Source organism: Paenibacillus suaedae (assembly GCF_032337355.1).
GTDB classification, from domain to species: domain Bacteria; phylum Bacillota; class Bacilli; order Paenibacillales; family Paenibacillaceae; genus Paenibacillus_B; species Paenibacillus_B suaedae.
Genome location: NZ_JAVYAA010000005.1, coordinates 346,028 through 403,698, shown reverse-complemented (window position 1 = coordinate 403,698; position 57,671 = coordinate 346,028). Strand labels below are relative to the sequence as shown.

Below are 57,671 nucleotides of genomic sequence, written 5' to 3'. Positions count from 1 at the left end.
CTTGGCCAATCTCCATATCCAGAAATCTCCGGCGAATGCCTGGCGATCCCTTTACGATCTCCAAATCCTCTGGGGCGAACATGACAACATTAAGCGCACCAATGAAGCCGCTCAGCTTACGCTGCTCTAAACCATTCAGCTTTGCCTTTTTCCCCTGCCGAGAAATGTTTAGCTCCAGCTGAACTGTTCCATACTTCCGTTCTACAGATGCTCGAAGCTGTGCATGCTCTGCTTCCCATCCGATGAGTTCTTTATCTCGTGGTGTCCGATGTGATTTCGTCAGGGCAAGCACAAATATGGATTCGAGCAAATTGGTCTTCCCCTGCGCATTATTGCCGACAAAAATATTAACTCGATTGTCTGTATTCAATTCGAGCGCGCCATAATTGCGATAATTTTGCAGAGCGATCGATTTGACGAACACTCGATTAAGCCTCCTGAGATGAAACGATGAGGAACTCACCACATCCATCTACTGAGACAACGTTGCCCGGATACAGCTTCCGGCCGCGCCGTGCTTCATCTTCACCGTTTACTTTCACCATGTTCTCTGCCAGCATAATTTTGGCGTGGCCGCCTGTTGAAGCGCAATTAGCCAACTTCAGAAACTGCCCTAGCGTAATGAATTCCGTTCGAATTTGGATGTCATTCATGTCGTATCCTCCTTGTGATGCAGATGCACCAACCCTATCTTAATTTGTGGTGCGGTATGGCAAGATGAGATGCAAGCTGCTGACGTGTTCAGTCGGCTTAATGATGATTGGGCTCATTGCCCCTGTAAATCCAATAAAGATGTTTTCACATTCGACAACCTTCAACACATCCAGCATATATTTCGAGTTGAAAGCAATCCGAAGCGGATCCCCTTTGAATTCCTTCACATCCAATTGCTCTGTAACACGGCCTAGCTCAGATGAGCTGGATGAAATTTCAATCGAACCATCTTCCTTCGTCTGCAGACGGACAATGTTCGTTTTATCTTCACGGGACAGCAAATAAGCACGGTCAATTGCATCGATGAGCTTTTTTGTGTCCAAAATAAGTTCTGTTTTGTAGTTTTGCGGAATAATTTTAGAAGTATCTGGATACGTCCCATCCAAAATACGCGAATAGAATAGAACTCGATCGATTTTAAACAACACTTGGTTGTCGGCGACGACAATATCCACCATTGTGTTCTGATCAGGGATGATTTTGCTCAATTCATTCAGCGTCTTACCGGAAATGACAACATTCGTAAAACGAACCGCTGGGTCTGCTTGGATATCAGCCGTACGGCTTGCCAAGCGGTGGCGGTCTGTGGATACGAATTTCAAATTACCTTCGCTCAGATTCCACAATACACCCGTCAAAATTGGCGTCGTTTCGTTGGAAGAAATAGCGAATGCGGTTTGCTTAATCATAGTTCTCAGCAAATCGCCATTGACTGTAATCACTTGGTTTTCTTCGATGCTAGGCAGAACAGGGAATTCTTCTGGATCAAGTCCGACCATTTGGATATCTGTTGTACCGGAACGGAGGAAAGTTTGAAAATGATCCTTCACTTCGATCTCAATATCTTGCGATGGTAGCTTTTTAATAATCTCGACAAAAAACTTAGCCGGCAAAACAACACTGCCCGGACGTTCTACTTGAACAATCGTCTGGCGATCATCCTCAACTGGAATAAAGGTTTGAATAGAAATATCCGTGTCACTAGCAGTAAGGGTAACCCCTTGGAACGTAACGTCAACCTTAATCCCGCTTAAAATAGGAATCGTCGTTCTGCTGGAAATCGCCTTAGATACATTTTGTATCGCTTCGTTTAGTTCATTTTTCAATATCGAAAGTTTCATACGTTCACTCCCTAACGCCAATTTGCGCTCATTCTACTGTTGCTATCTGTTACGAATCTTGTTATATCCGGTTGCTCTGAGTCGAGATATGCCGAATATGTGCTCTTCTTATGATGATCTATATAATCTTTTTTAATAATAGTAGTAATAGTAGGGGCACTGAATATGTGGATAACCCTCTTGAACAGGCATAAAGTAAAGCCTATCCACATGTGTATAGATTGTGTATAGGCTTGTTATGTTGTTCACAGCGTTGGATTTTTAATTTTGTCGATCAGGTTCTGTACAACCTTATAAAGTTCCTGATCTTGCTGCAGATTTTGGGTGATTTTCTCGTGGGCATGGATGACGGTTGTATGATCTCGTCCGCCAAAGGCTTCACCAATTTTCGGCAAGGAATAATCAGTGAGCTCCCGCGATAAATACATGGCAATTTGACGGGGAAAAGCGACGGCTTTCGTTCTCTTGCGTGCCTTGAAATCCTCCATCTTAAGTCCATAGAACTCCCCGACCTTATGCTGAATGTCCTGGATCGTAATCATCTTCGGACGGCTGGACGGGATGAGATCCTTGAGTGCCTCTGCAGCCAAGTGAGTCGTGATATCCTGATTGGTCATCGTGGAAAATGCGACAACGCGCGTAAGCGCACCTTCCAACTCACGAATGTTCGTATTGATTTGGTTGGCGATGTACACCATGGCTTCATTCGGTATATCCAAGTTCTCGGCCTTAGCCTTCTTGCGCAGAATCGCAATTCGCGTCTCGAGATCCGGCGGCTGAATATCCGTAATAAGACCCCATTCGAAGCGAGAACGCAGCCGTTCCTCTAATGTTTCGATCTCCTTAGGAGGGCGATCGCTGGAGAGGACGATGTGCTTGTTCTCGTTATGCAGTGCATTAAATGTATGGAAGAACTCCTCCTGGGTTTGTTCCTTCCCTGCCAAGAACTGAATGTCGTCAATAAGCAAAATGTCAATATTGCGGTATTTGTTGCGGAAGCTTTCTCCGCGGTTATCCCGAATGGCATTAATGAATTCATTCATAAATTTCTCCGACGTCGTATAGACGACGCGGCTTGCGGGATTATGCTCCAAAATATAATGACCGATCGCATGCATGAGATGCGTTTTGCCGAGACCTACTCCCCCGTATAAAAAGAGCGGGTTATAAGCTTTGGCCGGCGCTTCAGCGACGGCGAGCGATGCAGCATGCGCGAAGCGATTGTTCGAGCCAATGACGAATGTATCGAACGTGTATTTTGGGTTAAGCATATTGGAAGCCGGTTCATCATAGACAGCGACTCGAGCCGGTGAAGCCTGTGGCTGCACGACTTCTGCTTCCGCTTGAGCTGCTTCCTCAATAATGAACTTGACGTCCACTTGCTTGCCCGTTTCTTCCATCACTGTTGAGCTGACAAGCTTCGTATACCGGCTCTCAAGCCATTCCACCGAAAATGTATTCGGCGCAGTAATGAGCAGCTGTGAGTCTGTAAACTTTACAGCCTTCGTGGCCTTGAACCAGGTATCAAAGCTAGGTTTGCTTAGCTTCGTCTGGATGACGGACAATATTTCCTGCCAATGTTCATTTGCTTGGCGCTCCACAGATTGTTTCACTCCTTCAAGCCTGCTGCGTCTTCATATGACGCGCTTACCGGCAATTACGCCTGAAAAAAGGACAATTGCCCCGACAAGACGCAAAAAGGCTCCGCAAGGCGCAGAAAGCCCTCTTTATGAGGAAGAAGGTTCACATAGACGAAAAATCAGCTTGAACTAACCTGTCCTCGATAAGAGCGTATTGTCGGGGTCTATGCTTACATGTCGATATGCTTGTGCTCCAGTCGAGAAAATTTCTCGCGTTTTCCACGAAACATCAGACATGTTGCTGTCGAAGTATACCGTTTCTTACAACTATTTATCCACAATATGCAGATCATGTCGAACAAGTTCTAAACAAGTGAGTATAAATTGTTCACAACCTTATCCACAGACTGTTGATAAGTAAATATCCACAATCGCTATTCACAACCGAAAAGCAATATAATCATAGCAGATGAGGCCTTATATTTCAATGATCGGGCTTATTTTATCCACAAATTCAATAACTTGTGCATAAATGTTATCTACACCACTAGATATTGTTCATAACTTGTTTCTTTTCGACATGTCTAGACAAAGGTCCGCTATTTTTTGTACACAGGCAAGGTGGCGGAATTGTCGATATTTTTTAGTTTTGCACATGTGTATAACAAAATGTGTCGAGCATGATCGAAGTTCGAAGTGTGGATAATCATTTCTATACATAATAAGAATGTATTTTTCATTATGATGTGAATTCTGAATCGAAAAGAGATGATAGGAGAAACGGTGAGGATTGACTTTTCCCGCGTATTCTGGTTAAATGTAAAAAGGAATTTTGCGCAGACAGATAAACGTAGCAATGAATGGTTCATCATGACATATCTCGTTCGAGGAGGTGCAATACGTTGAAACCGACATTTAAACCTAACGTGAGCAAACGTAAGAAAGTTCACGGTTTCCGTAAAAGAATGAGCACGAAAAACGGCCGTAAGGTGTTGGCTGCTCGTCGCCTAAAAGGCAGAAAAGTATTGAGCGCATAAGATCGCGTGAATACAAGACCACCTCGGTGGTCTTTTTTTCTTTTTACGCGAAAATCATACGTTTTTCGTCATAAAGGCGTCACATAAAATATAGTAGAAGAAATGTTTATTCCGTTACGCAGGTGCCCATACTTTGATCATACCAATCAAGCATTTTAGAGTAGGGACGAGCGGAGTTCATCCGGAGAGATAGGAGAAAGATCCGATGCAAAAAGAGTATCGGCTGCAGGATCGCGCAGATTTTACCCGTGTTTATCGCAATGGTCGTTCCTTTGCCAATCATCAGCTTGTACTGTATGTTTATGCCCAGCCGAAGGTTGAACGGTTCCGCGTTGGGATATCGGCGAGCAAAAAGATTGGCAATGCGGTTGTGCGCAATCGAATGCGCCGCATGATCAAGGAAATTGTCAGACTTCAGGCAGATCGCATTATGGATCATGTCGATTTGGTGTTCATTGTGCGTAAAGGCGCGACGGAAATGGACTATGACAAGCTTGCCAAGAGCGTCCATCATGTCATGCGAAAAGCTTCTATATATAAATGAATGTAATTTGTCAGCAAGATCGCACGATACACCTGTTGAATCGTTTCCTTTAACAGGGGAAATGTGATATATTTACTGTTGGAATCGGAAGGTTAAGAGAGGGGTTATGCTATTGTCGCTGAACAAGTTGTTCTCGAACCGCAAATGGCTCTTGGTAGCGGTTTCTGTGCTGTTGATCGTTGTATTGTCGGGATGTACGTCCACGACCACTACGCTGAAGACGGAGGATTTGCTGCAGGGTAACTTCTGGGAGCGTAACGTGGTCTATTATTTTTCACTAGCACTTGATACATTCGCAGGCTGGTTCAGCGGGGAGTATGGATTCGCCATCTTGCTGCTAACCGTTATTGTTCGTCTGTGTATCTTGCCGCTTACAGTTAAGCAAATGCGCAGCTCGAAGGAAATGCAGAAGCTGCAACCTCAGCTCGCTGAAATAAAGAAGAAACATAAGGATAATCCGCAAAAGCAGCAGGAAGAAACGATGAAGCTGTTCCAACAGCACAACGTGAATCCGTTGGCGGGATGCTTGCCAATCTTCATTCAAATGCCAGTTTTTATTGCTTTGTATAATTCGATCTACATGAACTCTGCCATTCGTGAGCATACATTCTTGTGGCTCAAACTGGGTGAGGCGGATCCGTTTTATGTATTGCCGGTCGTTGCTGCATTGACGACATTCGTGCAGTCGAAGATGATGGCAAGTCAAAACCCAATGCAAGGCCCTATGCAATTCATGATGCTAATCTTCCCAGTGTTGATCTTCGTCATGTCGATCAACTTCCCAGCGGCACTTCCGTTGTACTGGGTATACAGCAACGTCTTTACTATTGTTCAGAACTATTTCCTTTATCGCGATAAGGATAAGGAGGTTCGTCCGGCGAAATGAATACGCTCGTTGTATCGGGAAAGACGATCGAAGATGCAATAAAGAACGGTTTGGAACGAATGAACGTAACCGAGGATCGCGTATCTGTTCGCGTGCTGGAAAAGCCATCACGCGGGCTGTTTGGACTTATCGGCGTTCGTCCAGCGAAGGTCGAGATGACTCTTCTGCCGGACAAGGATGTCCCGCTCTCTGAACCTACAACACAATCATCGTCATCGAAGCCAGTTCAGACAGCATCTGCTGTGGCCGGCATGCAGGCAGCAGCAGTATCGAAGGATAGAGATCAGGAGATGGATGCTGACTCTACAGACGATATTGATCCGATTGAAGAAGCGAAGCAATTCATTATGGATGTTGCCCGCTCGATGGGGCTTGATGTGGAAATTGGAGTACATAAGAGGAAGGACACGGTAACGCTTGATATTAGCGGCTCGGACTTGGGTCTTATTATTGGGCGCCGCGGTCAAACGCTTGATTCGCTTCAATACTTGGCGAACCTGGTAGCCAATCGTTATTCCAAGCATCATCTCCGTATTATTCTTGATGCAGAGCAGTTCCGCGAACGGCGTAAGAAAACGCTCGAATCGTTGTCTGAGCGGCTCGCGAACAAAGTGATTCGTTCCCGGCAAGAGGTTGTACTGGAGCCGATGACGGCGCAGGATCGCAAGATTATTCATGCGAAGCTGCAGGATCATCCGAAGGTGAAAACTTGCAGTAAAGGCGAGGAGCCTAACCGACGCGTAGTCATTATGATTAAATAGGCATGGCTGCACTTATGAATAACCTCTATTCAGAACGCATAGACAGATAGAAAATGCAATGATTGCGCCTGGTTCAGGGTGCTCTCATTGCATTTTTTCGTTATTTGACTCATTGAACGGGATTTCATGATTAGGCGTTTGACGTAAAATGAGATAATATAAATGTACCCTATATGTGCGGAGGTCATTATTAGGATGAATTACGAACCAATCGCAGCGGTATCTACACCGCTTGGCGAAGGCGGTATAGCGATTATCCGAGTAAGCGGAGAAGGATCTTTCGCTGAAGTGGATCGCATATTCCGTTCAAAAACGAAGCTAACAGAGGCGGACAGCCATACGATACATTATGGACATATTGTTGATCCACAGTCAGGGGAGCGAGTAGAAGAGGTGCTCGTAAGCGTGATGCGAGGCCCTCGTTCATTCACAACGGAGGATGTTGTCGAAATCAATACGCATGGCGGAATTATTTCGGTGCGGAAGGTGATGGATATTCTGCTTCAGCAGGGAATTCGTCTGGCGGAGCCGGGAGAGTTCACAAAGCGTGCATTCCTCAATGGCAGAATTGATTTGTCACAAGCGGAGGCAGTTATTGATCTCATTCGCTCGAAGTCGGATCGCGCCTTCAGCATCGCTATGAAGCAGGCACAAGGTCAACTGTCTACCCGAATTAAGTCGCTCCGTCATACACTCATTGAGACACTTGCTCATATCGAAGTGAATATCGACTATCCAGAGCATGATGTTGAAGAGCTGACGAGCAACTTTATTCAAGATAAATGCGGGCAAGTCATGGAAGAAGTGATGCGGCTATTGAAGACCGCATCTGAGGGGAAAATATTGAGGGAGGGTATTGTCACTGCGATTATTGGGCGACCAAATGTCGGCAAATCATCGCTGCTCAATACGCTTGCCCAAGATAATAAAGCGATTGTCACCGATATTCCGGGAACAACTCGCGATGTGGTCGAGCAATTCGTAACCATTAACGGGATTCCGCTGCGTCTCTTGGATACGGCTGGCATTCGGGAGACGACAGATGTGGTGGAGCGAATTGGGGTAGAGCGTTCACGCAGTGCACTCCAAGAAGCAGACCTCATTCTTTTCGTCGTGAACAACAATGATGAGCTTCATCCAGATGAACGAGAATGGATGGAGCAAATTACGGGTAGACAAGTGATTGTCATTGTGAATAAAATGGATCTGCCTACGGTGTTGGATGATACTCCGTTGAAGGAAGCATTTGGCGAGAACCAAATCGTGCGTATGTCCGCGAAAGAGCAGGAAGGCGTGGACGCGCTGGAGAAGGTGATCTCCGAGTTGTTCTTCAGCGGTGGAATTGAAGCGGGGGATATGACGTATGTCAGCAACGTACGGCATATTGCGCTGCTCAAGAAGACGCTGCGGGCACTAGAAGACGCTGTGGAGGCATCACAGCAGGGAATACCAATTGATATGATTCAAATCGACGTGCGCACCGCTTGGGAGCTGCTCGGCGAAATCATTGGAGACTCTGTAGGCGATTCGCTGATTGACCAGATCTTCTCCCAGTTCTGTCTTGGAAAATAGAGAGTTGTGATTACGGTGAAAGGTCTTGCTGCCGTGAGTGCTGTTTATTTATAGAGAAAGTTGTTAAAGGAGGGAGCCCCATGCCATTTGAGGCGGGACAATATGATGTAATAGTTATCGGAGCGGGCCATGCGGGCTGTGAAGCGGCACTTGCTTCTGCACGGATGGGCTGCAATACGTTGCTGTTGACGATTAACTTAGATATGGTTGCTTTCATGCCGTGCAACCCTTCGATTGGCGGTCCAGCTAAGGGCCATGTTGTACGCGAAATCGATGCATTAGGCGGAGAAATGGGCCGCAATATCGATAAAACCTTCATCCAAATGCGGATGCTCAATACCGGGAAAGGGCCAGCTGTCCACGCGCTGCGTGCTCAGGCCGACAAGGTATTGTATCAGGCAAAAATGAAGGAAACAGTAGAAACAACGCCGAACTTGACGCTGCGTCAAGGCATGGTCGAGGAATTGATCGTGGAAGACGGTAAATGTGTAGGTGCCATCACTAAATCAGGTGCTATTTTCCGCTCGAAAACGGTTGTCTTAACGACAGGTACGTACTTGCGGGGCAAAATCATTATCGGTGAGTTGATGTATGAGAGCGGCCCGAACAACCAACAACCGTCTTTGAAGCTGTCCGAATGCTTGCGCAATCTCGGATTTGATCTCGTTCGCTTCAAGACAGGTACTCCTCCGCGGGTGAATGGAGGGACAATCGACTTTTCCAAAACAGAAATCCAACCTGGAGACGATCATCCGAAGTTCTTCTCTTATGAAACGAAGTCTTCCGATAATGAGCAGCTTCCTTGCTGGCTAACGTATACGTCGGAGAATACGCATCGCATTATCAATGATAACTTGCATCGTGCACCGATGTTCTCTGGTGTCATTGAAGGTACAGGTCCTCGTTATTGCCCGTCCATTGAAGATAAGATCGTTCGCTTTGCGGATAAACCGAAGCATCAAATCTTCCTGGAGCCGGAAGGCAAGGATACAGCTGAGTATTATGTACAAGGACTGTCCACGAGTATGCCTGAAGATGTTCAGTTGCAAATCCTGCGCTCTGTCCCGGGACTCGAGAACGCGGAAATGATGCGAACTGGATATGCGATTGAGTATGATGCAGTCGTGCCGACACAGCTGTGGCCAACGCTGGAGACAAAACAGGTAGATGGCTTATTCACAGCTGGACAAATTAACGGAACATCGGGTTATGAAGAAGCTGCTGCGCAGGGGGTTATGGCCGGCATCAATGCTGCACGAAAGGTGCAGGGCAAGCCTGCTGTCATCCTGAATCGCTCGCAAGCTTACATTGGCGTGTTGATCGATGATCTCGTAACGAAGGGGACGAATGAGCCGTATCGTCTGCTTACGTCCCGCGCGGAATATAGACTGCTGCTTCGCCATGACAATGCGGATATGCGCTTGACGGATATCGGGCATGAGATTGGTCTTATTACCGATGAGCGGTACGCTTCATTCCAGCACAAACTTGACTTGGTCGGTCAAGAGCTGGAGCGCTTGAAGGCAACAAAGGTGAAACCGGATGAAGCCGTGCAGGCAATGCTTGCAGAAGCGGGTTCTGCTCCACTGACGAACGGTTGTGACGCCGTTACCTTGCTGCGACGTCCAGAAATATCTTATGCACATGTGGATAAGTTATTCCCGTCGCCGCTTGAGTTGGATGAAGAAATGAAGGAACAGGTCGAGATTCAGATTAAGTATGCAGGATATATTGAGAAGCAGCTGCTACAAGTAGAGCGTCTGGCGAAGATGGAGAAGAAGCTGATTCCGCAGGATATCGATTATAATGCGGTTCATGGCATTGCGTCGGAAGCGAAGCAGAAGCTAGCGAAGATTCGCCCGTTGTCGATCGGGCAAGCATCGCGTATTTCTGGTGTAACTCCTGCAGATATTTCAATCCTGCTTGTATATTTGGAGCATTACAACCGCGTAACAGCCGAGAAGCACGCTCAGTCGTAATTCGGGTGAGCGGGCTGTGCCAAGTATGCAGGTTGGGGACATTAACTGCAGAAGAGGAGATTTCCAGTGATGGATGCATTGCAAGAACAGTTCCAAGGCTGGCTATCCGGACATGGATGGCCGCCGATTACAGATACACAGTGGAATCAATTAGAGACGTATTATCGGGTGTTAGTGGATTGGAATGAGCGGATGAACTTGACCGGCATCACCGAGCGTGAGCTCGTATACGAGAAGCACTTCTACGATTCACTGACACTAGGCTTCCATGTCAATATGAAGGAAGTCAAGCGTATGGCTGATATCGGTTCAGGGGCAGGCTTCCCAGGGATTCCACTGGCGATTATGTTCCCGCATTTTCAGTTGACGATTGTTGATTCCCTTAATAAGCGAATTGTATTTCTGAATCATCTGGTGCAGGAGCTTGGATTGACGGGGGTTAGCTGTATTCATGGGCGTGCTGAGGAGGTTGCTCGCAAGCCGGAGCACCGCGATCAGTATGATCTTGTGACAGCACGTGCTGTTGCCAGATTGAACGTGCTGAATGAGTTCTGCCTGCCGTTCGTGCGTCCAGGCGGCACATTCGCAGCGATGAAGGGGACAGATCCACAGGAAGAGATTGTGGAGGCGAAGCGAAGCCTACAAGTGCTGCAGGCCACATTTACAGCTGACCATGCATTGAAGCTTCCGGTGGAGCAGTCCGAGCGTCACATTATAGTGATGTCGAAGAAGGGTCCAACGCCGAAGGCGTATCCACGCAAGCCTGGCACGCCGCTGAAGACACCAATTGTGTAGATGATAGATAAGTACAGAGCAAGAAAAAGAGGTCGAATCGTTCGACCTCTTTTTTGTGTCTTGGGTGGTGGAAGTGGAGGGGGATGTTGTGCGATCTTATTGCAATCTGGAATCAAACATCAATTGGATGTGAATACCGAATGGATCTTCGATTATACCGTAGGCTTTGCTGAATATATTGCTCGATAACGGGACAATAATGCGTACCCGTTTATCCGTAATCAAGCTGGCATAAAATCGTTCCACTTCCTCTAAATCAGCGCTCTGAATGCACAGTGACGTGTTATTGCCAACAGTATAGGCTTCCCCAGGGTTCATTGTATCTTCTGCAATCATTATTTTCGTTCTGCCAATCGATAAGACAGAGTGAGTAATCTGATTCTTGTTGTCCTCCGTAAGCGTTATGGAGCTGTCACGCTTCGCCATGTCTTGATAGGTCACAACCAGAAATTCCTTCGCGTTCAAATGTTGTTTGTAAAAATGAATGGCTTCCCGTGCTTGTCCGTTCATGGACAGGAAAATAGCGACTTCCAGTGTTGCGCTCATCGTATCAGTCTCCTTGTGGATCATCATGGTTGGCAGATATCTTTTAGCATTTGATATTTGGCCTTGGTTTTATCATAATTGCTAAAGGTATCAAATCATGACACCTTTAATAAGGAGATTCGCATGAATAAATCAGAACGATTACAAGACATGCTCAGATACTTAAATAGTCGAGAGTTCTTTAATTTACAAGACCTCATGGATAAGTACCAGATTTCAAAAAGTACAGCTTTGCGTGATATTCGCTCGTTAGAACAATTAGGCATGCCTATCTATTCGGAATATGGACGTCATGGGCGATATGGTATTTTGCAGAATCGATTGCTATCACCGGTTATCTTTACGCTTGATGAAGTTTACGCTCTGTATTTCGCCATGCTGACGCTGCAATCTTATCAATCTACTCCATTTCATATGCATGTCAATCAGCTGCAAGAGAAGTTTGAAAAGTGCCTTTCGCAAGAACAAATCAAGAAGATTCGTAGCATGAAAAAGGTTCTGCAATTGGAAAGCAATCAGCATCATCATGTAAGTTTTTATTTGGAACAAATCTTGAAGAGCATTCTTCATGAAAACATCTGCACCATTCAATATGCACGGAATAAGGGCAGCAAGAGTTATCGGGTTCAATTTTTCAAAATTTCTGCTAAGTTCGGTCAATGGTACGCAACAGGGATAGAGGTAAATACAAATCAACAACGAGTGTTCCGATGCGATAAAGTTACCTCCATGCAGGTGGAGGCAGAAGAATCCCGCTTTTCACTTGATGAACTAGTTAGCCGCTCTTTAGAACTATACCAGTCGGTGTGCCATATTCGATTTGAGGTAGAAATTGAAGAACAGGCCAAGGACATCTTCTATAAAGAATCTTATCCTTCTATGAAACTAGATATCGGTGAACAGACCGTCATTACAGGATTCTACAATCCAGGAGAAGAATCATTTATCGCCGAATATTTCATGAGGTATGGCAGTCATGTGGTAGCAGTAAAGCCTGAATCATTACGAACAATGATTCAATCGAAGGTAGAGCAGCTCTTACAGCATTATCAAACCTCAATTACTTGAGTTGGAGAAGGCTATGAATCTATCAGCGGAGCAAGCAGGACTGATTGAGAAAAATTGGGGCAGCTAGATTACAGTGGCGTAAATCTTTCCCTCTCTATCCTATGTTACGATTTAAGAGACATCATGAAGAGCTTAGAGAGAAGGAAATATTGAATGAACATAGATTGCTGGTACAAACCGATATGGAAGGCCTCATGCGCTTTGATTGTTGCTGCTGGGGTATTGGCTGCTCCTCTTGGAGTGGGGACGGCTTCTGCTCAAGCACCGCTACTGCCTGTAGGTGGGCCAATGCTCGATCCATCTCATACAGCAGCGAAGACAGATGATCCATACACAGGAAAAGGGATTAAAGTCGCCGTCATCGATTCTGGTGCAGATATGGAGCATCCCTTGCTGAAGGATCGAATTGTGAAGGCACATGACTTTGTGGAAGGTGATGAGTATCCACAAGATGAGAAGGGACATGGCACGCATGTTGCTGGTATTGTGGCACAGCAAGCGCCTGGCGCCTCGCTGCTCATTTACCGTGCGGTCGCCCCTGAAGGTCATGAATTCACGTCTACGATTGCAAAGGCAATGCAGCGTGCGATTGAAGATGGAGCGAGAGTCATTAATTTATCCCTGCATTCAGATATCGATGCTCCAGATGAACCACTGTCCCAGGCAATTGCGGATGCAGCAAGCAAAGGGGTGGTTGTGGTCAACTCCAGCGGCAACGCAGGGGAGAAGCTATGGAGTATTACAGCGCCAGGACTGGTGGAGGATGTCATCACCGTTGGGGCATCTACTTTACCTACTTATGAACCAATGCTCTCGAAGAACGATCGCAGCATACGCCTAATTTCAGATAGAAATACACCTGCTTTTCCGAAGCAGGGCTCCGCTGATGTTGTCTTCGTTAGTGGGGACAGTCCTAGAGTAATTACACAGAAGCAGCACCAAGGGAAATGGATCGTAGTGAGGACTCCCAGTTCCTCGGTAACATCTTATTATGAAGCGGCATGCCGAGCGAAGGCTAGCGGTATTCTGTTCTATCAAGATGAGAAGGTAGAGTGGGAACCGGAGATTAATATTCATAATGAGCAAGATCATCGACTTATTCCCGCGGCTACGATTTCTCCACAAGGAGCGACGATGTTGAAGCAAGGCAAGTCGGCAGTCTGGCAGTGGGGAGAAGAGCAGAGAAGCCGAATGTCATCGATGAGTTCTCGCGGTCCCGCTGTAGGCACTTGGCTTATGAAGCCGGATCTTGTAGCTCCGGGGATTGATGTACGCAGCTCGATGCCGCGTGATCTATATGAGCAGGGTTATGGGAATATGAGCGGATCGAGCATGGCCGTCCCTTATGTATCGGCCGCAGCCGCGATCATTCTAGAGGCACATCCGGAGTGGACGCCTGCAATGGTGAAGTCGGCGCTGATGACTTCAGCGGATAAGCTTACGGATAACAATGGATCGGAATATCCGTATCACGCACAGGGATCAGGACTCGTAAATATAGATAAAGCGCTGGATGCACATACCTTCCTACAGCCCACGGCGTTAACGTATGGAGTAGTTGGATCAGAGTCTTGCGGTACAAAGAAGGAGCAGACGTTCCAAGTGACGAATCGCACCGCGCAGGAAATGACCTATCAGGTTACATTGTCATCCGAAGCAATGAAATGGGACATCTCCTATCCTGCTTCCATTACTTTGCAGCCTGGCGAGACAGTCCGTGTTCCTGTTGTATGGGATCTAACCACTCTTAAGGAGACGGGAGTCCTTACTGGGAGCCTCCAGCTTACGAACGGAACAGAATTGCTACGAATCCCTTTCCAATTGATACATGGTTCCGGTCATTATCCGCTGCTGACGGGATGGTTTGCAGACGATCAACTGCTCACGCCGAACGGGGACAAACATAAGTCAATCCGATTCCATTATTATTTGCCAGGCGACGCCGATCGGATGATTATTACAGCGAGTCGTATTGACTTAGGGAAGAAGGCTGAAGGTGAATATTTATTGTTCAATAAGCCGAATCCTATCAATGGATTGCATACGTACGAATGGAATGGTACAGATGTGACGGGCCGTAAACTGCCAGATGGGTTGTATAACTTGAAGAGTAAAGCGTTCGCGGATGGACGTTCGGAAATGAAGGACGATCAAATTATCTATATCGATCGTGAAGCCCCTAGGGCAACCTTTATGAAGGCAAAGGCGGAACGTGGAGTTGTGCAAGGGACGGTTCAAGACATGATGCTAACCCTTGATTATGCGGTACGGCCTATGTTTCGTATTGCCTCGGGAAATAAGCAGCCGGCTCTGATTGATGTGAAGTGGAGTACTTCGAACACAGGAGATTGGAAGAGTGTGAGATTCAATGAAGACAAGAGGATGTTCCACGTGTCTCTTGTAGGGTCAGGGCTTAAAAAGGGCAAGCACAATATATTTATCCGGATGGAAGATGCCGCTGGCAACGTACAAATTCAAAAAACACAAGTAAACATATAGCAGCTTGGAGCGGGGGGCATCCTCCGCTTTATTCTATTTACATGGAATAATTTTCATATTTATAGAGGTGGTAAGAGTTCATAGAATGTTAAGGAGGCAACCTAATCTTTTGCAATTATTTATGATAGGATAAAGAAGCTAACGTGATAGAATGTGGGGAAATGTTTCACGTGAAACATGTTCATGATAGATAAGGTGTTATCAAGAAAGTGATTAGAATAGAAGTGTAACGACGGCAAAAGATATCATTCGAAGTTTTTCTTTTATCGTGTACAAGAAAAGGCAGGAAAAAGGCACAAGCTTGGAGAATACATAAAGGCAGAGCGTATAATTTTGTCGAAGGAAAGAAATGGTTCAAGTCAGATGTCCTACTCTTCATTATCGCGAAGGACGTAAAGGGAATGGAAAATTGCGAGGAGTAGCGGGAATCGCAGTCCAATTGCCTCCTTGAGCGACGTAGGGCAGAAGATTAAGAATGGAGCAGAGCACTGCCGCTTCTTCATGTGCCTGGCATTATTTTGAAGTTAGGTGGTATTATACGGAAATGAAAGAACAACTGTCTCGGTTATTCGGTTTTGCGGAGCGTCAATCGCTGGATGAAGTGAAACAGCTTCCGGTGAATGAGATTGTCAGCAGTCCCTATCAGCCTCGAACTATATTCGATGATGAGCGTATTGATGAACTGTGTCAGACGATCAAAACGCACGGCGTTATTCAGCCGATCGTTGTCCGCCAGCGAAACGGGCAATTTGAAATCATTGCCGGAGAGCGCCGTTGGCGTGCTGTCAAGAAGTTGGGCTTGGATACGATCCCGGGCATAGTAAGAGAAATTAATGACGCTCAGGCGGCATCCATTGCCTTGATCGAGAATTTGCAGCGTGAAGGGCTTACAGCGATTGAAGAAGCATATGCTTATCAGAAGCTCATCGATTTGCACAATTTGACGCAAGAAAGCTTGGCGCAACGGCTTGGCAAGAGCCAGTCTACAATAGCCAATAAAATTCGCTTGCTGAATCTACCGGATGTAGTGAAGCAGGCCTTAATGGAACGCAAGATTACAGAGCGACATGCAAGAGCATTGCTTGGTCTCGATTCAGAGAGTTTGCAGCTCAAACTGCTTGAGGAGATTATCGGAAAAGAATTGAATGTTAAGCAGACAGAGGCACGAGTCGCGTTTTATAAAGAGGTTCACAAGGCGAAGAAATCGAAGCGTATCTCATATACAAAGGATGTACGTCTTGCGCTGAATACGATTCGACAGTCAATCGATCTTGTGACTGGATCAGGCTTAAAAATTAAAACGGATGAACATGATCATGATGATCATTATGAGATTGTCATCAAAATACCGAAAAGGTAGTTTATTATAAACGTGTGTTGTTTAAAGAGGTCGACAGATATTTCTTATAAGGGTGCAGCAGCCTTATTCAATAAGAAGAGGGATTTATGGCTATAGCTAGGGGATTGATGAAAGTAAAAATCCTACTGGCAGGGGGGACGTAAAGCTAGCTGCTCCGCATATACATTTGCACTTACATCCTGACCTTTTTAGTAACCTATATATCAGATTCACCTAATTATCGGTTGATACCAGCCTAATCGTTGTATGTTTCCTATCGTACGGCGATATTGTTGTCATGCGTAGTGCTCAAATATGTGCAGCGGCAGGCAAGAGGCCGCTCTTTTCTGTTTTTGTGGTCGTTAGCGGTTATCGTTACAGCTAGAAACGCAAAAGAAACAACATTGAGGTGAAGAGGAATGGCTAAGGTTATTGCCATTACCAACCAGAAGGGCGGCGTCGGCAAGACAACGACGACGGTAAATTTGGGTGCAGGTTTGGCGTTATTAGGGAAGCGGGTGCTGCTTGTCGATATTGATCCACAAGGCAACACCACGAGTGGTATCGGGATTAACAAAGCAGATGTAACGAATTGCATTTATGACGTGATTATTAATGATGTTCATCCGAAGGACGCAACGATTCCGACTATGGTCGAAGGTCTGCACATTATTCCGGCAACGATACAATTGGCGGGTGCTGAGATTGAATTGGTTCCGACGATATCACGTGAAGTACGATTGAAGAAATCGCTTCAGCTTGTAGCACATTTGTACGATTACATATTAATTGATTGCCCACCTTCACTTGGGATATTGACGATCAATTCCTTAACAGCATCCCATTCGGTCATTATACCGATTCAATGTGAGTACTATGCGTTAGAGGGACTCAGCCAATTGTTGAATACGGTCAGACTTGTTCAGAAGCATTTGAATACCTCTCTGCAAATTGAGGGTGTTCTTCTTACGATGCTTGATGCACGTACGAACTTGGGTATACAAGTCATTGATGAAGTTAAGAAGTATTTTCAACAGAAGGTGTATACAACGATTATTCCCCGTAACATACGCCTTAGTGAGGCACCGTCACATGGTCAGTCGATCATGACCTACGATCCGAAATCTAAGGGTGCGGAAGTATATTTGGAACTTGCGAAGGAAGTGATTTCGTATGAGTAAGCGATTAGGACGTGGATTAGACGCGCTCATTCCGTCACTATCCGTCAATGATGACGATAAGGTAGTAGAGGTATCTCTACAACAGCTGCGTCCCAATCCATATCAGCCGCGAAAACATTTTGATGAGCAGTCTATTCAGGAGCTTGCAGAATCAATTAAGCAGCATGGTGTCATTCAGCCCATTATTGTGCGGAGTGTTTTAAAGGGATATGAGATTATTGCTGGAGAACGCCGCTACCGAGCCTCTCAGCAGCTTGGTTTGCAGCATATTCCAGCAGTTGTTCGCAACTTCTCCGATCAACAAGTCATGGAAATTGCCCTGATTGAAAATTTACAACGTGAAAATTTAAACGCCATTGAATTGGCCGTTGCTTATCAAGCTTTAATGGATCAGTTCACGTTAACGCAAGAAGAACTATCTGTTAAAGTAGGTAAGTCGCGCTCACATATCGCTAACTTTCTGCGTCTGTTGCAGCTCCCAGAAGAAGTAAAGGAATGTGTTTCACGTGGAACACTATCAATGGGACATGCGCGTGCCATTGTAGGGGTAAAGGACGAAGCAAAGGTGAAACAGTTGGCTAAATCTTCCATTGAACAAGGGTGGAGCGTTCGTCAGTTGGAGGAAGCAATCCAGCAGATGAACAAAAAAGGGAAGTCAATTGATAAAACGAAGCTTGTCCGCAAAGATCCTTACTTAGATGAATTGGAAGAAAGTTTGCGTGAACGATTCCGTACGACAGTTAAAATTAAACAGAGCAAAGATAAAGGGAAAATTGAGATATCGTACTTTAACAAGCAGGATCTGGAGCGATTATTAGAATTGCTTCAATCGTTGTCGGCTCAATAAAGCCTTAGTTGGGATTCTTGTACATGAACTGGCATTCTTGGTTGTTATCCGAAGCAAGAGGGGATTACACTAAGCATGCCAGTTTTGTGTTGGGACAGAACAAACAGCCAGAAGGACAAGGCAACGATAAACAGCTTGTTATTTACAAAATATTGAAACAAAAGGTTACAACTTTGTTGTCTCTTCATTCGGTTAGATCGTGTTATAACTAAATGTAGAGATCCGTTAAAAGGGCATATTTCCGAATATCATCAATGACCATAAACAGGTTCAGCTTCATCGCAGCCTTTGGAAGTTGATATAGGGTAGAAAAACGCAGATTTTTCAAGTTGAATGGTGGGGAAAAAGTATTGTATGAGTCCGATGAAAAAATTTATACTAAGGATGGACGAAATACATACAGAAAATATGACTCATCATTCGGCCAGCTCGCATCATAGCTGCCCATTATAGATAATAAATATTGATAGACAGCAAGCGAACTAATGGGGAAACGCAAGGATGAGGAAGTCCGTGCATTTGAGGTACGGGACACGTTATAGGCAGGAGAGAACAAAGACTTATGATGAATGAATTGCAGAATGATTGGTTGCCGCTCATTGCCGCTGGCATCGGCATATTGTTATTGTTGTTACTTATTATTGTTCTTCTCCAAGGGTCACAGCTCCGTAAGCTTCGCCGCAAATATGAGGCGATTATGGGGGAAAGTGGTATTGAAAATTTGGATGTTGTATTGTCCAGCATGCATGAGGATATTGCACATCTGCAAGGGAAGACGGAACAGCATCATGCTGACATGGAGCAAACGAAAAAAGCTCTGAAAAAGATGAAATCCCACGTCGGCATACAGCGTTACAATGCATTTGCAGAGCGCGGGAGTGATTTAAGCTTCTCGATTGCATGGTTAAATGAGGAGCAGGATGGGGTTGTCATTACAGGCATCCACGGACGGGATCACTCTTATGTATATGCGAAGCCCATAGAGAATGGACAGTCTTCCTATTCCTTGTCCCCGGAAGAGAAGCAAGCAATGGAGCTTGCAGAGGCAAAGAAGGGCTCCTAATCCGTGTACTTATCGATGGGCTAAGGAAGTGAGTGACTGTTCGATTGTATCCGCGATCACCTCGGCCATACCCATGACCAAATGAAGCCTAGTATTTTGCAATACGAAATATTCCATGAAGCCTCCGACGTTGACAATGCCTGTAATGTGCATATCTCCGATCGGGGGCAATTGTTTATTTACCCCAGCCCCAGGACGGACCGGCCCTTCAACGACTTGAACGGAACCCACACTGCTGCTCTGGCCAAGACAAGCGTCAACTGCAATAATGAAGGTATGAGGATCGCTCGCTTGCAGTGAATCTATCGTCTCTTGCAAATTCATGGCATGAACAGGCTGCTGTAGTGTCCCGAGAACTTGAAAGTGACGGGAAGTGGACTTCGACAGCCGTGTCCCGACGAGAGGGCCGAGACAGTCGCCCGTTGAACGATCGGTTCCAATGCAGATAACCGTTGTCGACTGGTGAGAAGCTCGCATTTGCAAATGGTGTTGGCAGGAATGAATTAGGGAAGATAGTGCGTTAGGTGCATCATAAACCACTTTACATGGATGGCATTCATGGGTTGACGGGCGTTTGAACAAAGAAAATGTCATCACAAGCAGCCTCCGTTTTCTACTAAAGGTACTATCTAGTATATGGAAGCAAGAAAACTTTTATACTTCGACGAGAATAAGTTCCTATTTTATAATAAAGTGTCCTAACATTGATAACGCTAGATAGTAATAGAGGGGGAATGAAGATGTTATGGGCCGCAGCGGCAGATAAGCCAGAAGAAGTAACCGACAATATTGAACAGACGCTGTCGGTATTCGAGAAATGGCAGCAAGGGATATGGAACTGGGTAACCGATATGGCAACTTGGGAAATGCTCTTAGTAAAAACCATTAAAATTGTACTGATTATATTAGTAACCAGAATCGTGATTCGCATTGTTCATCGAATGATTAATCATACGATTGCCAAGCAGGAGAAATCCCGCCTGAACGGACAACCGAGGCGGCTTGTTACGGTAGGAAAGCTGCTTAAAAATATGACCTCGCTTGCAATGAATTTTATTATGATCCTTGTAGTTTTATCGGAGTTCAATGTGAATTTGGCACCGCTGTTAGCGGGGGCAGGGGTCGTCGGCTTGGCCATTGGTTTTGGTGCTCAAAGCTTGGTGAAGGATGTTATGACCGGATTTTTCATAATATTGGAGGATCATTTCGCGGTAGGCGATGTCATTAAGGTTGGATCCTTCCAAGGTACGGTAGAGATGATTGGTTTGCGGTCGACTCGGATCCATAGCTGGACTGGAGAGGTTCACGTCATTCCAAACGGTAGCATTACCGAGGTAACCAATTATTCACTAAACAACTCGATTGCTGTTGTGGATGTATCAATTGCTTATGAGGAGAATGTAGAGAAGGCTATTCAAGTCATGAATAAAGCGCTTGAAGCATTGCCAGAGCACAATGAGAATGTAGTCAAGACGCCGCAAGTTTTGGGCGTTCAAACGCTTGGGCCTTCAGAAGTGACGATTCGGGTTATTGCCGAATGCCGCCCATTTACCCAAGCAGGTGTTGTTCGTATGATTAATGCAGATATGAAGCGGGCTCTAGAGCGAGAGGGAATTGAGATTCCATACCCACGCCTCGTTACGTATCAACGAGCAGAACAAGGAGGGAATATGTAATGGAACGTAAAGTCTTCGCACTGGGTGATATCGTTCAAATGAAAAAGCCTCATCCTTGTGGTACAAATGAGATGGAGATCATTCGAATGGGTATGGATATCCGCATTAAGTGCGTTGGATGTAAGCATAGTGTGCTCGTCCCACGCGCGAAGTTCGAGAAGAGCATGAAGAAGGTGCTTCGTTCTGCTCAACCTGATTCCGAGTAAGATAATTTTGTAAAAAATATGTTGCAATATAGTGTGGACTATGGTAAGATAACTCTTGCTATGGAAAGGTACCCAAGAGGTCCAAGGGGGCTGACTCGAAATCAGCTAGGCGTCGCAAGGCGTGCGTGGGTTCGAATCCCACCCTTTCCGCCACTTATTGGATATGACAACTCCGGAGCTTAGGCTTCGGAGTTTTTTGCATATTATAGGCAAATTTTTGCCGCCTCTGGAGCTGTTGATGACGATGTATGTGTTGTTGTAACAAATGCTGAAATAAATAAGAGAAGGGACTTCGCATACGCGAAATCCCTTCCTGGTTGACGGTGCTTATTCGACTTCTATCTTCACAATTCAGATGGCTTAGGTTTTCATCATATGGAACCATATAAAAATTCCATTACGATAAGTGTGTTACAGATAAATGCTCTACAGCACAACCCCTCGCTTCCCTTATTTCGTAAAGTTAAATGTCTCCACTAGGCTTCTTTGCTCCATTGTTCAACGGAACCCACCTCGCTTCGCACCGTCAGTTGTTATTATGGATCGTTATTGCGGAATTATACATCCGAGAAAAAAATAAAAAGGGTACAGCAAATGAGAAAAGGGATCTCGCTTGCGCGAAATCCCTTCCTGGTTGACGGTGCTTATTCGACTTCTATCTTCACAATGTTCAGATGGCTTAGGCTTCCTACATCACATGGAACCTTTACGGTATCCATATTACGATAAGTGTGTTGCAGACAAATGGTCTTTAGCACAACCCCTCGCTTCTCTTATGTCGTAAAGTTAAATGTCTCCACTAGGCTTCTTCGCTCCATTGTTCAACGGAACCCACCTCGCTTCGCACCGTCAGTTGTTATTATGGATCATTATTGCGTTTCTATACACGGATAATAAAAAAAGTGAAACGATTGAATCAGTGCGTCAAAGCATGGCGCTTTTTCTTCCACTTTCGGTCTTTGTTCGTTGTTTCCGGGAATGTGTCGCCCTTCTTCAACTTAATTTGTTTTGGATCTTGAATTTCGGTATGGAAGCTTTTCTCACCGACTTCCATATAAATGGCATCATTGGGTGCTTTGTCTCCCGGTTCGAATTCTGTTTTCTCGCCCATTGTGTAACCTCCTGAAAGCATGTTGTATAGAGCAGAAGCGTAACGAGATCGCTTGCCTATGTAGTGTGTGCGCAGGGGTATCCCTTAATGAATGGAGAAAAGTGCTTGTATGCGGACACGAAGATGCACTTGCATGTCATCCTTCATTTTGGTACACTAGTTTAGTGCGAGTTTTCTCGCTCCTTGCTTCTGACAAGATCAGAGGCCTGAAGTCCATAAGGAGGTGAACGTGAAATGCGCAAATACGAATTGATGTACATCATTCGTCCTGACGTAGAGCAAGAAGCTGTTCAAACAACAGTCGACAAATTCCAAGGCGTTATCTCTAACGGCGGTGGAGAAATTACGAAGCACGATGTGATGGGTAAGCGTCGTCTTGCTTACGAAATCAAGAAGTTCCGCGATGGCGTGTACGTTCTCGTGAACTTTACTGCAGAACCTGCAGTAGTAGCGGAGTTGGATCGTCAACTTAAGATTTCTGACGAAATCATCCGTCATCTTGTCGTTAGCGACGTGGCTTAATAGCCAAAACTATCGTAAGTTCGTAAAGGATACGTCGAAGGAGGGGATAGCATGTTGAATCGCGTGATATTGATAGGACGTCTTACACGGGACCCTGAATTGCGCTACACTTCATCTGGAGTGGCAGTAACGCAGTTTACGTTAGCGGTTGATCGACCGTTCTCGAGTCAAGGTGGGGAGCGTGAAGCGGACTTTATTCCAGTCGTTACTTGGCGGCAGCTAGCTGAGACATGTGCAAATTATTTGCGCAAGGGTCGGCTTACAGCAGTAGAAGGACGCATTCAAGTGCGCAACTATGACAATAACGAAGGTAAACGTGTATACGTGACTGAAATTATTGCTGATAATGTGCGTTTCTTGGAATCGAACCGTGATAACGGGGGAACACGTGATGATATGGGCGGCGGCAATTACGGTGCACCAGCACCGCAATACAACAATGCTCCAGCACGTGGTGGGAATTCCAATTCTCGCGGACAAGCAGCAGCAGATCCTTTCTCTGATGACGGTAGACCTATCGACATTTCCGATGATGATTTGCCATTCTAAAACGGAAAGGACTGACATGAATGAGCTTTAAGCAAAATGAAGGCGGCGAACGCGAAGGCCGTAAATTCGGTGGCCGTAGAGGTCGTAACAAGCGCCGTAAAGTGTGCTTCTTCACAGTGAACAAAATCACTCACATTGATTATAAAGACATCGACCTGTTGAAGAAATTCATCAGCGAGCGCGGCAAAATCTTGCCACGCCGTGTAACAGGTACAAGCGCGAAGTACCAACGTGCTTTGACGATCGCTGTAAAACGCGCTCGCCAAGTAGCATTGCTTCCTTACACTACGGAGTAATGATGGTGCAGAAGACAGCTGATATCATATCAGCTGTCTTTTTTATGTCTTTTTTAATTTATCGACAGAGGGCGTTTTCGTTACTTCACATCGTGTTCCCCTCTGCGGATTGGATTGAAGCAGGGGTTACAATCGAGCCTGTTAATCCTGTTCCCTTCGCAAGCGGAGCGAATTCACCGCGACAACGGATGCGGAGCCTGAGCTTGATCTAGGCGTTTTAAATACTAGAGGATCGTAAGGGCCTGCCATTAGCACGATTTCCCCAAGAAATACAACGATATCTTCAACCATTTGTTCATGCTACCTCCTCCTGTTGCATAGGATTCATCATGTACAAGTATAGAACATACCATTTCTTTACTTGTGCGGCTAATACAGTAACCCATCCTTTTTTCTAATTTACTATGCCTGTATCCCATTCAAACTTGATTTCGCAAATGAATAAATGCTGCTCCAGTTGGATGGGGGGTTCCGTCTCGAGGCGGATTCCTTCATATGGCTGCAGTGATACAATGGATAGCAGGATAAGGATGAAAATGGATTCGGTACGGAGGTTTAGATCATGAGATGGCACGAACGATTCAGTAAACGTTGGCAGGGACAAGAAATCGACTATCAATGGCCATCCCCACAGCTTCCGATCATTAGCATTCGGAGCAGTGGTGCTAGCCGAGTAGGCCGACACAGTAAGGTCGCAATTGGCCTTATCGCGATTGGGGATATCGCAATCGGTCTCATCGCTGGAGGAATGATAAGTGTTGGTCTGTTTGCATTTGGTGCCATATCCTTAGGACTGCTGGCAGCAGTGGGTGCCATTGCATTCAGTGATTTATTTTCGGTAGGGGCGATTGCGGTTAGCGATTGGCTGTCCATTGGCGCTGTGGCCGTGAGTAGTGTCTTATCCATCGGTGCTGTTGTAATTAGCAACGTGGCATTAGGAGTCGTCGCTATCGGTCAATATGCGTATGGTGTCGTCGCTATAGGCAATCATGGGTTTGGACTCATTCCATTAACGTTAGATGTTGTACGTTGGGTAAAGAGCTGGTTCGGATGATCATTATTCCATATTCTGTGTGAAAACCGTCCAAAAATGGGCGGTTTTTTGGTACTTCTGTCAAAATAGTGATCCGGATCATGAAATCTGTATTTTCCTTTTTGATCGTTTGCATGTAAAATAAAAATATTGTTTCATGCATAATCATCAAAGAAATTTGTCAAAGAGGGTTCTGATTACCGGTCGTTACAAACAGATAAAATCGACCGAGCATGCTCATCCTATATCTGATACAGCTTAACCATAAGGGAACGTGGATATTCCAATAATGGGTTGTGAGGCTGTTCAGTGTTGAATGTGAGCATGTCTTTTACATTCATCGTCACATACTGTTCTAGGTAGGGCCTAAGCGGTGTGAAGCTCATGTTCAACGAATAGAGTAAGTGCACGCTCGCATGATCCAAGCCGCAATTATTATGATTCGAATAAATGAGAAGTAACGATGAGCAGCTAGCATGGCTGGTCTTTTTTGAAAAATCACCATGCGAAACTTTCTAGGGGAATAGGTACTGCTAGTATAGGAAATTCGTGTCGTTCGCACTGGGGCGGGTATCTTTGAGAAGTGAAGCAGGTATGATGTGCTGCCAATTTCGAATTAGAGCGAACCGAAGCTTACACACATGAGGAAAAATGAAACACCGTATGCGTATAGGGAACTCAGATTGACGCGGATAGCTATGCGCAGCATAATGTTTCTCATCTGGTCAATGCGGAAAATGCCTAAGAGCTATACTGAAACAGGTATGGAAGGCAACAAAAATGCTTCTTATATGTATGAAATAAGAACTATCGGTTAGTAAATGGATTTTGGATATGATTGCATCACATAAAGGAAGAAGAGGATTACGAATGAAAAAAAATAAATATAAAAAATGGGGAATCGCCCTGGCAATCATCGCGATTGTTGGTCTTAGCGGATTTATATTCCGCAAGCAGCTAGCGGTTCTGGCCTTCGATATGTTCTTATCCGGGCATGTAGAAGAGACGCTTGATAAGTCTTATAAGCCAATTGAAGGCAAAGAAGAAGTAATTCGCAAAGTGACGGAGCCATTCTCAGTACTACTGCTGGGGGTTGACCAGCGAGGCAAGGAAATTGGACGTTCTGATACCATTATATATTCGGTTGTAAGACCACAAGATAACAAAGTATTGCTGCTGTCGATTCCACGTGATACGTATACGGAAATCATCGGCAAGGGATTTGAAACGAAGCTCAATCACGCTTATGCCTATGGTGGTGCGAAGATGAGCATGGAGTCGGTAGATAATCTGCTCAAGCATAAGGTTGACCATTATGCGACAATTAACTTCGAGGGATTGAAGGATGTCGTCAATGCATTAGATGGCGTTAAACTCCCAATTACGAAGGCGATCGTCAACAAAGATCCCGATCATGAGAAGTTCCGCATAGAGCCGAACAAGCCGATCTATGATGGTCAAGAAGCATTGTACTTCGTACGTTACCGTGAGGATTCGGATATGAACCGTACGATGCGTCACCGCATATTCTTGAACGCGGTTATGCAGCGTGCCATCGAAATGGATAAAATCGGACGCATTCCAGAGCTTATTGAAATTATGGGTGAGAATTTTACAACGGATATGCGACCGAAGTATATGATTGATTTGGCCAAGACGATGTTCACGAATGACGGAGTACCGAGCATTAGCAGCTATATGCTGCATGGTGACGGCAAGATGATTGGCAACGGCTGGTATTACATGGTGAAGGATGAGGATCTGGATTATATTAAGACTTTGCTGGACAACTGGCTGGATCCGAAGACGAGCAAAGAGAATCTAATGGAACCACGCCAAGTGAAAGAAGATTAATGGTATAGAAACCGGAAAGTCAGTCGTATTTATTACGGCTGACTTTTTGTTTTTGTATGCCTAAATGTGTTAATTTATTGTTAGGGAGTTACAGCGATCATCTCGCTGGAGTCGTTTGAGGAGGAGACCTAACGGATGAACATTGCTTTTTTCTTAACACCGAAACATGAGGTTGTTAGTCTTACATTGAATACAACATTGAGACAAACACTCGAACGAATGGAATATCATCGGTACACGGCTGTTCCGATTTTGAATGATGAAGGGGAATATGTAGGAACGGTTACCGAAGGAGACCTGTTATGGCACATGAAAAATTCCAATGGCGCGATTACGTTTGAGAACGCTTCAAAATCCTTGCTGAAAGAAGTTTCGCTGAATATGCATAATAAATCAGTACGAATTGACTCCAATATGGAGGATCTTATTAATTTGGCCAAGGTGCAGAACTTTGTCCCGGTGGTAGATGATATGAACCGTTTTATTGGCATCGTGAGGCGCAGTCAAATTATCGAATATTGCGAGCAGTTCGTCACCAAAGCTATGGACGTGAAGTAATTATGGTATAATGAAAATGACGCCCTTTTCAGAAATATGGAAGATATAGGGATATACCCGCGGAATAAGCGGTCTCGGGGTTTCTTTCCGGGGGAAAAAGATTGAATGCGCAAGAGGTGAACGTATTGAAAAACCGCTGGTCATCGTCTTTATTATGGGCGATTGTAGCGCTCGTATTGTTATTATCCATATTGCAGCCGATACAGGTGTTGACGATGAGTTTTATGGCGGTTCCATTTGTGATGCTGTATGCAACGCAATCAAAGCAGAGATTCGCTCTTATCACTGCTGCCGTGCTTGCCGTCGTCTACTTGTTAATGGGGAAGGCAGGCATGATTGTTGCTGTAACCGCCTTGTACTTTATTATTCCGGGCATTGTCATTGGCCACATGTTTAAAAGCAGAAAGCCTGCACTCAACGTGTTCGTTGCTGGAACCGTGACCTTTCTCGTTGAGTCCCTTGTCCTCTTCGTCGTAGCGAAGTGGGTACTAGACTTCAATGTGTATGAATTTGTGATTGAGATGCTGAACTACGGGATGGTCGGTGTTGAGCAGTCTGCACTATTCCCGACGCAAGTGACAGCAGAAATGAAACAGCAATTTGCGCTTCTCATGAGCAAGATGGTTCCATTTATGATGATTGTGAGTGCGCTGTATATGGGTACGATTACGTACGCTATCAGCCGTCGTCTATTAACCGCGCAAGGACATGATGTGCAGAAGATGAAACCTGTACACCAATGGATGCTTCCGAAGTCTCTTGTCGTGTACTATTTCATCGTTGTGATTCTTGACCTTGTTGGCCCGAAGTCAACGGACAGCTTCTTAACGATGATTGTATTGAACTTGGCGCCGCTCTTGCAGTTGGCATTCGTAGTGCAGGGGATTGCCTTTCTCTTCTTCTTTGCGCACATGAAGAAATGGGGCAAGGTGCTGCCGATTGTCATTACAGTAGCTGCATTGTTCATTCCACTGCTCTATTCACTACTTCGAATTGTAGGATTGGTGGATCTCGTCCTTCCGATGCGGAAGTACCTGTCCAAACCAAAAGTATAGGGTGAGAAGGCATGCCTAAACTATTGTTTCAACGTTGGTATACGAAGCATACAAGCTGGACATTCGTTGTATTGATCGCCATGAGCTTAGTGCTGACCTGGTATAACTGGGGAGTCGGGGTATTGGCATGGATCAGTATTGCAGCGCTCGCTATGGCATCGTTCACGGCAGAACGTAAATTCCGGGAAGAGACGGAGTCGTATTTATCAACGCTTGGATTACGAGTAAAGCGGGCGGGGGAAGAGGCCATCATCGACTTGCCGTATGGCATCCTTTTGTATCGTGAGGATCGTGTCATAGAATGGCATAATCCTTATGTATCTCAGCTAACCGGACAGGATGGGTTAGTTGGAGAGGAATTGGCGGATATCTTCCCGCAGCTTCATATGGGAAAAGAAAAGGATCGCTCCGCTGAATTGTTCATCGGTGGGCGTATCGTACATGCGGATATTGTGCCAGAGGAGCGGGTTGTCTACTTTACGGACATTACTGACCTGTGGAGCTTGCGCAAACGTTATGACGAAGAACGGATAGCAGTCGGAGTCGTCATTATGGATAACTTGGAGGAATCGACCCAAGGGCTGGACGACCAGCAGCGGGCTGCCCTGCTCGCGCGTGTAAATGGACAGATTACGTCCTGGGCAGGCGAGCATGGTGTATTGATGAAGCGGCTGTCCTCTGATCGCCACTTCATGATTATGGATGTGCAGACACTGAAGGCACTGGAGCAGACGAGATTCGTCATTCTTGACGAGGTTCGGGAGACGACGCTTGATAATAAGCTTCCAGTAACACTCAGCATGGGCATTGCAGCTGGCGCAGATAGTATCCCAGAACTGGGTCAGCTGGCACAGTCAAGCTTGGATATTGCACTTGGCCGTGGCGGAGATCAGGTAGCAGTTCGCATGGGACAACGATTATCGTTCTATGGCGGTAAATCGAATGCGGTAGAGAAACGGACTCGGGTTCGCGCACGGGTTATCGCGCACGCGCTTCGAGATTTCATTAAGCAGAGCGACGCTGTGTTCATTATGGGGCACAAGAATCCGGATACGGATTCGATTGGATCGTCGATTGGCGTGCTGAACGCATGCCGAATGCTTGGAATTGAAGCCTATATCGTGCTGGAAGAGAGCAATCCTTCGATCGATCGTCTAGTGGACTATTTGAAGAAGGATGAAATTCTATGGTCAAGGTTTATCTCTCGAGCGGAAGCTATCGAAATGATTACGGAAGCAAGCCTTTTGGTTGTATGTGATACACACAAAGCTTCTATGGTAGAAGAGCCGCGTCTGCTTCAATCGGATCGGATTGTCATTATCGATCATCATCGCCGAGGCGAAGAGTTCATTAATGACGCGGTTCTCGTTTATTTGGAGCCCTATGCATCTTCTACGGCTGAGCTCGTTACGGAATTGCTGCAATATATCCATAATCGGATTAATCTCAGCATGCTGGAGGCAACGGCATTACTGGCAGGGATCACGGTAGACACGAAGTATTTCACGCTGCGAACAGGCTCGCGCACATTCGATGCGGCAAGCTTCCTTCGCAGACAAGGTGCAGACCCATTGCTTATCCAGCGCATCTTAAAAGAAGATCTGGATGAGTATATTCAGAAGGCGGAAGTCATCCGTCACGCACAGATGCTGTATGGACATATTGCGATTGCGGTTACAGAGCCAGGACGAAAATTTTCTCAGTTGCTCATTGCACAGGTAGCTGATACGCTATTAAATATGACCGATGTTCTCGCTTCGTTCGTTATCAGCGAGCGAAATGACGGATTCATTGGGATTAGCGCGCGTTCGCTGGGCCAGATGAATGTACAGGTCGTTATGGAACGGCTGGGCGGCGGCGGACATCTAACGAATGCCGCAGCTCAATTGCAAGGTACGCTTGTTGAGGCAGAAGCGAAGCTGAAGCGCGTGCTGGAAGAAATCGACGCAGAAGAGGGGTTGTTTGAATGAAAGTCATCTTGTTGCAGGATGTAAAAGGACAAGGCAAGAAAGGACAAGTCAAAGAGGTTTCCGAAGGGTACGCTCAAAATTTCCTCATCAAGCAGGGACTGGCTCGTCCGGCGACGGACGGCAATCTTAAGACCCTGGATCAACAGAAGAAGTCGGAAGATAAGCGTAAGGAACAAGAAAAGATAGATGCGGAATTGCTTGCAGCGAAGCTGGGCGAAACAACAGTTGAGTTGAAGGCAAAGGCTGGTGAAGGCGGCCGTCTGTTCGGTGCCATCACATCGAAGCAGATTGCAGAAGCTCTTGCAGGCATGAAGATCAAAATAGATAAGCGTAAAATCGAACTGCATGACCCGATTCGTACGCTGGGATATACGAATGTAGCCGTGAAGCTGCATCCTGAAGTCAAGGCGACGATGAAGGTGCACGTAACGGAGGAATAGAATGAACGAGATGTATGTCGATCGTGTTCCGCCGCAGAACCTGGAGGCTGAGCAGGCCGTTCTCGGTGCGATATTGCTCCACTCCGAAGCGATGATCACGGCGATGGAGCGGATTCAGTCCGAGGACTTCTATAATCCGGCCCATCAGATGATTTATGAGGCAATGATCGATCTGGGCGAAGACAACCAGCCGATTGACCTTGTAACGCTTACAGCGAAGCTGAAGGATAAGCAGCAGTTGGAAGACGTCGGCAGCGTGTCTTATTTGACGAAACTGGCCAATGCGGTGCCAACCGCAGCCAACGTCGATTATTACGCGCAAATTATTGAAGAAAAGTCAATGATGCGACGTCTCATTCGGACTGCCACGCAAATCGCAAGTGAAGGCTATACTGGCGGCGAGGATGTCTCTGGACTGCTTAGCGATGCGGAGCGACGTATCTTAGAAATTTCGAATCGCCGCTCTTCGAGCGGGTTTATCGCGATTAAAGATGTATTGATGGAAGTGTATGATAAAGTCGAGACCTTGAGCCAACAAACAGGCGGGGGGACGACAGGCATTCCGTCAGGCTTCCCGGATCTGGATAAGATGACTTCAGGCTTCCAGCGCAGTGACCTTGTCATTGTAGCGGCCCGTCCATCAGTCGGCAAGACCGCCTTCGCCTTGAACGTAGCCCAGAATGTTGGTGTTCGCGCGAAGGAGACGGTAGCGATATTCAGTCTCGAGATGTCCGCGGCACAACTTGTACAACGTATGGTCTGCGCCGAGTCGAATGTTGATGCAGGACGGCTTCGTACAGGTGCTCTTGAGGATGATGACTGGGAGAAGCTGACGATGTCCATCGCAGCCTTGTCCGAGGCAGAGGTCTACATTGATGATACACCAGGGATAACGGTGGCGGATATCCGTGCCAAGTGTAGACGTCTTAAGAAAGAACATGGTCTTGGCATGATTTTGATCGATTACTTGCAGCTGATTCAAGGACGCGGCAAACCAGGCGAGAACCGTCAGCAGGAAGTATCCGAGATTTCACGTACACTGAAGCAGATAGCCCGTGAGCTTGAGGTACCTGTTATTGCCTTGTCCCAGTTAAGCCGGGGTGTAGAGCAGCGGCAGGATAAGCGTCCGATGATGTCCGACCTTCGGGAATCGGGTTCCATCGAGCAGGATGCTGATATCGTTGCATTTTTGTACCGTGATGATTACTACAATCAGGATACGGAGAAAAAGAATATTATCGAAATTATTATCGCTAAGCAGCGTAATGGTCCAGTAGGTACGGTGGAGTTGGTGTTCTTGAAGAACTTCAACAAATTCGTCAGCTACGAAAGGAATCATCAGGACGCTTCTGCGGGATAATAAGCGTAAAAGAAAGCGAACGTTGTTTTTCCGAACATTTGGTTAAGGTCGGATATCAACGTTCGCTTTTCGTTGACTTTGCACTATTTGACTGATAAACTAGGTATGCTGCTTGGAGCGAAAGCTTAAAAAAGCAGTGAATAACGGTGTGTAAACACCCGCCGGGGGTATGAATATGTCTACAGTAGTCGTCGTAGGAACCCAATGGGGAGACGAGGGGAAAGGGAAAATCACTGACTTCCTCGCCGAAAGCGCCGACGTGGTTGCGCGTTATCAAGGTGGTAACAATGCGGGACACACGATCTTGATTGATAATAAGAAATACAAGCTGAGCCTGATTCCATCCGGTATTTTCTACACAAACAAAATTTGTGTAATCGGTAATGGTATGGTCATCAATCCAAAGGCACTAATCCAAGAGATTGAATATATTCACGAAAATGGTTTCTCTACCGATAATCTTCGCATTAGTGATCGTGCGCATGTCATCATGCCGTATCACATGGTGCTGGACGGTCTGGAGGAAGAGCGCAAAGGCCCGAACAAGATTGGAACGACCCGCAAAGGGATCGGACCTTGTTATATGGATAAAGCAGCTCGCAACGGCATTCGTATTGTCGACTTGCTCGACAAGGATGTATTCGAGAAGAAATTCCGCCACTTGGCAAATGAGAAGAACGAGTTAATCAGAATGTATGGCGGCGAAGAGCTGGATATCGAAGCTACGTTACAGGAATACTTCGAATATGCAGAATTCATTCGCAAGTATGTGGTTGATACCTCGGTTGTACTTAATGATGCAATCGATGACGGCAAGAAGGTATTGTTCGAAGGTGCGCAGGGCGTTATGCTCGATATCGACCAAGGTACGTATCCGTTCGTTACTTCTTCGAACCCAACAGCTGGCGGTGTCTGCATCGGTTCTGGTGTTGGCCCATCCAAGATTGAAGAGGTTATCGGCGTAGCGAAGGCTTATACGACTCGCGTTGGTGATGGTCCGTTCCCAACAGAGCTGAACAATGAGACAGGCGACTTCATCCGCGAAGCTGGCCATGAGTATGGTACAGTAACAGGCCGCGCACGTCGCGTAGGCTGGTTCGACAGTGTCGTCGTACGCCATGCTCGTCGCGTGAGCGGGATTACAGGCTTGTCCCTGAACTCGCTTGATGTATTGACTGGACTAGAGACAGTTAAGATCTGTACGGCTTACAAGTGCGGCGATGAGATTATCGAGCACTATCCAGCAAGCTTGGATATGCTTGCGAAGTGCGAAGCAATTTATGAAGAAATGCCAGGCTGGTCGGAAGACATCACAGGCTGCAAGACGCTTGATGAACTGCCTGAATCAACACGCAACTATGTGAAGCGCGTATCGGAGCTGACAGGCATTCCGATCTCGATCTTCTCCGTTGGCCGCAACCGCGAGCAGACGAATCAAGTGCGTTCTATCTACCGCTAATTGCAGCATGATATAGAAACGAAACGGCTTTTCCTTCGGGAAGAGTCGTTTTTTTTGTACATAATTGGGCATACTAAGCAGTAAATGACTGTGAGCTGGCAAGGATCCCGAATACAAGATAGAGGAAGAAGAGTCATATTGGAGGCTGCTAGTACTCTATTATACGCACTCGGGCACGTGAGAGGGCATATTGCCCTCGCGTGGCAGCAAGAGCTGGCTGGGAGGTAGTATAGATGCGCTTAGTGTGGCGTGTGATGCGGTTAGCAATGACGATTTTGGTCGTAGGTATATTATCTAGCCTATTAACGGTTGGAACAACAGCGATCGTAGTCGATCGATATATTCAGACTGCCCTGGATAGTTTCCATATCCCAATAGAACGGAAGCCGCTGACATTGACCTCTATGTGGGGTGTTCTGCTTGGCTCCGATGTACAAACGGCTAGTCAATCAAATAATAAGTCTACAGGAACGAGTCAGAATGGGATAATGGGAAATAGCGGGAACCATACAGAACGAACCACTACTAATAGTCAGGGATCGGGATCGAATGGGAATGGGCAGGGAGCGACTGAGATTAATGGCGGAGGAACGACAGGTTCCCCATCTGCTGAGGGAAATGAAGGCGAGAGCGGATCAACTCCAACGCCTGATGGCGCTTTGCCGGTAATGGGGGGCATAACATCTGGTCAGGAATCGAAGGGACGGGAGGCAATAATAGTGCCACCTGACGCGATAGCGAAGAGCAAGGAAGAGTTGTCGAAGGAGAAGAAGGATCAAATCTTTGCAACCTTGATGAAGAAGCTCCCGCAAGAGGATTGGCAGCGCATCTCTACCTTAATGGAGGGAGGATTAACTTCCAGTGAGGTTATGGAAGTCGAACAGATTCTCGCGAAGCATCTGAATGACGAGGAATATAAGGAGATGCGGGAGTGGATGGTGGGAGAATCGAAGACGAAGGATACTGCCAGCACTACGGATGGTTCAAATGCGAAGGAAAGCAAGACAGAAAGCACGGGAACACCGTAGTCTGATTCATAGGCTTCACGAAGAACATATTTGTGAGAACATATGCTGAATAAACCGATTAAAAGGATTGCATAATAAACGCGAAAGTGGCCATCTCCTCAGGAGAGCACATTTTCGCGTTTTTGTTTTGAAGAACGTCCAAAAAATGACGAATTCGGTCAAGTTGCAATGTACTTTCGACCTATGGTACATTAAAAAAAGATGACAAAACGTTAACTTTTGTAAATTTTCATAGAAAAAGATCACATTACGTATGAGAATATAGGCATTGTATTCGCAAAGGAGACCATCATGGTACGTTTCAACGGAAATCGTCGGGAGGAAAAGGAACAAATGAATGATCGCAACCGATGGCAACAATGGACGGCTGCATGGCGGGAACGGTTGACGAGGAATCCTGCAACCCGATGGATGACAAAGAGAAAAAGAACGATTGTATTCGCAATAAGTGGCATGGCATTGGCTGCATCTGCAGTATGGGGAGGCATTACCTATGTACAAGCCAATACGATACCTTTTTATCACGTATACCATAAGAATGAACTGGTGGGCACGGTGTCTGCTCTAGAAGAAGTCGAGCAATATTATGCAGCTCGGCTCCAGAAGGAACAGGCTAAGTATCCGAACGCCCATATGAAGATAAATCGAGAGGGAATTCGAACGATTGAGGATTCTGGATTCAAGGCGAAGCCGACAACGGAAGCAACGTTAGCGAAGCTTGATCAATTGACGCCTGCTTATGCAGAGGGTGTAGAGCTGAAGATCAACGGCGCGACAGTCGGATATGTGAATGACGAGGCTACGGCCGAGAAAATATTGAAGCAGGTAAAGGCGAAGTACACTCCATCTGCATCGAACAAAGGGAATGCGAAGGAAGTGCGCGTATTAGCTGCGCCTATGCGCTCTGCGAAGGCCACGAAAGCCGTATCACGCTTGGAATCTGTTAGTTTCCGCGAGCGTGTCAGCACGGAAAATGCCAATATTAGCCCAGACCAAATGATGACGCAGGATGAGGCGATTAGCAAGCTGACGACAGGCCTCACGAATAAGCTCCAATATATTGTGAGGGCAGGAGATACCGTTTCGTCAATTGCAAATAAGATGAATGTCTCTATGGATGCGATCTACCATAACAACCCGACTGTCGGGGAGGAACGTCTGCAGGATGGACAAATTCTTAATTTGACGGATACGAAGCCGCTTATTACCGTGAAGACGGTTGAAGCTTATAGCGAGTATTTGGTGACTGAACCGCAGAAGATGATCAAGGAAGATCCGAATATGCGCTCTGGGGAGTCCAAGGTTGTCCGCAAGGGCAAACAAGGATTAAAGCGCATGTCTTATCGCCTGGTGAAGGACAACGGCAAGCTATCCCACGAGGAATGGATTGAGCAAGAGGTTGTCGAGCCTGCCATTCCGGAGATTGTCATTCGCGGTACGAAGGTCGTGCGCGGCGAAGGGACAGGCTCCTTCGATTGGCCTGTGAACAGTGCAACCTTGACAAGCGGATTCGGCAAGCGCTGGGGCCGCATGCACAAGGGGATCGACATGGTATCCTCGGATCGTTCGATTATGGCTGCTGATGAAGGCGTCGTACTGTTTGCGGGTGTGAAGAACGGGTATGGCAATTGCATCATCGTCAACCATCGCAATGGGTACAAAACCTTGTACGGCCACCTAAGCAAAATTAATATCAATGCCGGCGATATTGTGGAGAAGGGTCAAGATATTGGCGTAATGGGCAATACGGGCGATTCCACAGGTACGCATTTGCATTTCGAAATTATTAAAAATGACGAAGTGCAGAATCCTCTTAAATACTTATAAACGCAAGCTAGACGGGACGAATCGGATGTCCCGTCTTTTTTATATTTAGATTGCCGCGTAATGCCGTCTTCTCCAACGTTTGGGTTCGGGATGTAGAGACAATTATGGTAAAATAGAGTGACATAAGGACTGGCTGCATGCAGAACGGAATTTGTGACTGTATTAGTACGTGGTAGGAAATGTGAAGGTAGAGGGAGAGGTGCGGATTCGTGTACGGCAAAATTCTCGTTGTAGATGATGAACAACCGATTGCAGATATTTTAAAGTTTAATTTGGAGAAGGAAGGCTACGAGGTCATCTGCGCCTTCGATGGGGGAGCTGCCGTTGATTTGGCAATATCGGAGAAGCCGGATCTTATGCTTCTTGACTTGATGCTGCCCGTGAAGGACGGGATGGATGTGTGCCGTGAGGTACGTCAGCATTTGCATATGCCTATTATTATGCTGACGGCGAAGGACACAGAGCTTGATAAGGTATTAGGCTTGGAATTGGGGGCCGATGACTATGTGACGAAGCCGTTCAGCACGAGAGAGCTGCTGGCTCGGGTTAAGGCTCACTTGCGGCGCCAAAACAAAATCTCTACTCCAGATCCAGAAGAGGATGCTGCGACATCTGCCGCAGAGAAGCAGGGCATGAAGCTGCATGAACTGCTCATTGATACGGACATGTATGTAGTCTATAAGAACGGAGCTATGCTGGATTTGACGCATCGGGAGTATGAACTGCTGTTCTACTTGGTGCGCAATGCTGGCAAGGTCATGACACGCGAACACCTGCTGCAGGCAGTGTGGGGATATGAGTATTTCGGAGATGTACGCACGGTGGATGTAACGATACGCCGCCTGCGCGAGAAGATTGAGGATGATCCGAGCAAGCCGGAATATATCATTACACGGCGCGGATTGGGATATATGATGCGCAATCCGCGGAGTGGAGGATTCTAGTGAAGCGGGGGCTAGGTCGATTTTTTCGCACCATTCAGGCGAAGCTGATTATTATTTATGTTCTGCTTATCTTAATTGCGATGCAGCTCATCGGTGTCTACTTCGTCAGTTCGATGAAGCATACGCAGACGACCAACTTTACGAAGGAGCTGCAGAACACAGCAGAGCTCATGTCTATTTACGCGGGTCAGACGCTGAAGGGCGATGAGACGCTTGATGATGAGCAGACGCTGGAGGCGCTCAATAAGTTCGTACGCAGCTTCATCAATATGAATGGCGTGGAAATACAGGTTTTGGACGTAACCGGGAAGGTATTGACGACATCTGTGCCTACTCATATGGAATATGTAGGGCGTAAAAATACTGAGACAGTAGTGAATCGGGCCCTGCAGGGCATGCGTGATAACCAAGAGGTTATCATTGATGAGGACAATGTGCGCAAGCAGGTGCTGGCGAAGCCCGTCTACTCCAATGGGAAGCTCGTAGGGGCCCTATACATTGTCGCATCAATGAAGGAGCTGTACGCTACAATTGAGGGGATCAATCGGATTTTCCTCTCGGGGATGGCGATTGCACTTGGGTTAACGGCCGTACTGGGTGTCATTCTGGCCCATACCATTACACAACCGATCAAGGAGATAACGAAGCAAGCAACGAAGGTGGCGGAAGGGAACTTCGCAGGACAAGTTCCTGTCATGGGCACCGATGAGATCGGTCAGTTGAGTGAGGCATTCAATTATATGACGAGGCGCTTGCAGGAAGCGCTGAATGCGAATGAGGAAGAGAAGGAGAAGCTGGCATCCATCTTGACAAATATGAGTGACGGCGTTGTCGCGACCGATGAACAAGGTCAGGTTATTCTCGTCAACAGACGGGCGTGCAAGCTGCTAAGTATCAAGCAAGGCGAGGTAGAGGGCAGTCCCATGTCCGAGGTGCTTCGTGTGCCGCAGGAACAGATCGATGAGATGGTGAACGGCAAGCTGAACTGGATGCTGCTTCCTCGAACAGAAGAACATGAGGGTGATGAAGATAGCGAGACAATCCTGCGCATATCCTTCACCCCGGTTCATCGCCGTGGGGAAGGTATGACAGGATCAATTGTCGTGCTGCAGGATGTGACGGAGCAGGAGAAGCTGGAGCAGTCTCGCCGCGAGTTCGTAGCCAACGTGTCACATGAGCTGCGGACGCCGCTGACGACGATTAAGAGCTATGTTGAGGCATTAGGCGACGGCGCGCTGGAAGAGCCGCAGCTTGCAGGGCGCTTCGTTGGCGTTATACAGAACGAGACGGAGCGCATGATTCGTCTCGTTACGGATTTGCTGCATCTGTCGCGCCTTGATTCGAAGCAGGCGAAGCTGCGCAAGCAGGTGACGGATATGACGGAGATGCTGGAGGATGTCATCGACCGATTCTCCTTCCAGTTCCGCAATAAGGGAATTGCTGCATCAGTTGTCATTGATCCGGACATTGGCAAGGGAGGCTTAGTGATGATCGATCGGGATCAGATCGATCAATTGCTGGATAACCTTGTGTCCAATGCGGTGAAGTATACGCCAGACGGCGGAGAGGTGAAGCTGGTTGCGGTTCTGGATTCTTCTCGCAGCATGCTTCATGTATCAGTGCAGGATAATGGGCTGGGCATTCCACAGAAGGATTTGGAACGAATATTTGAACGATTCTATCGGGTAGATAAGGCTCGTTCGCGCAATATGGGCGGTACGGGACTAGGCTTGTCCATTGCCCGGGAAATTGTGAGAACGCATGGTGGGGATATATGGATTGAGTCGGAATGGGGCGCAGGTACGCAAATTACCTTCTCGCTTCCGTTGACATCAATGAAGGCGGAAGGGAGTGAGGCAAGCGAATGGTAGAGCGATTTAAGACGATGCTGCTAACATTTCTTGTGCTGTTAAGCTTGCTGCAGAGCTTCTTCCTTGCCTATAGCATGCCGAACTTCGATGTACGCAAAAAGTCGACCAGTGACTACATTACGACCGATCCGCTCGGGCCTGAGGAGAAGGTAGAGAATCTAATCTTCCCGGAACAGCTGGTTCTTCACCTCGGAGGAAATAAGCATACCATTCTATATCCAGGCATGACGTTCTATAACATTATTGTGAAGCGGCTGCAGGGACGCTCGTATGATGGGTTCCAATACCGCTCGCTTTCTGCGGTGGATTGGAATCGAATACGCGAGGAGAATGAGGGAGTGGAACTGCTTTTCCACGCGCCTATCCCAGTGAAACTGCTGCAGAAGGTGTTTCCGATCGGTGATGATTCTGCGCTTATGAATGAGAGTATTCGTCGAATATGGCTGTATACGACGAAGGATACGAAGGAAGTCCGCGTCTTCTTCTTCAATGCGAAGGGGGACGCTGTCTATGAATCGACCCGAGCAGACTTGACCGAGCAGGATGTGAAGCAGCAGGTCGAATTCGGGCGATCCTGGACGCCTTATAAGTTGGTTAACGGATCATATTATGTTCCAGAACAGCCGATTGAACTGCTTGAGGTTACGCTTCCTTATGATCGAATTACGGCAGAGCAGATGCAGCGCAGCTTGTTCAATGATCCTACCGTTACGAAAAATATAGAGACTGGGAATTCGGAAATTTATACCGACGTTAAGCGCGGCTTGGAAGTGAATCGGGGCCTGCAATGGCTTATCTACTCCGATCCTGTCGTGCAGACGGAAGGGCAGCAGGATATTGTTTCTGATGTCACGGCAGCAGTCCGCTTCATTAACCAGCATGGAGGCTGGAATGGCAGATATCGTGTCACCTTGCCGGACAATGAGAAGAGGGATGTGCTGAACGGAGCAACCAGTGGATTAGGGACAGCCTTTCGATTCCAGCAATATTGGGGCTCTTACCCGATTGTCAATACAAGTCGCTTCCGGTTCGGGTATATGCAGGTTACGATGCAAGAGGGCACGGTTACGAGTTATGAGCGTTCTCTTGTACAACTTCATCAGCGTGCAGAGAAGAAGGAAATGCGCCAACTGGTGGTTGGAGATGCCTTACTTCAAAAATTGAATGCACTCAGTCAGAAGAAGCCAATCGTAGGGATTGACCCGGTATACATCCCTGAGTTAGGGAAGGAGACGGTTCGTCTGCTGCCTGCATGGCAGGTAAAGTACAAGGATGGGTCCACCGCATTGCTTGATGGGTCTGTTAAGAAATGAACGTAAGATCGTATCTCAGAAGGGAGGAGTCAAATGGATTGGGGTCGGGCGAAGAATATATTGATCTATGCTTTTCTGCTGCTCAATATTGTGCTGGGCTATCAGCTCTGGCAAGAGGTACGCGACCAAATGCATTCCGAGCTGGATTGGACCTCCCTGTCTGATGCGGCGAAGAAGATGATGGAAGTAAAAAAGATTCAAGTTACAGCCAAGATTCCTTCAGAGACACCCGCCTTACGTGAAATCACGTACCGATTCGTGAAGCGGGGCGATCAGATGGAACCGCTCAAGCAGCCGCAGGATACGAAGATCGTATTCATGGAGAATGATTTGATCAAGTCCCTGCAAGGGGATATTCCTCATATTGAGATGTACCGATATGACCCGTTGACAGGTAGAAATGGAACATTCGTCTTGTATCAGCGGCTGCCTAATGGCCTGCCGATATTCGAAGTGACATTGGAGCTGGCACACAGCCAGCAGAAGATTAAGGGGTTCCGGCAGCAGTATGTAGAGTTGATTGAAGCTAAGGAGAGCAAGGAGCAGAAGATCTTGCCGGCTTCTCAAGCATTGGAGCATGTGATCTTGAGCGCCTTAATGTCAGGGGCCGTCGTCAAGGATGTACAGCTTGGCTACCATGGTCAAATATTCGATGCGGCCAATACACAGGTGGCAGCGCCGTCTTGGCGCATCCTCTTGGAAAATGATGAAGTGTATTATGTGAATGCGATAAGTGGAGCAATTGATACTCCGCAAGAAGGAAAGAAGGAGAACGATAGATGAGTATGCGATTTTCAGTACTGTCGAGTGGATCAACAGGCAATGCAACGGTCATTCAGAATGAAGACGCAACTGTGATGATCGATGTTGGTCTAAGCTGCAAGCGGACAGAGCAGCTCCTGGAGGAACAGGGGCTCTCGGGCAAGCAGATTGACGCCATATTCGTCACGCATGAGCATTCTGATCACATTAAGGGCCTTGGAGCCTTCTCACGAAAGCACAACGTGCCGATCTATGCCAACGAGAACACATGGGAAGCACTAGAGAAGCATGTGGGTGAAATTGCAGACGAAAATCGGATTGTCATGCAAACGGGGGAAGCGCGCGATTTCGGGGATCTGCGCATAGAATCATACGGTATCTCTCATGATGCTGCCGAGCCGGTGGGTTATAAGTTCTATGAAGGCGAGACAAAGCTGAGTGTGACAACGGATTTAGGTTATATGAGCGATAAGGTTCGAGATGAGATTATCGATTCGGATGTGCTTGTGCTGGAATCGAACCATGATACGGAGATGCTTCGTATGGGGCGGTATCCATGGAATATTAAGCGACGGATTCTAGGAGATATGGGGCACTTGTCCAATGATGCGGCAGGCGAGGCGCTGTGTGAGATTGCTACGGGTAATACCCGCCGCGTATACTTGGCGCATTTAAGCCGGGATCATAATATGATGGATCTCGCCCGCATGACGGTGAAGGGAGTCATGGAAGACAACGGCCATTTTTACAAAGAGAGTGAACTGCAATTAAAAGATACGTATTATGACAAGCCTACGGCATGGGATACGGTTCATGCGAAGTCTGTGGTTCGTCTGTAAGCCATCTATCCAGATCGTTGGCCTTCTGGGAGATATCTTCCTGCGTAATCAAGCCTTTCTCCACGAGAAGCTCCATGAGGGTGGATAAAGCCAAGGTGAGACGGTATTGATCTTCTTTCATATCAGCTAGTTGTCCGACTAGGTCGATGTCCGACCAGATTGTGCTTGAAGTCGTCATAAATCTAGTTCTCCTTTCTATTAGGGGAGGGAGATTGTTTCTCTCAATTCCCTGTTTGTATGATAGAATATGTACAAGCTTGCAAATCTATTACATTTCTTTTACATGACAAGCTCATAGTGTGCATTAATATATAGTGTTGACGATTTTCAGCCATATCATTCCGTGGTGTAATGATGCTGCGAAGGCAGTGGTTCAACCCGTGGATCGATCCCGGTTGGAGGGTTGAGGGGAGTTGTTCGGATGAGCTTGTTTGATGATGATTTTTTCTCGACAAAGGTATCTGGCAAGGTAAAGCGCAGATGGCAGGAGCGAGAGACAGGAACGGGATGGACACTGGGCAAGACAACTCAATCCGGCCGCAGGTGGTCCATCGTCCAAGTGGCTATTGTGAGCTCGGTGATTAGTGCCTTGTCAGCCGTTATTTTATATAGCTGGATTGTGGGAACAGGTTCAGTCACACAGCCTGTGACCATTAACCGAACGGGGACGGTTGATCCCTATGATCGTATTGTGACTGTAGCCGATAAGGTTGGCCCTGCGGTGGTCAGCATTGTCAATGAGCAGAAGCGAGTGGCAGCAGAGGCTGATGAAGAGAAGGACACGAATCTAGGATCAGGGGTCATCATTAAGCGCGATGACGGCAAAGCGTTCATCCTGACGAATGAGCATGTCGTACAGGGGGCGGATAAGCTAGAGGTGGTGCTCTCGAACGGGCAGCGCAAAAATGCAGAACTCATTGGCAAGGATCGGGTAATGGATATTGCCGTTCTTCTTATTGATGATGCAGGCGTATCCACGGTGGCGGAGATTGGCGATTCACGCCGTCTGCGTCTCGGGGAAACCGTCGTTGCGATTGGCAATCCGCTTGGCCTAGGCGGGTCACTGACAGCTGGCATCGTCAGTTATACGAATCGACTTATCCCGGTATCCTTGAACCAGGATGGTGTATATGATTGGGAGCAGAGGGTTATTCAGACGGATGCGGCAATTAATGAGGGCAACAGCGGCGGCGCACTTGTGAACTTACAGGGGCAGGTTATTGGCATCAATACGATGAAGATCGCGACGACTGGCGTTGAGGGTCTCGGATTTGCGATTCCTACGAATGAAGTGATGACCGTAGTAGACGAGATTATGAAGAATGGCAAGGTTATTCGGCCTTATCTAGGTGTATATACGGTCGATCTGACGAATCCTTATGCTCCGATTACCGATGAGCAGCGCAATGATCTGAAGCTTCCTCAAGACGTGAAGAACGGAGTTATTGTACTGGAGGCTACGGGGCCGGCGAAGAAGGCAGGACTGAAGCTGAATGATGTAATTGTCCGCTTCGACAATGAAACGATCGGTCAGACCCGAGATCTGCGCAAATATTTATATGAGAAGAAGAAGGTCGGCGAGACGATGGAAGTTCACTTCTATCGCGAGGGCAAGCTGATGATGACGACTGTGCAGCTTGAGGATAAGCCGCAGCAGGCCGGATAAACTAAGTGATATCCAAAGATGGGAAAATCAAATGTCTTCACCCGTACCGGGCCTATTTATGTTATGATGGACGTAATAAGACAGCAAGATAAGCGAGAAAGAGGGAACGACATGTACGTAGTCTGTAAAGAGCATGTAGAATTGGCAATTGACAATTTTGTAGATGAGTTCGAAGATGCCCCCGACGTTGTCGATCTGGATGGCGTTGAATTCAGTGATTGGGAACGGCCAATCAAGTGCTGTATGGATTGCGAGCAAGAGGCGAAGTTTCTAGTCGTGTAATCTTGTCGTAGGATGAATGATCCTGTCCGTTTCATGAAGGTTCGGGCACAATCGTTCATACACTTCAATTGCGTGTATAGAACAAGGGCACACCCCCGAGGTGGGGATGCGCCCTTGTTTTTTTGCGTTGTTCCATATGGATCAAATGAAGCTCGTTATTAATTGATATTCAGCTTATCCTTCACCTTAGTAGGAAGCTCATCCTTGCTTACTTCTTCGTAGGCGGTTACACGATCCGTATCTTTTACATATACGCGTAAAAACGCATGCTCTTTAAATTTGCGGTTTTCCCCTGTTTTCATAAAGGTGAGCTTCAGCTCATTGCCTTTCTCATCGAATGCGGGTAGGGTATACTCCCCATTGTCATTAGGATCGCCAACGGTTTGGACATAATATTGCTGCTTGCCGTTTCGATTGTAGTCACAGCCGACAAGAATGCTTGCAAACAATGTGATGACTGCGAATAAAGCAATTAGTCTCTTCATGATGCAGATACCTCCGAGTTTACGTAGTTCTAGCATTTATCATAACAGCAACAAAGAACAGGACAAATCGATTTACCCAACACAGCCTTACAGTTCTGTCATGTGGCAAGTGAAGGAAAAGCGAGTGAATAGGGGAGCATCGAACAACTTATGAACAAGCTGCGCAGGGTTGGTGATAACGTGGATGAATATGTGGATAAGGGGCGTTTGGGTAGCAAAATACAATTATCCACATGTGGATAGTGGAAAACGATAAATAATCGGGATACCGACAGATTCGTCTGTCGTAAATTGAATATGCACAGTAAGTCTTATACATAATTAGGTATGATTTTTACACACGATGAGGAAATTCATTCTTGCAAAAACTAATATGATTAGTTAATATATAATTAACATTAGTTAGAGAGGAATGGTCATCCATGCGTATGCGTAAGCAAGGTCATATTATTCAACTGTCTTTCCTGCCACGCTTGTTTCCTGTGAATTGTTATTTCGTTGAAGAGGAAAATGAGCTGACATTAGTAGATGCTGCTCTTCCTTATAGTGCTGCTCGTATTTTGAAGGCGGCTAAGCAAATTGGAAAGCCAATTACACGTATCTTGCTTACTCATGCACATGGTGATCATATCGGAGCATTGGATGCCTTGAAGCAGGAGCTTCCTCATGCGAAGGTGATGATTTCAGCGCGTGATGCCAAGCTGCTGCAGGGGAACTGCTCATTGGAAGATGGTGAGGCAGCAACGCCTATTCGTGGAGATGTGCCGAAGGAAGGGGCAATTCGTACGAAGCCGGATGTTCTACTTCAAGACGGTCAGATGGTGGGATCTCTGCGTGCCGTGCTTGCACCAGGCCACACACCAGGCATGATGGCCTTCTATGATACGAGAGATGGTGCGCTGATTGCTGGCGATGCTTTTCAAATTCGAGGAGGAATCGCAGTATCAGGGATGCTTAAGCCGCTGTTCCCATTCCCAGCTATGGCGACTTGGAATAACGAGGCTGCGCTGGCAAGCGCAATCAAGTTGAGGGCGTTACAGCCTACTCTGCTCGCAGTAGGACATGGAGTGATGCTTATGAAGCCGACATCTCAAATGGATTGTGCCATTCAGGAAGCAGAACGGAAGTGGGGAGCGGTATCTATGAACGGCAGCGCTGTGAAGTAGAATGGACGAAGTGAAGTGGCCAATGAAGCACGATGTTGAGAGAAACATAGATGAAAATAAAAGTTTCGATTGGTAGTGGTGTTTTATCGAACTACTTACAAACGGATGCAAGTCACCTATAGGAAAACGGTTACAAGCGTTCTGTCAATGAGATAGGGCGCTTTTTTGTGTCTAAAAGGTGTCGTTTCTTGCAAATTCATTTTACTGGAAGTATAATAGCAAGAATGAGTGACCGAAATTCACATTTAGTTCTGTAGTTCTAGAACCTGTTCGTAATCGCCTCTTTGCAGAAAGGAGGAATCCGTATGATCGTAGATCGAAGAACGAGGATTATAGAGGCAGCAACACAGTCATTTTCATTATATGGTTATAAAGGCAGTACAATGGATCAGATAGCGAGACTTGCACATGTGGGCAAGGGGACGATTTATCGTTTTTTCCCAACAAAAGAAGAGCTGTTGGAAGCCATTATGAATAGATTCATTCAAGACATACTGGAAGTTGCACAGTCATCCGTTCAGCCAGAGAGAACCTTCACAGAGAACTTGCACCGTACTCTGCACAATGTGTTGGAATTCCGCTCAAAGCATGAGATGATGGTTATTCTCTCATACGAGATGCGGGAGATGGGGACCGAGATTGTGATGTCTGAGATGAGCAAGGTGGAAGACGCACTTCAGCACTTTGTGAAAGAGCAGGTAGAACTAGCTATTGATTCAGGCGAGCTGCAGAGTTGTGATGCTGAGCTGACTGCTTTCCTATTTATTAAGACTTACGCAGCGCTTGTAGTGGAATGGCCGAAGCGTGCGAAGGCTATCCATCAGGATCAAATTCCTCATTTGCTTGAATTTTATTTGCTGAATGGGGCAGCTCAGAAGGGGATTGCTAGAATTGGATAACGCATTACATATTATAAGTAGAACGGTGGTGGCAGTGGGATGAAGAACATCTTACACATTTATAAAACGGATCTTCGCAACATTATTACAAATCCTGCTGCAATTATTGTTATTTTAGCAGTAGTGATCCTGCCCTCCCTATATGCATGGTTCAACATTCTCCCGTCATGGGATCCGTACTCCAATACGAAGGATGTATCGGTTGCGGTTGCGAACTTGGATAAGGGTGCCAAGGTAGAAGGCAAGGATCTTGATGTTGGGGCAAAGGTTATTGAACAGTTAAAGGAAAATGAGAAGTTAGGTTGGAGATTTGTTACGAAGGATGAGGCAATCAATGGGGTCAATCATGGCGATTATTATGCAGCCATTGTTATCCCAGAGGATTTCTCTGAGAAGATCTCATCCGTCATCTCGGATCATCCAGAGAAGGCACAGCTTGATTATTATATTAATGAAAAGATAAATGCGATCTCGCCGAAGGTTGCGGGGGCAGGAGCCTCGACGCTGGTGTCGAACATTAGCAGCAACTTCGTAGAGACAGCGAACAAAGCGATATTCGATATTTTCAATGATGTTGGCCTTAAGCTTGAAACGAATGAGCCGGACATTAAGAAGCTTAGAGATAACATCTTCAAATTGGAGGAGAAGCTGCCGGAGATCGAGAAGCTGATGAAGACAGGCCAAGTTGATATCATCAAGGCGAAGGACTTCATTAGCAAGGCAGAGTCTGCCATCCGTGTCATCAAGCGCTACGAGAACCGACCGGATTCGGTAATTACAGATGCGGAGAATATGCTCGATAAGGGCAGTGATTCCTTCCATAAGGAAGTGCCGGTTGTCAAAGACAATCTGCGGAAGCTTCAGGGTGTCGCAACGGATACATCGAAGGTCGTGGAGAATATCATGAACTCCGACTTCGATCTTGGCAAGGTAGAGACAGAGCTGGCCAAGAAGAGTGTCGAAGTGGAGTCTGGGATGAATTCCTTGCAGCGCCTCATTACGACGGTTGAAGATGTAGATCGGAATTTGAAGAATAATGGTCTATTTGATAATGTGCTCACGTCCTTGAATGACGCGAAGCGGGGCGCGGAGGATCTGAAGACGCGTCTGGATGAAGCACAAAAAACCGTAGAGTCTGCGAAGTCGATTGCAGATGATAAGCTGAGGGATATTCGCAATAAGGCAATCGAAGTCAACTCGATTTTGGATAAAGCGAGAACAAGCTTGAATTCACAGGTTGCGCCGACGGTAGCGAAGGCATTCGATGATGCAGAACGATTAGGAAAGACGTATCGAGAGTATCTCGGTCAGCTGCAGGAGAAAGTTGATCGCGTCAACAAGCTTATTCAGGGCAGTGCGACGGATGCTTCATTAACCGACAAGCTGAATGCAGCTGTCGAGGATATGACGAATCAGTTGAAGCTCACATTAGGCTCCTTAGAGAAGTACAAGGATCAGCTGAACAAGCTGGCTCAAGTGACAGGCATAGATACTGATCTGTTGATTGCTCAATTGAAGGGCATGGAGACGAAGCTCACACTGCTGCAGGATCGCTTGGCTGGCGGCAAGCAGATTGGCGCAGAAGCGGCAGCAAGAGCAAGTGAGCTCGTTGCTCAGCTCGTTAGCGATTATGATAATGGAATTAAACCGCGATTCCATACGATCCGCGGAGATATGCAAGCATTGAATCGCGATGCTCTGAAGATGATCGATAAGATGCAGGACAGCACTCGCAATGTCATTGATATGACAGATAAGATCATGAACCGCAATACGGCGGATAAGGTAATCGATCAAATCAATAATGCACAAAAGCACATCAGTAACGGTCAGAATATTGCAGATAAGCTTATCACCTCTACTGAGAAAATGAAGCAAACGGTGGATGATGGTGCCATTACAGACATCGCCGATAGTATGTATAAGGTAAAAGGGAAACTGGCAGATTTGTCGGATATGCTGAAGCGTGCGAGTGAAGCGGCTGGCAAAGCGAATCAACCGACGAAAGATGCGCTGCAGAAGATATATGATTCTTCGAAGGATACGAGCGCGTCCATTGATAAAGTAATCGGGAAGATCGATTCGGATGTTGTACCTGCCTTCGACAAGGGTGTCAAAGATTCTCGCAAAGGCTTGGATTTCATCAAGAACGTGAAAAAAGAAATGTTCTCAATGATTCCAGAGGTCGAGACCCAGCTGGCTGATATGAAGGGCAAGATTCACACGGGGGAAGATGGACTGGATGAATTCAGTGACAAATTCCCAGAAATCAAAAAGAAAGTAAAAGATATTGCATCCAAAATCCGTGAATTCGAAGAAAAAGGTGATCTGGATCAAGTCATTGACTTGCTTCGTAAGGATGCGGCTAAGGAAAGCAAGTTCTTCGCGGAGCCGGTATTGCTTAATCAGCATGAACTGTTCCCTGTACCGAATTACGGTTCAGCGATGTCACCGTTCTTCTCGACATTGGCATTGTGGGTCGGCGGCTTGCTGCTCATCTCCATGCTGATTGTAGACATCGAGAATAAGCATGACTACAAGAGCTACCAAGTGTACTTTGGACGCTGGCTGACCTTCGTGACGATTGGTATATGTCAGAGTATGATCGTGACACTGGGGGACATGTTCCTGCTCAAAACCTATGTCGTGCACAAGTTCTGGTTCTTCGCGTTCGGGATTTTCATCAGTATCATATTCGTCAGCATCGTCTATACGTTGGTATCGGTATTCGGTAATGTAGGCAAGGCGTTGTCCATTGTATTGCTTGTGTTCCAATTGGCGGCCTCTGGTGGTACATTCCCGATTCAAATGACGCCGAAGTTCTTCCAGAAGCTGAATCCGTTCCTGCCGTTCACACATGCGATAGGCATTATGCGTGAGGCAGTCGGGGGAATTCTATGGGATGTTGTGACGAAGCATGTACTTATCCTATTGATCTATATCGGAATTGCTTTTGTACTTGGTATAGGCTTGAAGAAGACAATTAATAAGAACAGCGATAAGTTCTTGAAGAAAGCGAAGGAAAGTAAGCTGTTGTAGGTGTAGATTGTAGATTTGCAGGCGAATAGTCTTGTAGTAGAACAGTAAGAGGTTTTATTAGGGTAAATGGTAAATAGTCGTATTATGCAATCATCATATAGATTATATAAAAATCGCTGCCTGGGTTATCAGGCAGCGATTTTGTTATTGTTACGGATGTTGTCCAGAGCGAGGAGGCTGCTGATCCTGTTTTATGTAGTGACTCCCTCCGCCTGAAGACCCTTTGGAATCCGTTTCTCTCGGAACATCGTGAAATAACAGATGGATGAGGTTACGTACAGGACACCGGTAATGCTGAAGGTTAGCGCATAGCCCCAATAGTAACCGTAAGTGGTGACCAGATACGATTGTACGGTTCCCATACTCGCCCAGCCAAGCATGAAGGCGGTCTGTGTTAAGGAGTTGGCAATTCCACGACGTGAATCCGAGATACGGTCAACCATGACTGCTGATTGAATCGGATTCGCCGCATTCATAAGCGCTTGCCGGAACAGGAAGCTCACGATGGCAATGGAGATTGCATTTGTAAATCCAGTAAGCAGCAAGAAGGGGAGGGACAGCATCTGGAACACGACGATTGCAGGCACCTGTCCGATCCGCTTCACCAGTGTTGGTCCAATGAGCATGGAGATAATCGTCATGATCTGCCCAAGTGAGATCAGGAAGCCGACAGCGGTAATAGAAGCGTTAAATCGATTCGTGAAATATAAATTCAAGTAAGGCACAACGAGTCCTGAGCCTAAGCCTACAAGCAGCTGACAGAAGGTGAGGCGGCGGATATCGCGCCATTCTGCAGCCGGTTGAGGCATCGGGGATGTCTCAGCTTGTACAGGAGCTTCTACTGAAGCCGCTGCCTGTGCTGGTTTCCTATCCTCAGCCTCTATTTCTACCCTAAGAACGTCCTGCTTGCGAACCTCCTTAACGGCGAGCAACGGCAGAAAGGCGGCTAATGTAGCCGTTCCCCCTAGCATCAACACCGTCTGCAAGCTAGCAACCTTGCTCCATCCGACGGATTGAAGTATGTCGGCCAATGCGCCGCCCCCCATGCTGCCGAGCACCTGAGCGGCTAAGCCTAGAGCAAAGTGGTAGCTGAAGAGCTGTAGTCGCTGTTCTTTCTGCGCATTTTCTGCAAGGAATGGGACTGCGATGACTTGGAATGCCGAAGCGACAAGTCCTGAGAAGATCGCGAGCATGTTCAAGCTCATCACAGATTCAACATAGGCGCGTCCAATGAATCCTATTCCTGTCAGCAGTGCGCCGAAAATGAGAACCTTCTTCCGGCTCGTGCGATCCCCTAAAAAGCCGATTGGAACAAACATCAAAGCCGTTGCAAGAGATTGCAGGCTGATGAGTGTCCCATTCATATCATCATTATATCCGAGTGATTGAATATACAAATTATAAAGCACCATGAACATGCCACCGCCCACTTGGAAGCATAAGTTGGCGACAAAAAACAGCTTAATGTTCCGATCCCATTGCTTCACGTCTGTCCATACTTGTTGATATAAGCGCATGAGCGTTCCCCCGATTGTCCATGTTGGCATCTTCCATTGTATCATGGTTCGATGAACAAGGAAGGGGGTGAAATGTTCGATTTAGGACTCACGGGGAGCTTAATTGTACTGCTACCGCTAATATGGTTAAAGGGTTATTGGCGACCATTCTGATTGTACTGGTCGTTGGATTACAGTTGGATATGCACTAGTGGATCAGCTTGCTCTCTTTCGCCTTGCGCACGAACTTGGCACTAGAGCGATTCAGTGGTGTTTTTAACAACAAACCAATAACGAGCGTGATCGCAATATAGACACACATCATGAGCAGGTCGCGCTGCACCACATCCCACAGAATCCCACCAACTGCCTCACGCATCATGCTAATGCCGTAGGTAAAAGGCAAATACGGATGAATCGCTTGGAAAAACGGCGGCGTTACTTGAATCGGGAAGGTACCCCCAGATCCCGCCAACTGGAGGACAAGCAGCACGATGGCCAGCGCCTTGCCCACGTTGCCGAAAACAGATACGAGCGTATATACTATTAGCATAAATACGCCGCTAAGCAGCATGCCGAAGATGACGAACCAGAATGGATTCAACACATATGCCTTCAGCAGGTAACAATCGCCTAAGGTCACAAGTAAAGACTGCAGCAGGGAAATCGTTACAAAGGTGAGATAGCGGCCGAAATATACTTGATAATCCTTATACGCTGCGCCTTCCTCATGTACCTCCACCGTCAGAAGCGACACCAGGAGCAGGGCGCCGACCCATAAAGATAATGTAGTGAAGAATGGTGACATGGCCGAACCATAGTTCGGTATTGGAAACAGTTTATGTTCTTTCAACACGACGGGCTCGGCGAAGAACTCACTCTCTTTCTCGAAGTTATTTCTCAGCAAATCAATAATCTCGTTGATATCACCGCGTGCCTCCAGTTCGCGAATCCGATCTGCAATGTTAGTTAGTTTGGACTGCGCTTCAGGCAGACTTTGCTGTATCTTCTTAATTTCTTCACTGCCGACTGTAATTAGCTTAGCTGCATCGTTCAGGATCGTCTTCACGTCAGGCATATGCTTCACCGCATCCTGAAGGACGGTTTGGGCATTGCCTACGGTACGCTTGGCTGTCTGGATGCCCTGAACGATATTTGGCTTAATCTCATCATCATATCGATTCAGTATGCTGCCGGTGGCATCCGCTGTTTCCTTGGAAATCCGACTCAATTGATTAATCAGGTCTGCCGATACTTGTTCACCGCGCTCCACCGCGCCTGAGATCTGTCGAACAATCGCTAACTGTCGCTCCAGCTTGTCACGTATGGATTGCAGACGGCCTATGGTGCTGCTGAAGCGATCGCCTGGGACAAGCCCGTTGAGCCGATTGAACCAGTTGTTCAGACCATTCACAAGGGTGACGGCCGTATCCAGCCGTCCTTCTGCACGGTTAAGTGCCTCCTTCACGATAGAAGGATCACTGCCCGCATCCTGCAGAATGGAGGTCAGGTCTTGGATAGCCAGTGCTGTCTGATGGATGGAGTTAAGATCCTGCTTGATAAAGGGAGAAATCGTATCAATCCCTTGCTCGCTGTAATTAAGCAGATCGGCGACGCTGCGAGAAAAGCGGGCGCCTTCCTCGGCAACTTGGGATACCAGTGGAAGATTGCGCTGGGCCGAAGCGACAATGTCATTTGCTTTTGCCGTATCGCGAAGTGCCACATCGACCACATGTATGAGTTCGGGGAATCCTTTCTCCAGCTTGAAGACAAGGTTCTTGACCTTCTCAATGGTGGGCAGCTCATTCTTTAGCTCTATGCCTACTTCATTAAATATTTTGAAAATGGTGCGGTTCGCTTCACGAACGAAGTTGGAGCTAACTTGCTGGATGACGCCCGAGGCTCCCTTGCCCGTAATTTTAGGCGAGATGGCATTGATCTTCTCATTTACATAATAGACGATCTCGGCCTTCTGGGGATTGTCAGTCAGTACGGTACCGATACGCGCAGAGAAATCGGCTGGAATGATGATGGCGGCATACACTTGTCCGCGCTCGGCACGGCGCAGTGCTTCTTTTTCATCCATGAATGTCCAGCCGATGGCCTCGTTTGTCTTTAACGATTCGATGATTTGTTTGCCAATGTTAATCGGCTTATCGAGGAGTGTATCGCCGGTATCGTTATTGGCGACAGCAATGGATATCCCCTTGGTGTTGCTGTACGGATCCCAGGATGCCAGGATATTGAACCATGCATATAGGGATGGCAGGGCGATAAGGCCAGTGATGACAATGGCGGCAGCCCAGTTGCTCGTAATGCGTTTCAAATCAGTTACATACAGGTTGATGAAGGATTTCATAGAAGGCTGTTCTCCCGTTCATTTCTAAAATTGACAGCATTGCTATCATTGTGCGTAGTTCGGGCAGGAAACATGCGATAAAGGAGGTGATGCCCAAAATTAAGGACTAGAACGAACTGATGATGCGTTGATGAATCAAGGCTGAATCGAGCAGAGGAGTTAAGTTTAGACAATTTAGTAAGCGCTTGCATACGGAGGTGACGGATTATCGGTAAATTTACGTGAGCCTGTTGAGAGAGGGAGGTATCGATTGCGAATGATGGAAAATCGAAGAGTGCGTGCGGCAGTTTTTTTGTATAGATGCATGTAATCAATAGTAGACATAAGGAAGGGGATCATCAAGCACCATATGGAACACTTTATAAAGGAAGGGAATGAAAGGGGGACGGGTTTGCGCCTAACTATTAAGATTTGGATAAGATTGGGGTGAACATGACCAGATTGCAACGGACTATGCTAACGTTGATTACCAAGTAGAAGTAGCGAAGGAGGGACATTGATATTGATGTTGCGGGTCATGCTGGCGGATCAAGATGTTATTGAGCGCAGGCAAGCCGTGCAGATGGTGGAAGAGGGAGGATATACAGTCATTGGACAAGCAGGGAGCCAGCCGGAAGCGTGGGAACAGGTTGAGAAATTATGGCCTGAAGTCATAATAGCGGATACGTCAGGAAACGGGGTAGACGGTCTGACTCTTGCTAGAGGGTTATCTGAGAGGGAGCATCCGATCGTGGTGGTGCTCACAGGACGTTCGTCGGATCACCAGCTCTTGCTTCAAGCGATGCGATATGGCGCCATTGCGTTCTTGCCGAAGCCTTGGAAGCGTGATGAGGTTAGTGATGCGCTCAGAAGAGCCAGCAAGCTGGCAGGATATTATCGTGTATATCACACCCAATATGGGCACATCTATCGGTTCTTCCACCAACTCGGAAGCCTCACAGCTGTCGACATGCTGCAGGAGCAGCAACAACTGGTACAGGGTTTAATGCGAAATGCTCGTACCGCAGATGAGGCCGGATTCCAATGTTTACGGGAACTGGATGCCCAGTGGCGGTGCTTGTTCCGCAAGCATGAAATCACTTACTTGGATCTGCTGCCAGAGCGGGAAGCGGATATTGGTCCCCATTTTCAGCGTATGGCTGAGCATTGGGCGGCTCGTACGAATATGTTGCGGAGGAACAATGCAAGACTGCTTATCCAGCGGGCGGGCGATTATATACACGCTCATTATCATGAGGAACTGTCGCTGTCTGAATTAAGTGAACGATATGGGATGAGTATCTCTTATTTCAGTGCTCAATTCAAGCGCGGATATGGCTATTCCTTCGTTGATTATGTGAATCTGGTTCGTATACAGAAGTCGAAGGAACTTCTATTGAACCCACATCTCAAAGTGTATGAGGTTGCAAATGCTGCTGGATATACGACGCTGCAGTATTTTAATCGAGTATTTAAGCAGATCGTGAATATGACGCCGCTTGAGTATCGGAAGCAGTTCGGTATCTAGAAATCTTTATATTCCGTAAAGAGTAGAATCGGCGAAGAAATGATAAATGTGTTTCATTACTTTGCAGAGACAGCCGACTATACTAGGTCATGTTATAGAGAGGACAAGGCCTCTCGAACATTTCGATGGTAGGAGGAACGCATTACGTATGAAACAAATCCGACAACGGTTGGCGGTTGTTCTATCACTGTGTATGATCTGGTCCACGATTGCATCGACAGGGACTAGTATGGCAATGGCGTCAAGTGCTGCTCCAGGAAGCTTCGCCAAAGTTACGGATGAGCGCAAGATGGAACTTGCACCAGGAGCGAATTATATTTGGAACAATATGGAGCTCCCACAAGGGCAAGAGAAGGTTCATTACGTGGAATTCGATCCGAAGAATCCCTCCTTGGATTTGCAGCCTGGAATGACGGACGGAAAAGTGTACGGTATGACGGGTGTGACGAAGATGGCCGATAATGCCGACAAGGCGGGTAATCGGGTCATCGCAGCCATTAACGGCGACTTCTATGATATGACGACAGGCGTGCCTCTTGGATTATTCATGGGTGACGGCGAAATATTAGTGAGTCCGCCGCCTAAATGGGATTGGTATGCTTATGGATTGAAGAAGGATGGAACGTCCATATATGGACTGAGTCCTGAGTTGAAGCGTACCCTCCACATTGGCGGAAAAGACTATGAAATATCGGAAATTAATCGGATGCGGGAAAATGCCGACAAGCTGTCCTTATTTACATCCGCATTCCATACTTCGACCAAAACAAATGATATAGGCGACGAAGTTATCCTCGATGTGTTGTCGGGAGAAGTGAAGAGTGGCAGCACTTTAAAACTCAAGGTCGCGGAAATACGCAAAGACAAAGGGGACTCGCCGCTTGCCCCGGGCAAGGTTGTGTTGTCTGCTTCTGGAACAGAGAACCGCAAAATCCTCAGTCAGCTGAAGGTAGGGGATGAAATCTCCGCAAGCTTCGAGCTGGAGGATGAGTGGAAAGACGTTAAAATGGCAGTCGGCGGTGTGTTCATGCTGGTCAAGGACGGCGTGGCACAAGAGCATACAGATAAGGCGCTCTATCCACGAGTAGCAATCGGAACGAAGGCTGACGGTTCCATTATTATGATGGTGATCGACGGTCGTGCACCTGGATTTAGCGAAGGTGTATCCTATGATGACTTCGGCAAGGTGCTGAAGGACATGGGTGTCGTCAATGCGCTATGCCTAGATGGTGGCGGCTCGTCCACGTTCGTAGCGAAGCTGCCGGGTGAACTAACTCGCAAGGTGCTAAATCGTCCATCTGACGGCAGTGAGCGCAAGACGGCAAACGGATTGCTGCTCGTAAATAAGGCACCAGAGCAAGGTACTGCATCGAAGCTGTTCGTACAGCCGAATATGGAGCGAGTGCTCGTTGGTTCAACGTTCAAATTCGCAGCAGCTGGGGTAGATGCAAATGGACATCCTGCTCCCTATGCAGGTGCATTGCAGTGGACAGTTGATCCTTCGCTTGGAGTGATAGAAGGGGATGGCAAGTTCACGGCTGGTACTGCTGCAGGGATCGCAAATGTGGAAGCAGCAACAGGTAACGTGAGGGGGCAAGGTCAAGTCGAGGTTGTGAAGGATTTGACAGACCTCATACTGCCTGACAAGGTAAAGGCTTTCTCTTCTGGCGAACAAGTAAGCATGCAGGTCACGGCTGTTCGAGATGGGCAAGTCGTAGTCTCTGATAATCGCCAGTTTGAGTGGAAGGTCGAGGGCCCGATTGGTTCTATTGATGCTAACGGTTTATTTACCGCGACGTCGGAAACGGATAAGAACGGCAGGATTATCGTCAAGTACGGTAATGTCGAGGCATCAATGGATGTAAATATAGGGCTGAAGCCCGTCGTGTTGGAAGACTTCGAGAATGGTCTGGATCGTTACTTTGTAGAAAGTGGTGCAAGATACAAGTTCGTGGAGCTCAGCGAGACGACGGATGAGGAATATGTTCGATTCGGCAGCAAAGCAGCAAAGCTGAAGTATGACTTCACGGATACAGTGGGGATATCAGGCGCATACATCAATACAAAAGGTAAGGATCAATATATTGATATTCCTGGCTATCCGGAAAAAATCAGCGTATGGGTGTATGGTGACGGTCAAAAGCACTGGTTGCGCGGCCAGCTGCGAGACGGCAATGGGGCTGCAGTAGATATTGATTATACGGATGAGAAGACGGGTCTTGATTTCAAAGGATGGAAATATATCGAGGCAGCGGTTCCAAAGGGAAGGCCTCTTCCGCTTCAAATTTCCATGCCGATTCGATATATGGAGACGAAAAATACAAACAAGAACGATGGGACTCTCTATATCGATCAAATCCGAGCGCTGTATGGCCCGAACACGGATGACATGGATCCTCCAGTGCTAAAGGACTTCTCTCCAGTTGACGGCAGCACGATTCATACCTCGACTCCAAGAATTCATGTGTACGGGGAAGATTTCGGATATGATCCGATTAAGCATCCGGGAACAACATTAATTGATCCTGATAAGGTACGCATGTATGTGGACGGACAGCTGGTGCAGC

General features: G+C 46.9%; 52 protein-coding genes and 1 tRNA gene (2 of these 53 running past the window's edge). 41 read left to right on the top strand and 12 right to left on the bottom strand.

All coding sequences use genetic code 11. From position 1 onward, the window contains the following. The 4 genes from recF to dnaA form a co-directional block, all read right to left on the bottom strand. On the bottom strand, positions 1-424 hold the start of the coding sequence (gene recF, locus RQP50_RS21290) for a DNA replication/repair protein RecF (RefSeq protein WP_021257559.1). Its footprint begins 689 nt before the window's first position; the window shows 424 of its 1,113 coding nt (coding positions 1-424); it begins with the start codon at positions 422-424; the stop codon falls past the left edge of the window. A gap of 4 nt (positions 425-428) precedes the next feature. Then, complete coding sequence (gene yaaA, locus RQP50_RS21285) at positions 429-653, bottom strand: S4 domain-containing protein YaaA (RefSeq protein WP_021257558.1); 225 nt, start codon at positions 651-653, stop codon at positions 429-431. 39 nt (positions 654-692) lie between these two features. After that, positions 693-1,835, bottom strand: coding sequence for a DNA polymerase III subunit beta (gene dnaN, locus RQP50_RS21280; RefSeq protein ID WP_072730911.1), 1,143 nt, complete (start codon positions 1,833-1,835; stop codon positions 693-695). 245 nt (positions 1,836-2,080) lie between these two features. Next, positions 2,081-3,436, bottom strand: a complete 1,356-nt coding sequence (gene dnaA, locus RQP50_RS21275; protein WP_021257556.1) for a chromosomal replication initiator protein DnaA — start codon at positions 3,434-3,436, stop codon at positions 2,081-2,083. Positions 3,437-4,317: 881 nt separating this feature from the next. Between dnaA and rpmH the strand changes: the two genes are divergently transcribed. The 7 genes from rpmH to rsmG all read left to right on the top strand — a co-directional run bounded on the left by rpmH (position 4,318) and on the right by rsmG (position 10,989). Next, entirely contained in the window at positions 4,318-4,452 is a 135-nt protein-coding gene (gene rpmH, locus RQP50_RS21270; RefSeq protein ID WP_009223341.1) for a 50S ribosomal protein L34, read from the top strand. A 205-nt stretch (positions 4,453-4,657) separates the two neighbouring features. Further along, the gene (rnpA, locus tag RQP50_RS21265) at positions 4,658-4,996 is read left to right on the top strand and encodes a ribonuclease P protein component (protein WP_021257555.1); all 339 of its coding nucleotides are present in this window, start codon (positions 4,658-4,660) and stop codon (positions 4,994-4,996) included. Positions 4,997-5,102: 106 nt separating this feature from the next. Continuing rightward, complete coding sequence (locus RQP50_RS21260) at positions 5,103-5,882, top strand: YidC/Oxa1 family membrane protein insertase (RefSeq protein ID WP_021257554.1); 780 nt, start codon at positions 5,103-5,105, stop codon at positions 5,880-5,882. After that, positions 5,879-6,643 (top strand): RNA-binding cell elongation regulator Jag/EloR, encoded by a 765-nt coding sequence (gene jag / locus RQP50_RS21255; RefSeq protein WP_072730912.1) that lies wholly within the window; start codon positions 5,879-5,881, stop codon positions 6,641-6,643. The genes RQP50_RS21260 and jag overlap by 4 nt, the downstream gene beginning before the upstream one ends. Before the next feature lie 195 nt (positions 6,644-6,838). After that, entirely contained in the window at positions 6,839-8,215 is a 1,377-nt protein-coding gene (gene mnmE, locus RQP50_RS21250) for a tRNA uridine-5-carboxymethylaminomethyl(34) synthesis GTPase MnmE (RefSeq protein WP_315746666.1), read from the top strand. An 80-nt stretch (positions 8,216-8,295) separates the two neighbouring features. Beyond that, entirely contained in the window at positions 8,296-10,194 is a 1,899-nt protein-coding gene (gene mnmG, locus RQP50_RS21245) for a tRNA uridine-5-carboxymethylaminomethyl(34) synthesis enzyme MnmG (RefSeq protein WP_072730914.1), read from the top strand. A 69-nt stretch (positions 10,195-10,263) separates the two neighbouring features. After that, complete coding sequence (rsmG, locus tag RQP50_RS21240) at positions 10,264-10,989, top strand: 16S rRNA (guanine(527)-N(7))-methyltransferase RsmG (RefSeq protein WP_021257550.1); 726 nt, start codon at positions 10,264-10,266, stop codon at positions 10,987-10,989. 96 nt (positions 10,990-11,085) lie between these two features. On the opposite strand, the gene RQP50_RS21235 is transcribed toward rsmG, so the two are convergent. Further along, entirely contained in the window at positions 11,086-11,535 is a 450-nt protein-coding gene (locus RQP50_RS21235) for a VOC family protein (protein ID WP_315746665.1), read from the bottom strand. 123 nt (positions 11,536-11,658) lie between these two features. Here RQP50_RS21235 and RQP50_RS21230 point away from each other — a divergent pair, with 123 nt between their 5' ends. The 6 genes from RQP50_RS21230 to RQP50_RS21205 all read left to right on the top strand — a co-directional run bounded on the left by RQP50_RS21230 (position 11,659) and on the right by RQP50_RS21205 (position 19,532). Continuing rightward, a complete protein-coding gene (locus tag RQP50_RS21230; RefSeq protein ID WP_315746664.1) occupies positions 11,659-12,603 on the top strand; it encodes a helix-turn-helix transcriptional regulator in 945 nt (314 codons plus the stop codon). Between the two features lie 153 nt (positions 12,604-12,756). After that, on the top strand, positions 12,757-15,102 hold the full coding sequence (locus RQP50_RS21225) for a S8 family serine peptidase (RefSeq protein WP_315746663.1): 2,346 nt from the start codon (positions 12,757-12,759) through the stop codon (positions 15,100-15,102). A gap of 544 nt (positions 15,103-15,646) precedes the next feature. Then, the gene (gene noc, locus RQP50_RS21220; RefSeq protein ID WP_072730919.1) at positions 15,647-16,462 is read left to right on the top strand and encodes a nucleoid occlusion protein; all 816 of its coding nucleotides are present in this window, start codon (positions 15,647-15,649) and stop codon (positions 16,460-16,462) included. Positions 16,463-16,860: 398 nt separating this feature from the next. Continuing rightward, entirely contained in the window at positions 16,861-17,622 is a 762-nt protein-coding gene (locus RQP50_RS21215) for a ParA family protein (protein WP_005545445.1), read from the top strand. Then, on the top strand, positions 17,615-18,469 hold the full coding sequence (locus RQP50_RS21210) for a ParB/RepB/Spo0J family partition protein (RefSeq protein ID WP_072730920.1): 855 nt from the start codon (positions 17,615-17,617) through the stop codon (positions 18,467-18,469). Before RQP50_RS21215 ends, RQP50_RS21210 begins: the two co-directional genes overlap by 8 nt. A 562-nt stretch (positions 18,470-19,031) precedes the next feature. Continuing rightward, positions 19,032-19,532, top strand: coding sequence for a DUF4446 family protein (locus RQP50_RS21205; RefSeq protein WP_021258404.1), 501 nt, complete (start codon positions 19,032-19,034; stop codon positions 19,530-19,532). A 9-nt stretch (positions 19,533-19,541) separates the two neighbouring features. On the opposite strand, the gene yyaC is transcribed toward RQP50_RS21205, so the two are convergent. Then, a complete protein-coding gene (yyaC, locus tag RQP50_RS21200; protein WP_028533229.1) occupies positions 19,542-20,126 on the bottom strand; it encodes a spore protease YyaC in 585 nt (194 codons plus the stop codon). A 146-nt stretch (positions 20,127-20,272) separates the two neighbouring features. On the opposite strand from yyaC, the gene RQP50_RS21195 reads away from it, so the two are divergent. From RQP50_RS21195 to RQP50_RS21185, 3 genes are all read left to right on the top strand, one after another. Beyond that, the gene (locus tag RQP50_RS21195) at positions 20,273-21,208 is read left to right on the top strand and encodes a mechanosensitive ion channel family protein (RefSeq protein ID WP_028533230.1); all 936 of its coding nucleotides are present in this window, start codon (positions 20,273-20,275) and stop codon (positions 21,206-21,208) included. Next, positions 21,208-21,414, top strand: coding sequence for a DUF951 domain-containing protein (locus tag RQP50_RS21190; RefSeq protein ID WP_005545435.1), 207 nt, complete (start codon positions 21,208-21,210; stop codon positions 21,412-21,414). Before RQP50_RS21195 ends, RQP50_RS21190 begins: the two co-directional genes overlap by 1 nt. A gap of 62 nt (positions 21,415-21,476) precedes the next feature. Beyond that, positions 21,477-21,567, top strand: a tRNA-Ser gene (locus tag RQP50_RS21185). Between the two features lie 763 nt (positions 21,568-22,330). Here RQP50_RS21185 and RQP50_RS21180 read toward each other — a convergent pair. Then, entirely contained in the window at positions 22,331-22,525 is a 195-nt protein-coding gene (locus RQP50_RS21180; protein ID WP_072730922.1) for a YjzC family protein, read from the bottom strand. 234 nt (positions 22,526-22,759) lie between these two features. On the opposite strand from RQP50_RS21180, the gene rpsF reads away from it, so the two are divergent. From rpsF to rpsR, 3 genes are read left to right on the top strand one after another with little or no spacing between them, the layout of a single operon-like run. Continuing rightward, a complete protein-coding gene (gene rpsF / locus RQP50_RS21175; RefSeq protein WP_021257540.1) occupies positions 22,760-23,047 on the top strand; it encodes a 30S ribosomal protein S6 in 288 nt (95 codons plus the stop codon). A gap of 51 nt (positions 23,048-23,098) precedes the next feature. Beyond that, positions 23,099-23,596 carry a single-stranded DNA-binding protein gene (gene ssb / locus RQP50_RS21170; RefSeq protein ID WP_021257539.1) on the top strand — a complete coding sequence of 166 codons (498 nt, stop codon included), beginning with the start codon at positions 23,099-23,101 and terminating at the stop codon, positions 23,594-23,596. 20 nt (positions 23,597-23,616) lie between these two features. Continuing rightward, positions 23,617-23,892, top strand: a complete 276-nt coding sequence (rpsR, locus tag RQP50_RS21165; RefSeq protein WP_021257538.1) for a 30S ribosomal protein S18 — start codon at positions 23,617-23,619, stop codon at positions 23,890-23,892. Positions 23,893-24,033: 141 nt separating this feature from the next. Here rpsR and RQP50_RS21160 read toward each other — a convergent pair whose 3' ends face one another. After that, positions 24,034-24,183: a hypothetical protein gene (locus tag RQP50_RS21160; protein WP_315746662.1), complete on the bottom strand. Its 150-nt coding sequence runs from the start codon at positions 24,181-24,183 to the stop codon at positions 24,034-24,036. A 271-nt stretch (positions 24,184-24,454) separates the two neighbouring features. On the opposite strand from RQP50_RS21160, the gene RQP50_RS21155 reads away from it, so the two are divergent. The 15 genes from RQP50_RS21155 to RQP50_RS21085 all read left to right on the top strand — a co-directional run bounded on the left by RQP50_RS21155 (position 24,455) and on the right by RQP50_RS21085 (position 42,205). Further along, the gene (locus RQP50_RS21155; RefSeq protein WP_021257537.1) at positions 24,455-24,946 is read left to right on the top strand and encodes a hypothetical protein; all 492 of its coding nucleotides are present in this window, start codon (positions 24,455-24,457) and stop codon (positions 24,944-24,946) included. Between the two features lie 849 nt (positions 24,947-25,795). After that, entirely contained in the window at positions 25,796-26,779 is a 984-nt protein-coding gene (locus RQP50_RS21150; protein ID WP_072730923.1) for an LCP family protein, read from the top strand. Between the two features lie 135 nt (positions 26,780-26,914). Next, a complete protein-coding gene (locus tag RQP50_RS21145) occupies positions 26,915-27,337 on the top strand; it encodes a CBS domain-containing protein (protein WP_021257535.1) in 423 nt (140 codons plus the stop codon). A 101-nt stretch (positions 27,338-27,438) separates the two neighbouring features. Then, positions 27,439-28,392: a YybS family protein gene (locus tag RQP50_RS21140; protein WP_227775004.1), complete on the top strand. Its 954-nt coding sequence runs from the start codon at positions 27,439-27,441 to the stop codon at positions 28,390-28,392. Between the two features lie 11 nt (positions 28,393-28,403). Beyond that, entirely contained in the window at positions 28,404-30,362 is a 1,959-nt protein-coding gene (locus RQP50_RS21135; RefSeq protein WP_315746661.1) for a DHH family phosphoesterase, read from the top strand. Continuing rightward, positions 30,359-30,802, top strand: a complete 444-nt coding sequence (gene rplI / locus RQP50_RS21130) for a 50S ribosomal protein L9 (RefSeq protein WP_315746660.1) — start codon at positions 30,359-30,361, stop codon at positions 30,800-30,802. The genes RQP50_RS21135 and rplI overlap by 4 nt, the downstream gene beginning before the upstream one ends. Before the next feature lies 1 nt (position 30,803). Further along, positions 30,804-32,162 (top strand): replicative DNA helicase, encoded by a 1,359-nt coding sequence (dnaB, locus tag RQP50_RS21125; RefSeq protein WP_021258393.1) that lies wholly within the window; start codon positions 30,804-30,806, stop codon positions 32,160-32,162. Positions 32,163-32,337: 175 nt separating this feature from the next. Further along, on the top strand, positions 32,338-33,621 hold the full coding sequence (locus tag RQP50_RS21120; RefSeq protein WP_028533236.1) for an adenylosuccinate synthase: 1,284 nt from the start codon (positions 32,338-32,340) through the stop codon (positions 33,619-33,621). 233 nt (positions 33,622-33,854) lie between these two features. Continuing rightward, complete coding sequence (locus RQP50_RS21115) at positions 33,855-34,649, top strand: spore coat protein (protein ID WP_315746658.1); 795 nt, start codon at positions 33,855-33,857, stop codon at positions 34,647-34,649. 291 nt (positions 34,650-34,940) lie between these two features. Beyond that, positions 34,941-36,476, top strand: a complete 1,536-nt coding sequence (locus RQP50_RS21110; RefSeq protein WP_315746657.1) for a peptidoglycan DD-metalloendopeptidase family protein — start codon at positions 34,941-34,943, stop codon at positions 36,474-36,476. A gap of 209 nt (positions 36,477-36,685) precedes the next feature. Further along, positions 36,686-37,420 (top strand): response regulator YycF, encoded by a 735-nt coding sequence (yycF, locus tag RQP50_RS21105; RefSeq protein WP_315746656.1) that lies wholly within the window; start codon positions 36,686-36,688, stop codon positions 37,418-37,420. An 80-nt stretch (positions 37,421-37,500) separates the two neighbouring features. Next, positions 37,501-39,291, top strand: coding sequence for a cell wall metabolism sensor histidine kinase WalK (walK, locus tag RQP50_RS21100; protein ID WP_394358424.1), 1,791 nt, complete (start codon positions 37,501-37,503; stop codon positions 39,289-39,291). Further along, positions 39,285-40,604, top strand: a complete 1,320-nt coding sequence (locus RQP50_RS21095) for a YycH family regulatory protein (RefSeq protein ID WP_315746654.1) — start codon at positions 39,285-39,287, stop codon at positions 40,602-40,604. Before walK ends, RQP50_RS21095 begins: the two co-directional genes overlap by 7 nt. 33 nt (positions 40,605-40,637) lie before the next feature. After that, positions 40,638-41,387 carry a two-component system regulatory protein YycI gene (gene yycI / locus RQP50_RS21090; protein ID WP_028533239.1) on the top strand — a complete coding sequence of 250 codons (750 nt, stop codon included), beginning with the start codon at positions 40,638-40,640 and terminating at the stop codon, positions 41,385-41,387. Further along, entirely contained in the window at positions 41,384-42,205 is an 822-nt protein-coding gene (locus RQP50_RS21085; protein WP_021257524.1) for an MBL fold metallo-hydrolase, read from the top strand. Before yycI ends, RQP50_RS21085 begins: the two co-directional genes overlap by 4 nt. Here the strand turns inward: RQP50_RS21085 and RQP50_RS21080 are convergent. After that, positions 42,159-42,383: a hypothetical protein gene (locus tag RQP50_RS21080; protein WP_065291076.1), complete on the bottom strand. Its 225-nt coding sequence runs from the start codon at positions 42,381-42,383 to the stop codon at positions 42,159-42,161. The two genes, RQP50_RS21085 and RQP50_RS21080, sit on opposite strands and share 47 nt — an antisense overlap. A 243-nt stretch (positions 42,384-42,626) precedes the next feature. Between RQP50_RS21080 and RQP50_RS21075 the strand changes: the two genes are divergently transcribed. Continuing rightward, positions 42,627-43,871 carry a S1C family serine protease gene (locus tag RQP50_RS21075; RefSeq protein WP_315746652.1) on the top strand — a complete coding sequence of 415 codons (1,245 nt, stop codon included), beginning with the start codon at positions 42,627-42,629 and terminating at the stop codon, positions 43,869-43,871. Positions 43,872-43,982: 111 nt separating this feature from the next. Beyond that, positions 43,983-44,153, top strand: a complete 171-nt coding sequence (locus RQP50_RS21070) for a CxxH/CxxC protein (protein ID WP_005545397.1) — start codon at positions 43,983-43,985, stop codon at positions 44,151-44,153. Between the two features lie 158 nt (positions 44,154-44,311). Here RQP50_RS21070 and RQP50_RS21065 read toward each other — a convergent pair whose 3' ends face one another. Beyond that, positions 44,312-44,638 carry a YxeA family protein gene (locus RQP50_RS21065; RefSeq protein ID WP_315746649.1) on the bottom strand — a complete coding sequence of 109 codons (327 nt, stop codon included), beginning with the start codon at positions 44,636-44,638 and terminating at the stop codon, positions 44,312-44,314. Between the two features lie 422 nt (positions 44,639-45,060). On the opposite strand from RQP50_RS21065, the gene RQP50_RS21060 reads away from it, so the two are divergent. The 3 genes from RQP50_RS21060 to RQP50_RS21050 all read left to right on the top strand — a co-directional run bounded on the left by RQP50_RS21060 (position 45,061) and on the right by RQP50_RS21050 (position 49,742). Continuing rightward, positions 45,061-45,804, top strand: coding sequence for an MBL fold metallo-hydrolase (locus RQP50_RS21060; RefSeq protein WP_315746648.1), 744 nt, complete (start codon positions 45,061-45,063; stop codon positions 45,802-45,804). Positions 45,805-46,109: 305 nt separating this feature from the next. Continuing rightward, on the top strand, positions 46,110-46,703 hold the full coding sequence (locus RQP50_RS21055; protein WP_315746646.1) for a TetR/AcrR family transcriptional regulator: 594 nt from the start codon (positions 46,110-46,112) through the stop codon (positions 46,701-46,703). 39 nt (positions 46,704-46,742) lie between these two features. After that, entirely contained in the window at positions 46,743-49,742 is a 3,000-nt protein-coding gene (locus RQP50_RS21050; protein WP_315746645.1) for a YhgE/Pip domain-containing protein, read from the top strand. A 191-nt stretch (positions 49,743-49,933) separates the two neighbouring features. Here the strand turns inward: RQP50_RS21050 and RQP50_RS21045 are convergent, their stop codons facing one another. Together RQP50_RS21045 and RQP50_RS21040 are read right to left on the bottom strand one after the other, a co-directional pair. Then, positions 49,934-51,259, bottom strand: a complete 1,326-nt coding sequence (locus RQP50_RS21045; RefSeq protein WP_072730937.1) for an MFS transporter — start codon at positions 51,257-51,259, stop codon at positions 49,934-49,936. Positions 51,260-51,446: 187 nt separating this feature from the next. Further along, positions 51,447-53,597, bottom strand: coding sequence for a YhgE/Pip domain-containing protein (locus tag RQP50_RS21040; RefSeq protein ID WP_072730938.1), 2,151 nt, complete (start codon positions 53,595-53,597; stop codon positions 51,447-51,449). Positions 53,598-54,102: 505 nt separating this feature from the next. Between RQP50_RS21040 and RQP50_RS21035 the strand changes: the two genes are divergently transcribed. Next, on the top strand, positions 54,103-55,104 hold the full coding sequence (locus RQP50_RS21035) for a helix-turn-helix domain-containing protein (protein WP_072730939.1): 1,002 nt from the start codon (positions 54,103-54,105) through the stop codon (positions 55,102-55,104). Positions 55,105-55,252: 148 nt separating this feature from the next. Beyond that, positions 55,253-57,671, top strand: partial view of a phosphodiester glycosidase family protein gene (locus RQP50_RS21030; RefSeq protein ID WP_315746642.1) — the 5' portion only. 3,767 nt of this gene lie beyond the right edge of the window; 2,419 of the gene's 6,186 nt are visible here — the first part of the coding sequence; the start codon lies at positions 55,253-55,255; the stop codon falls past the right edge of the window.

Excerpts from the sequence above, each read along its gene's own strand:
- RQP50_RS21050 (WP_315746645.1), top strand. The coding sequence starts at position 46,743 with ATGAAGAACATCTTACACATTTATAAAACGGATCTTCGCAACATTATT.
- RQP50_RS21055 (WP_315746646.1), top strand. The coding sequence starts at position 46,110 with ATGATCGTAGATCGAAGAACGAGGATTATAGAGGCAGCAACACAGTCA.
- yaaA (WP_021257558.1), bottom strand. The coding sequence starts at position 653 with ATGAATGACATCCAAATTCGAACGGAATTCATTACGCTAGGGCAGTTT.
- ssb (WP_021257539.1), top strand. The coding sequence starts at position 23,099 with ATGTTGAATCGCGTGATATTGATAGGACGTCTTACACGGGACCCTGAA.
- noc (WP_072730919.1), top strand. The coding sequence starts at position 15,647 with ATGAAAGAACAACTGTCTCGGTTATTCGGTTTTGCGGAGCGTCAATCG.
- RQP50_RS21205 (WP_021258404.1), top strand. The coding sequence starts at position 19,032 with ATGATGAATGAATTGCAGAATGATTGGTTGCCGCTCATTGCCGCTGGC.
- rnpA (WP_021257555.1), top strand. The coding sequence starts at position 4,658 with ATGCAAAAAGAGTATCGGCTGCAGGATCGCGCAGATTTTACCCGTGTT.
- RQP50_RS21085 (WP_021257524.1), top strand. The coding sequence starts at position 41,384 with ATGAGTATGCGATTTTCAGTACTGTCGAGTGGATCAACAGGCAATGCA.
- rpsF (WP_021257540.1), top strand. The coding sequence starts at position 22,760 with ATGCGCAAATACGAATTGATGTACATCATTCGTCCTGACGTAGAGCAA.
- RQP50_RS21110 (WP_315746657.1), top strand. The coding sequence starts at position 34,941 with ATGGTACGTTTCAACGGAAATCGTCGGGAGGAAAAGGAACAAATGAAT.
- mnmG (WP_072730914.1), top strand. The coding sequence starts at position 8,296 with ATGCCATTTGAGGCGGGACAATATGATGTAATAGTTATCGGAGCGGGC.
- RQP50_RS21230 (WP_315746664.1), top strand. The coding sequence starts at position 11,659 with ATGAATAAATCAGAACGATTACAAGACATGCTCAGATACTTAAATAGT.
- yyaC (WP_028533229.1), bottom strand. The coding sequence starts at position 20,126 with ATGACATTTTCTTTGTTCAAACGCCCGTCAACCCATGAATGCCATCCA.
- RQP50_RS21180 (WP_072730922.1), bottom strand. The coding sequence starts at position 22,525 with ATGGGCGAGAAAACAGAATTCGAACCGGGAGACAAAGCACCCAATGAT.
- RQP50_RS21045 (WP_072730937.1), bottom strand. The coding sequence starts at position 51,259 with ATGCGCTTATATCAACAAGTATGGACAGACGTGAAGCAATGGGATCGG.
- walK (WP_394358424.1), top strand. The coding sequence starts at position 37,501 with ATGCAGCTCATCGGTGTCTACTTCGTCAGTTCGATGAAGCATACGCAG.
- rpsR (WP_021257538.1), top strand. The coding sequence starts at position 23,617 with ATGAGCTTTAAGCAAAATGAAGGCGGCGAACGCGAAGGCCGTAAATTC.
- RQP50_RS21260 (WP_021257554.1), top strand. The coding sequence starts at position 5,103 with ATGCTATTGTCGCTGAACAAGTTGTTCTCGAACCGCAAATGGCTCTTG.
- RQP50_RS21070 (WP_005545397.1), top strand. The coding sequence starts at position 43,983 with ATGTACGTAGTCTGTAAAGAGCATGTAGAATTGGCAATTGACAATTTT.
- RQP50_RS21120 (WP_028533236.1), top strand. The coding sequence starts at position 32,338 with ATGTCTACAGTAGTCGTCGTAGGAACCCAATGGGGAGACGAGGGGAAA.
- yycI (WP_028533239.1), top strand. The coding sequence starts at position 40,638 with ATGGATTGGGGTCGGGCGAAGAATATATTGATCTATGCTTTTCTGCTG.
- RQP50_RS21235 (WP_315746665.1), bottom strand. The coding sequence starts at position 11,535 with ATGAGCGCAACACTGGAAGTCGCTATTTTCCTGTCCATGAACGGACAA.
- mnmE (WP_315746666.1), top strand. The coding sequence starts at position 6,839 with ATGAATTACGAACCAATCGCAGCGGTATCTACACCGCTTGGCGAAGGC.
- RQP50_RS21160 (WP_315746662.1), bottom strand. The coding sequence starts at position 24,183 with ATGGTTGAAGATATCGTTGTATTTCTTGGGGAAATCGTGCTAATGGCA.
- RQP50_RS21215 (WP_005545445.1), top strand. The coding sequence starts at position 16,861 with ATGGCTAAGGTTATTGCCATTACCAACCAGAAGGGCGGCGTCGGCAAG.
- RQP50_RS21210 (WP_072730920.1), top strand. The coding sequence starts at position 17,615 with ATGAGTAAGCGATTAGGACGTGGATTAGACGCGCTCATTCCGTCACTA.
- RQP50_RS21190 (WP_005545435.1), top strand. The coding sequence starts at position 21,208 with ATGGAACGTAAAGTCTTCGCACTGGGTGATATCGTTCAAATGAAAAAG.
- RQP50_RS21065 (WP_315746649.1), bottom strand. The coding sequence starts at position 44,638 with ATGAAGAGACTAATTGCTTTATTCGCAGTCATCACATTGTTTGCAAGC.
- RQP50_RS21145 (WP_021257535.1), top strand. The coding sequence starts at position 26,915 with ATGAACATTGCTTTTTTCTTAACACCGAAACATGAGGTTGTTAGTCTT.
- RQP50_RS21195 (WP_028533230.1), top strand. The coding sequence starts at position 20,273 with ATGTTATGGGCCGCAGCGGCAGATAAGCCAGAAGAAGTAACCGACAAT.
- RQP50_RS21150 (WP_072730923.1), top strand. The coding sequence starts at position 25,796 with ATGAAAAAAAATAAATATAAAAAATGGGGAATCGCCCTGGCAATCATC.
- rsmG (WP_021257550.1), top strand. The coding sequence starts at position 10,264 with ATGGATGCATTGCAAGAACAGTTCCAAGGCTGGCTATCCGGACATGGA.
- jag (WP_072730912.1), top strand. The coding sequence starts at position 5,879 with ATGAATACGCTCGTTGTATCGGGAAAGACGATCGAAGATGCAATAAAG.
- RQP50_RS21040 (WP_072730938.1), bottom strand. The coding sequence starts at position 53,597 with ATGAAATCCTTCATCAACCTGTATGTAACTGATTTGAAACGCATTACG.
- RQP50_RS21075 (WP_315746652.1), top strand. The coding sequence starts at position 42,627 with ATGAGCTTGTTTGATGATGATTTTTTCTCGACAAAGGTATCTGGCAAG.
- RQP50_RS21060 (WP_315746648.1), top strand. The coding sequence starts at position 45,061 with ATGCGTATGCGTAAGCAAGGTCATATTATTCAACTGTCTTTCCTGCCA.
- RQP50_RS21115 (WP_315746658.1), top strand. The coding sequence starts at position 33,855 with ATGCGCTTAGTGTGGCGTGTGATGCGGTTAGCAATGACGATTTTGGTC.
- dnaN (WP_072730911.1), bottom strand. The coding sequence starts at position 1,835 with ATGAAACTTTCGATATTGAAAAATGAACTAAACGAAGCGATACAAAAT.
- dnaB (WP_021258393.1), top strand. The coding sequence starts at position 30,804 with ATGAACGAGATGTATGTCGATCGTGTTCCGCCGCAGAACCTGGAGGCT.
- RQP50_RS21155 (WP_021257537.1), top strand. The coding sequence starts at position 24,455 with ATGAGATGGCACGAACGATTCAGTAAACGTTGGCAGGGACAAGAAATC.
- RQP50_RS21080 (WP_065291076.1), bottom strand. The coding sequence starts at position 42,383 with ATGACGACTTCAAGCACAATCTGGTCGGACATCGACCTAGTCGGACAA.
- rplI (WP_315746660.1), top strand. The coding sequence starts at position 30,359 with ATGAAAGTCATCTTGTTGCAGGATGTAAAAGGACAAGGCAAGAAAGGA.
- RQP50_RS21095 (WP_315746654.1), top strand. The coding sequence starts at position 39,285 with ATGGTAGAGCGATTTAAGACGATGCTGCTAACATTTCTTGTGCTGTTA.
- RQP50_RS21035 (WP_072730939.1), top strand. The coding sequence starts at position 54,103 with ATGTTGCGGGTCATGCTGGCGGATCAAGATGTTATTGAGCGCAGGCAA.
- RQP50_RS21225 (WP_315746663.1), top strand. The coding sequence starts at position 12,757 with ATGAACATAGATTGCTGGTACAAACCGATATGGAAGGCCTCATGCGCT.
- RQP50_RS21135 (WP_315746661.1), top strand. The coding sequence starts at position 28,404 with ATGCCTAAACTATTGTTTCAACGTTGGTATACGAAGCATACAAGCTGG.